The following is a 42,201-nucleotide window of genomic DNA, read 5'->3' on the forward strand; positions in this document are numbered from 1 at the left end:
CGCTCACGGCGAGCTGGCAGTCAAAGCCCGCACCGTCGTCGGACACCACCAGGCGGATGCCGTGGTCCACGGCCGCGAGCTGGACCGTGAGCTGGGAAGCATCCGAGTATTTGAACGCGTTGCTTAGCGCTTCGCGGGCCGACTGGTAAAGCAGGGACGCGCAGTCCGCCGGGATCTCGATGCCCCAGTGCGGAGTATCCCAGCGGACTGCTGTCCCTTGCTGACGGAGGGGCACGGTAAGCCGGTCGATGCAGCCGGCAAGCCCCAAGGTGTGGAAGTCGACCGGATGCTGGTCTGTGATCACGCCTCCCACGGCGATGACCTCATCCAGAGCTGATTCGTTCCCCATGACTCTTCCTGCTTCCCCGCAGATGGTGGTCTGATGCTTATAGCGTGGACCGCCAACTGCAGGGGATCCGAAGGGATGCCTCAAGATCGGCTCAAATTTCGTAGAAGATTCGGGTGCCTTCGCGAGCCCTGGCGGCGCCGCCGGCCATCTCTTGTTTCGGATCGAGGGAAATGCACGACGGCGGCGCGCACCTCAGTGCGCTCTGCGGTCCCTCAGCCTCCTCAGGCTGCGGCCACTGTGCGTTGAGACGGTCTTTACCAAAGCTTGTGCCTTCGTTGTCAGTTCCCTGCCGATGGATTGAGTTGCCGCTGGAATGCTCGAAGGAAATAAGAATTCGAACTTTTCTGTGGGGACAATTTACTAAATGCGCAGTGCGTCACAATTTCATACATTCATTCACGCATCCGCCCGGGATTTTTTGGCTGCAGTTACAGCGGCCACCGGGCCGGTGTTCCTGTGATTACGGTCCTCATCCCGGCGCACAATGAGGCAGCCGGCATCGGTGAAACCCTGAAATCCCTCACATCGCAGAGCCGCCGCCCGGACAGGGTGATTGTGGTGGCAGACAATTGCACCGATGCCACCGAGGAAATTGCCCGTGCACGGGGCGCCGAAGTCCTCCGCACCGAGGGGAATTCCGACAAAAAAGCCGGCGCACTGAACTTCGCCCTCAGTGGACTCCTGCCCGCTGCCGAGGCCGAGGATATGATCCTCATCCAGGACGCCGATTCCCAGCTGTCCCACGACTTCATCGAGCGGGCAGTAGCCCACCTAAAGCGCGATTCCCGGCTTGGCGCCGTCGGCGGTGTCTTCCGGGGCGGGCACGGAGGAGGGTTCGTAGGGCACCTGCAGCGCAACGAATACGCACGCTACGCCCGCGACGTGAAACGCCTCAAGGGCAAGTGCCTGGTGGTCACCGGCACCGCGGCCCTGTTCCGGGCCAGGACGCTGCGCGATGTCATCACGGCCAGGCTGGACGGGTCGCTGCCGCCGGGCAATGGCCACGGCGGGGTATATGACACCTCGGTCCTCACCGAGGACAACGAGCTGTCGTTTGCGCTGCTGAGCCTGCGGTACCGCATCAAATCACCGGCGGACTGCACGCTCGTGACCGAGGTAATGCCCACGTGGCGCGAACTGTGGGCGCAGCGGCTCCGATGGAAGCGCGGCGCGGTGGAGAACTGCGTGCAGTACGGCTGGACCCGGGTCACGCGCCCGTACTGGGGCCGGCAGGTCCTGGCCATGGTGGGTGTCCTGGTGACGCTGGCCTACTTCGGCACGGTGGCGTTTGCACTGGGCACGGGGGCCGGGCTGGTCATTCAGCCCTTCTGGCTGGCCGTGACCGGTGTCTTCGTGATCGAACGTGTGGTCACGGTGCGGCTGCGGGGATGGAAATACATGCTCGCCGCCGCAACCATGTACGAGCTGGTGATCGACCTGTTCTTGCAGGTGGTCCATGCGAAGGCGTACCTGGATTCAGCCTTCAACAGAAAGAAAGCCTGGTAACAGATTATGTATGACAACCCAGCAGCTTCCGCCGCAGCCGGAATTGGTTCCGGAACCCTCGCCATGACCGGTGCGGGTGACGTGTTCTGGCTGGCCCTGGCTGCCTTTGCGCTCCTGGCGTTGGGGCTGGCGGTCAAGCGCATCATTCCGGTCCGGGGCGACAAGTCCTAGGCAGTTCCGTTTCAGTAGCTGACGAAAAAACACAAGTGTGGGGCGTCCGGTAATCCGGACGCCCCACACTTGTACTGGGGAAGAACGGGTCAGGTGACCACGCTCAGGACGTTGGAGCATCCGGCGGAGTCGCACACCTTGTAGGTTGTGGTACTGCCGCCCTTGAACTTGTGGACGTAGCTGCCCGTGTTGGGCACGGACTTCTGGACGCCGTTAATCCACAGCATGACGCTGGTGCCCGTGGTTCCGGTCCACTTCAAGGTGGTGGTGTTCACGCCGTTCGCTTTAGTGGTGGTGGCGGACAGTTTGATGGCCGACGGCGGCGGCGGAGGCGGTGTGGTGGCTGCGGGGACGAACGAGAAGTTCCGGATCACCACTGACTCCGGCTTCACATGGGCGGGATCCCCGCCACCGCCGCCCGTGACCCACAGGTTGAAATGGACCTGCTCCTTGGCCGGCACGGGAACCGTGGTGCCCTGCAGGACGGTGCGCTTGAGGAGGGCGCCGGCGAAGCCCTCGCCTGCGTAGGTTTCGAAGGTCAGCTTGCCGGGCTCCCACACCATGCGGTGCGTGGTCACGGGGCTGGCGGTGACATCAAAGGTCACCGTGTTGTTGCCCTGGCCTGGAGGCTTCGTGGCGTCGAACCAGTATCCGTGGCCTTGGCTGACCGGCCATGATTCGCCATAGGCGGCGCCGCCGCCCCAGGCCGATGCCTCGCAGAGGTCGATCTCGTTGTAGCCCGGCTCTGCGAGAGGATCGTAGGTGAAGAGGCAGCCCCAGACCACTTCCTTTTGCAGGACGCTGAGGTTCTTCTCCACGGTGGTGCTGTAGGTTCCGTAACCGAACCCCTGCCGGGTGGACTGGAATTCAGCGCCCACCGGAGCCTCGCCCGTCGGGTTGGTCAGCTTCAGCGTGACGTACCCGTTTGCGTCGGGGTTGCTGACGTTGGCGGCGTCAAAGGCCTTGTTGTACTGCGGCGCCCCGCCCCAGAACCGCTTTTCCCAGTTGAAGCCCTGCCAGGAAAAACCTCCGGCCGGGCCTGGGTCCGGTGGCGTGGTTTCGGCAGCTTGGGCGGATGGCATGCACGCCAGCATAGCCAGGGCCGACGCTGCCAGTAGGGCCAGCGGCCTCAAGTGGCGGGTTGATCGTGAGACAGGTAACCGAAAAGGTGCCATGCAGTGCCCCTTACATCGTGCTCCCCAGCGAGCAGCTTTGCGCCCCCATTGAGCACAGGATGATCATCAGTCACATGAGTCACATAGCGCAATAGCCTAAATGCGATTAATTTGAGCGGACCAAACCCTCAAGAAATACGCAATATTGAGCAATTCTCAAGAAAGACGCAATAATCTAACAATTTGAAATATGCTTCGAAAACGGTGTGTAGGCTCACTCCATAGAACTTCCTCTTCCGAGCCCTGAAAAACCAATCCGCGTGGTTTATGTCTGCGAATAGAACATGAAATAGCTTGGATGGTGGGCTAGCGGGCGCAGGTAGTCAAGACTTATTTGGGGGCATGCATGGTGGAGCGGGGCGTTGCTGTTGTTGTTGAAGACGACGACGACATCAGGACATCTCTGAAGGAGGTTCTCCTGCAGTCCGGTTTTTCCGTTTTTGAAACTTCCTCCGGCCTGGAAGGCGTGGCAGCCGTGCGGGAACATGACCCCGTCATTGTCACCATGGACGTTGGGCTGCCGGATTTTGACGGAATCGAGGCCTCGCGCCGGATTCGGACCTTCAGCGACGCCTACCTCATCATCGTGACCGGGAGGGTGGAAGAAGCGGATGCGCTGATGGGCTTCGAGGCCGGCGCGGACGACTACCTCACCAAGCCGTTCCGTCCGCGGGAACTGCGTGCCAGGATCGCTGCGATGCTTAGGCGTCCGCGGGCCATAATGTCCGCCTCCGGGGAACGGATGCCGGTGTCCCGGCCCCGCGCGGGCCAGCAGGCGGCGGCACCTGCTGTTGCTGCCGCCGTCGTACCTCTGCCCCCGCACGCAGCGTCCGCCGTGCTGTGCGATTTTGAGCATAAGGGCCTGACACTTCACGAAGGATCCCGTTCCGCCGCCATCCACGGCGTACCGCTGGACCTGACCCGCACCCAGTTCGACCTTCTCCTGGTGCTGATGGAGAACGGCCGGGTGGTGCAGACCAAGGCAGACCTGGTCCGCAGGCTGCGGAACGAGCCGTATAACACCGGCTCGTTCGTCACGGCCGGCGAGGAACGCGCCGTCGAGGTCCACCTGGGAAACCTGCGCAAGCGCCTGGGCGACAGCTCAAGGGCACCGCTGTGGATCGAAACGGTGCGCGGTGTGGGCTACCGGCTGGCGCCGTAGCGGCAGCGGGTGGGGCAATGGCTGCGGCCGGGGCGTTGGCTGCCCGGCAGTACCACTACGCCCTTTCCCAGGAATACTGGATCCACACTTGATACCCCTGGGACCGCTCGAACAGGCAGCGCGGATAGTGCCCGTCCGCTGCCAGCCAAAGCATTTGGCCATCGTCAGTGACTGCATCCACCCTGCCCGCCCGAACCGTAGTGTTCCAGTACCTGATCTCCACGGTACGGCCCAGGACGGGAACCCAGTCGTGCTGCAGATGAAGTGCCATAATTTTGCTCCGGGCCTAACAGGCTTCGAAGTCCGTTAGGACTTTGAGCTTGCCAGCAGAAGCTGATGTGGGGTCGAAGGTGTAGCCAATCCACTCCCGGACCAGCCTCCGGGCTAGTTCCACGCCAACCACGCGCTGGCCCATGGTGAGGACCTGGCAGTTGTTGGATAGCACGGAGCGTTCCACGGAGAAGGAGTCGTGCGCTGTGGCGGCGCGGATGCCCTCCACCTTGTTGGCGGCCAGTGCCACTCCGATCCCGGTGCCGCAGAAAAGGATGGCCCTGTCTGCCCGGCCGTCCCGGATCAGCTCGCCTGCCGCGATGCCCACATAGGGATAGGGCTTGGTGAAGTCCTCAGGGGAGTCGGAGGCGTTGACGCCGATGTCGAGGACTTCGCTGACGCGCGGATCGGCGCGCAGATCCTCCGCGATACGGTCTTTGTAACCAACGCCGGCTTCGTCCGCTCCCACGATGACGCGCAGCCCCATGGGTTGTCCTTCCATTTTCATGCCCTTGCTCCGACCGGTTGCTTAGCGGAGGTGGCAGCGGCACTGGCGGCCTGGTCACCTGTGAGGTACGGACCTATCACGGTGAAGATCATGGCCAGGGAGGTGGCGCCGGGATCGGCGGTGCCCACGCTCTTCTCCGCAAGGGGCCTGGCACGCCCCTTCAGCGGCCGCAAGAAAGCTGTTCCCTCGGCCGCCTCAACTGCCTTCCGGGCCGCAGCGGTCCAGGCGTCCGGCGCTGGAGCGCCTTCCGCTATGAGCGTCCGCAGGGTCTCGGCGAAAGGCAGCAGGGCATCCACCATGGTCTTGTCACCCAGGTCCGCCTTACCAAGGTCCGTGATCCGCGCCGCGAACGCGGTAACCGCCGCCGCCAGCCTGTCGGCGTCAGGTGAACTGTGGTTTCCCAGGGTTTCACCAAAGGCCCGCAGCCCGGCGCCCCACAGGATGCCCGACGTGCCGCCGGCCCTGTCTGCCCACGCATCTCCGGCGGCGACCAGGACCGAGCCGGCGCCTGCCCCCTTGGCAGCTGCGGACGCACCCGCGTCCGCTGCGGCATCAACGCCGCGCACCATTCCACGTCCGTGGTCACCGTCTCCGGCCACCGCATCCAAGGCGCCGAGCTCCGCCTCCGCGGCATGCAGCCAACTGCGGGCGGCTTCGAGCGCGGAGACGCAGCCCACCGCGAAAGCGCGGGAGTCGCCGTCGGACTCGAACAGAACGTCTTCAGCGCCGCCATCGAACGTTTCAGCACTAAATTCGGTGGTAGCCGAAGCTGCGCTGCCGCGGCGGTAGGCAGGAGTTTCCGCGGGGGCCGTCCAGAGCGCTTCGAGCTCATCGTCCAGCCACGTGACCGTGAGCGAAACGCCGGACATGTCCAGGCTGGTGACCAGTTCGCCGACCTCAGGCATCACCAGCGTGTAGCCGGCTTCGCGCAGCAGCGGGGCCACCGTGAGCCAGAGGACAAACAGCTCCTCATGTTTGGTGGAACCAAGGCCGTTGAGCAAGACCGCGATCCGGTTGCCGGCGTCCGCTGGCGCCTCGGCCAGCACTCGTGCCACGAGTTCCTGGCCGAGGTCCTTCGCGGGTGGCAAGTCGGTGTCGAACAGCCCGGGTTCCCCGTGGATGCCCAGCCCGAGGCCCATCTGCCCATCCTTCAGCGTGAAGAGTGGGGCGTCTGCGCCCGGGAACGTGCAGCCGCCAAAGGCGCTCCCCATGGTGCGCGTCCTGCCGTTGGCCTTGCGCCCCAAACGCACGACCTCGGCCAGGCTGGCTCCCGCCTCCGCCGCGGCTCCCATGATCTTGAAGACCGTGAAATCTCCGGCGATGCCGCGACGCTTCGCCGATTCGGTGGATGGTGCGCTGGCGATGTCGTCGGTGACCAGCACGTTCTCAACCTGGATGCCTTCCGCAGCAAGGCGCTCGCTGGCCATGCCGAAGTTCATGACGTCCCCGGCATAGTTGCCGTACGTGAACACCACCCCCGCCCCGGAGTCCGCGGCTTTGGCCACGGAATACGCCTGCTGTGCGGACGGCGAGGTAAAGATGTTACCCACCACGGCGCCGTCGGCGAAGCCGCTTCCGATAAGGCCGGCAAACGCGGGGTAGTGGCCGGAGCCGCCTCCGGCAAGCACAGCCACTTTGGGCTGCGCCGGACGACGACGGCGGACAGCGCCGCCGGGTACCTGGCGCACGTACTCCGCATGGAGGTCGCAGAACCCGGCAAGGGCCTCTTCGGCGAATTCTGAGGGGTCGTTGAAAATCCTGGTCATCGTTGGCTCTCTGGCTGGTCTGGACTGGCTCGTCGGTCTGGACTGGCGGGCCGGGACGGCGCTTAGTGGATGTGGCTGCCGCCGTTGATGTCGATGGTGGTGCCGGTCAGGTAGGCGGAGTCTTCGGAGGACAGGAAAGTGATGACGGCGGCGATTTCCTCGGTGGTGGCGTTGCGGCCCAGCGGGATGCCGGCGTTGATGGCTGCTTCCTGCTCCTCGGTGCTGCCCACGCGGATGTTGGTGTCCACGGCGCCCGGGGTGATGGCGTTGACCGTGACGCCGGTGGAACCGATTTCGCGGGCCAGTGCCTTGGTGAAGCCGAGAATGGCTGCCTTGGCTGCGGAGTAGGGGACCTTGCCGAACACGCCGCCGCCGCGCTGGGCGGAGACGGAGGACATGTTCACGATGCGGCCCCAGCCGTTCTCGATCATGTCCGGCAGGAAGGCCTTGGTGACGAGGTAGGTGCCGGTGGCGTTCACGGCCATGACCTTGTTCCAGAGGTCCAGGGTGGTTTCCAGGAACGGCACAGGGGAAGTGATGCCCGCGATGTTGGCGAGGGCGCCGACGGCCGGAAGGGTCCCGGCGGTGATTTCGGCTTTCACGGCCTGATAGGCGGTGTTGACGGAGTCTTCGTTGGCGACGTCGATTTCGTAGCCGAAGGCCGGAACGTTGAACTCGTTGCCGATTTCTGCTGCGACCTTTGCGGACTTTTCGCCGTCGAGGTCCAGGACCACCACAGCCCAGCCCTGGGCGGCGTAGCGGCGGGCGGTGGTGATGCCGATGCCGCGCTCGGAGGTGGCTCCGGTGAGGACGGCGGTGCGCTGGATGGTGTTGCTCATGATGCTCCTTGGTTGCTTCTTTGCGGGGTTTTGTGTCTGCTGATGGAATCGAGTGCTCCGTAAGCGCCGTTTTGGGGGTCCAAAAGGGCGTCTACGGAGCAGTCGACGGTTAGAGAAGGTCGGTGAAATAGCTGGCGGCCTTGGCTGTGGCCGCGGGGCGTTCGTCGTGGGTGATGTCCCTTGTTTCCAGTTCGAGCGAGAAATGGCCGGCGTAGCCGCTCGCCGCGAGGGCATTGACGCCGGCTGCGAAGTCGGCGTCCCCGTTACCGATGCTGAGGTTGATGTTTCCGGGCACCGCATCGCGAAGGTGGACGTGGGAGATGAGCCCCTGGTGCCGGCGGATGTATTCCAGGGGGTCTTCCCCGGCAGCCACGATGTGGCTAAAGTCCATGACAATCCCGACGCCGGTACCCGCCAGTCGCTGTGCCAGCAGTTCCGCGCGCTCAAGGTTCCAGCAGAGCCGCAGGAAGTGCAGGGACTCGGTCCACAGTTCGACGCCGAACTCCGCCGCGCGCTGTCCGGCCCAGGCGAGTTGGGCGGCCACCAGGTCCAGGTCCTCGTCCAGGCCGCGGACGGGGTGGTGACTGAGCGCTCCGCATGGCAGGACCAGGGCCTTCGCGCCGGTGTTGGCCGTGAGGGTGAGCAACGCCTCCAGGTGACGTTCACGGGCGTCACGGGCACCGGCGTCGAGCACTGCGTTGAGGTCTCCGATGTCCCCGTTGACGGAGCGGACCAGCAGTCCTGAGGCCGCAACTTCGCCTGTAACGGCCTCGACGGCCGCCATATCCAGCTCATAGGGAACGTGGTTGCAGACGCCCGGGAGCGCACCGAGATCGATCTCGTGGAAGCCCAGGTCGCTGATGGTGCGTAGCGCCGTGGGCAGGTCCTGGTGCCGGAAGCTGATGGACGAACAGCCAATCCTGGGGTTGAACATCGTTGTTGATCCTCTGATGAGCGGTGGTGACATGAATCACTGTAGTGTGGGACAGTGTTAACAGTCAACCTCCAACATTGACTGTTGACATCGGGAATGATGCAGGTCACACTGGGCGTATCATGTGTTAACAGTCGACAGTGCCGGGGCGTTGACGCTCCGCTCGCTCTTCGAAAGGGATCCACTCCATGAGCAATGAAGCTCTGAAAATGCGCGGCCACGTCCACGGGACGAAAGACGCCAAGCGCGTCGCCATCGGCTCCGGTGTTGGTGCCGTCATTGAGACGTACGACTTCATCGGCTTCGGTACCGCCGCGGCCCTGTATTTCGGCACGGCGTTCTTCCCCACAGGTGACCCGGTCACCGGAACCCTGGCTGCGTTCGCCACCCTGGGCGTTGGCTTCGCGGCCCGCCCGATCGGCGGCATTATCGGCGGGCACTTGGGCGACAAGGTAGGCCGCAAACCCGTTCTGGTGGCCTCATTGATCCTCATGGGCGTGGCCACGTTCCTGATCGGCCTGCTCCCTACCTATGAGCAGGTGGGCCTCCTCGCGCCGGCACTCCTGGTCTTCGTCCGCGTTGTCCAGGGCCTGGCGTTCGGCGCCGAGTGGGGCGGCGCCATCCTGATGAGCTACGAACACGCACCGTGGAAGTCCAAGGGCAAGTACACCGGCATCGTCCAGGCCGGTTTCCCCGTCGGACTGCTCCTGGCGAACCTCGTCTTCCTGGTGAGCGTGAACCTCGGCGGCGAGCTTGCCTGGCGCGTCCCGTTCCTCGCGAGCATCGTGCTGGTCGCAGTTGGCCTGATCATCCGCTCCAAGGTTCCGGAATCCCCGGTTTTCGACGAGGTCAAGGACAGCGGCTCCATCGTAAAGAACCCCATCATGGAAGTCATCAAGACCGACTGGCGCAGCATCGTCCGCGGCATCGGCCTGCGCATCGCCGAGACCGCCGGCTACGCGGTGTCCATCACCTACATGATTTCCTACCTGCACACCCAGCAGCTCGCGGACAAGACCCAGACGCTCGTAGCCCTGTGCATCGCTTCCTTCATCGGCATCTTCGCCACCATGGCCTGGGCCCGGCTCACGGACAGGATCGGCCGCCGGCCGCTGTACGTCTGGTCCACCGCCTTCGCAGCGCTGTTCGGCATCCCCATGTTCCTGCTGGTCAATACCGGACTGTTCATCTTCGTCATCGCCACGATCGTGATCTCCTACGCCGTGTGCCAGAACTCCCTCGCCGGTGCCCAGGGCCCATGGTTCCCTGAGCTGTTCCAGGCCAAGACCCGCTCCTCCGGCGCCTCCCTGGCCTACCAGATCTCCGCCATGGTCTCCGGTTTCACGCCCTTCGTCACCACGCTCCTGTTTGTCACTCTGGGCTGGATGGGCCCCGCGCTCCTCTTCAGCTTCTACGCCGCCGTCGGCCTCTGGGCCGCCCTCGTCACCCGCGAAACCTGGGGCAAGCGCGAGCGCCAGCTCGCGGATGAGGCCACCAAAAGCACCCCGCAGTCGGTGAACGTCTAAATGACCACCACTCACGAAAAACCCGTCACCGAAATGCAGGAAACCATGGGAACCAACCCCACAGAACGTGTCGCGGCCACCGCGGCAGCCGCCTACCGGATCCGGCACCACGCGCTGGACATGGGCGAGGTCCAGGGCCAGGGCTACGTGGGCCAGGCCCTCGGTGCAGCCGACATGCTGGCCACCGTCTATGCCGACCAGCTCCGTTTCCGGGCAGCCGAGCCGGAGTGGGAGGGCCGGGACCGGTTCCTGCTCTCCACCGGGCATTACGCCATCGGCCTGTATGCCGCATTGGCTGAGGCCGGCATCATTCCGGTACAGGAACTGGAGACGTACGGCTCGGACGATTCCCGGCTGCCGATGTCCGGGATGTCCACCTATACCCCGGGCATGGAAATCTCCGGTGGGTCGTTGGGACACGGCCTCACCGTTGCAGTGGGCATGGCCCTGGGCCTGAGGTACCAGGGCTCCGGGGCCAGGATCTACAACTTCCTCTCTGACGGTGAACTGGACGAAGGCTCCACCTGGGAGGCGGCGATGGGCGCCTACCACCACCAGTTGGGAAACCTCACCGCCATGGTGGACATCAACGCACTGCAGGCGGACGGGAAAACGGACACAGTGCTGCGCACCGAGCCGGTCACCGAAAAGTGGGAATCGTTTGGCTGGTACACCCAGCGGGTAGACGGGAACGACGTCGGCGCGCTGCTCACAGCGTTCGACAATGCAGCTGCCCAGGCCGCCGCCGTCGGACGCCCTTCCGTGATCCTGTGCGATACCAAGGTGGGCCGCGGCGTCCCGTTGCTCGAGGAGCGGGAAAAGGCGCACTTCATGCGCATCGAAGAACACGAATGGCAGACCTGCCGCGAGCAGTTGACCGCCGGATACGAAGGAAAGGACGCCCGATGAGTACCCTTACAGCTTCGACAGGAACAGCCGCACCCAAGCTGAAAACCTCGGCCATGATCGCGTCCTTCGCGGACCCGGGCCAGAAGACGGCGTCCGCTCCGTTCGGACACGCCTTGGTCAAGGCCGCGCAGGAAAACGACAAGATCGTTGGGCTCACCGCGGACCTGGGCAAGTACACGGACATGCACATCTTCGCCCAGGCCTTCCCCGAGCGGTTCTTCCAGATGGGCATGGCAGAGCAGTTGCTGTTCGGTGCCGCTGCGGGCATGGCAGAGACCGGGCTGGTGCCATTCGCGTCCACCTATTCTGTGTTCGCCGCCCGCCGGGCGTACGACTTCCTCTGCCTGGACGCCGCCGAGCCCAACCTCAACGTTAATATCGTGGGCGGCCTGCCGGGCCTGACCACCGGGTACGGCCCCAGCCACCAGGCCACCGAGGACATGGCGATTTTCCGCGGCATGCCCAACCTGACCATCGTGGACCCGTGCGATTCGATCGACATCGAGCAGGCCGTGCCTCAGCTCGCCGCCAGCGACGGGCCTACCTACCTGCGGCTCCTCCGCGGCAAAGTGCCCACCGTCCTGGACGAATACGGGTACACGTTTGAACTGGGCAAGGCCAAGGTCCTGCGCCCGGGCAACGATGTCGTCTTCATCTCCTCCGGCCTGATGACCATGCGGGCGCTCCAGGCAGCCAAGGCGCTGGAGGCACACAACGTGGATGTCGCCGTCGTGCATACCCCCACGATCAAGCCCTTCGACGCCGCAACTGTCCTGGCGGAGATCAACACGGACCGCCTCGCTGTCACGCTCGAAAACCACAGCATCATGGGTGGCCTGTTCGAGACCGTGGCATCCGCCGTGGTCACAGCCGGGCTCGGCAAACGCGTGGTGCCTGTGGCGTTGCCGGATGAATTCCTCGACGCCGGCGCCCTTCCCACCCTGCACGAACGCTACGGGCTCTCGGTCCAGAAGATTGTGGCGAAGGTGCTGGCCGAACTGGGCTGACGCACCTGCCGAAGCGCGGAGCAAGTCCAAGCTGCTCCGCGCTTCTGCCGTAGAATCGACTGTTAACACGCCACTGTAAACAGTCGACCCCTAACACTGAGGATCCTCCGATGACTGAACTAGCAGCATCCCTTCTGGGGCTCGAGAAGAAAAGCCTCCGCGAACAGGCGCTTGCCGCGCTGCGCACAGCCATCACCAGCGGCGAACTGGAACCCGGCAGGCACCTGGTGGAGACCGAACTCTCCGAGATGCTGCGGATCAGCCGCGGCACCCTGCGCGAGGCGCTCCGCCAGTTGGAACAGGAAGGACTCCTCTCAGCCGGGCCGCGGGGACGCCTCTCAGTCAGGCACCTGGATGAGAAGGAAATTCGCGACATCTACGCCGTCCGCGCCGCACTGGAATCGCTCGCCGCCCGAACCCTGTGCGAACTTCCCGACCGGCAGACCGTGATCACCGCCCTGCGCGCGGCAATCGACGCGATGAAGGCCGCCGAAAAGGAAAGCCTGCAGAGGCGGGTGGAATCAGACCTCGAATTCCACCGCACCCTCTGCCGGCTGACCGGGAATGAGACGTTGCTGCACACGTGGGAGTCGCTGGAAGGGTCCATCCGGATGTCCATCATGTTCGCTGGCCTGGAAAAGGGCGTCAGGAACATGAGCGTGGACCGCCACCATGACATCGTGGCTGCGATCGAAACCGGCGACGCCTCGCTGGCCCGCAAGACCATCCGTGAGCACATGGACACCGCCGCCAGCAACCTCGTGGCGTAGGTACCGGCCGGCGGTCAGCCCAGTTCGCCGGTCCCGGCCTCTTGAATGTTGTTTCCCAAGGCTGGCAACAGGACGAGTTTCGAGGCCACATCGACGTCGGGGCGGAGGTCGCGGTCCTGGCTGGAGGCCGGCAGCGTGAATCCGGTTTCGAGGGTTCTCCTGAGCCGTGGATTGCTGAACTCGGACGGTTCGCGTCCCTGCATGCGCAGGGCCCGCGCTGAACACACCAGTTCCACGGCCGTCATGGTCGTCAGCGCCTGGACGGTGGAGTCCAGCCGGGAGGTCGCCAAGCTGGCGAAGCTGGCGTCCTCCTCGGCGCCCAAGGACAGGACCACCGTCTGCAAGCTCGCGGGCTGGGCGTTGGCGCGCACAAGCCCCGCGGCGGCGGCCGCCACATATTCGAGCATCATGACGCCGGATTGGCCGGCATCGTCGGCCGCAAGGAACCTGTGGAGACCCGTGAACGAGGGGTCGCAGAGCAGGTCTATCCGGCGGAGGTTGGTTGCGCAGGCCGTCCCCAGGGCCAAATGCAGGGCGTCCACCCGCCTGGCAAGGGTTGTCATCTGGAAAAGGCCGTGATGGGCCACCCCGTTGCTCCCGTCCGCGTCGGAGCCGAAGACCAACGGATTCTCGTGGCCGGCAACCACAAGCTGGTCCAGGAGCAATTTAAGGGCGGCAAGCTCCTCCGAGACCGCCCCGAGGACTTGCGGCAACGTGCGCAGGGAGTACGGATCCTGGATCCGGGCGGGCACGCCGGTCCCAGCCACCAGCCCGTGAAGTGTCGTCGCCATATCCGCCACGGCAGGCGAATCGGACGCCCGGGCCACCTCGGGGCTGAACGCCTCCGGATTGCCCGACATCGCGGTGAAGGATAAAGCGCTCACAAGCGTGAGGTTCTCCAGCAGGACCGCAAGTTTCTGGTGGCCCAACACGGCCTGGGCGACGGTGAGCGCGCTGGAACTGATGAACGGCAGGGCATCCTCCGTTGCCCAGCCGTCGAGCGTTTCGGGGATGAGGCTGCCGCCCATGGTTGGCCGCTCGCCAAGGAGCGTCAGCGCCGTCCCGGCGAGGGCCGGCAGGTCGGCCGTGCCGATTCCGCCGAATTCCCGGACCTCCGGCAAGGCGTCTTGGTTCAACATCCCTACCAGCGCCTCGGCGATGGCCGGATTGATTCCGGAGGCACCTGCCGCCAGTTGGGAGAGCCTGATCACCAGCATCGCCCGCACGGTTTCGCGGTCGAGGCTCCGCCCGGCGTCCACGGCATGGCTGCGGAGGAGATTCAGTCCATGGGTGTCCGCTCCCGTGCCGGTTGCATCCAACGTGACGGAGCGGTTGGCGCCAACGCCAGTGGAGCGTCCGTAGACGGGCCGGGTCCGGGCGGTTGCCCGTGCCGACCTCTGGGATGCGGCCATCCGTTCAGCGGCCGACGGCGTCAGTGTCACCTTCATGCCCCCGGCCGCCACCTTGGCGATGTCTGCCAAAGCCAGTTCGCGGCCGTCGATTTCAATCATGGGCTGATTCTTTCAAAGTCGGGCTGCCCCAACTAGGTAGCAGTAGATGTCGTTTTCGCGTCCCATAACAACACCTGCTGCTACCTAGTTGGGGGTTGGGGCCTAGGTTAGCGGGTCTCGTTCATGGGGATGCGGACTCCGCGTTCTTTGGCGACGTCGAGGGCGCGGTCGTAGCCGGCGTCGGCGTGGCGGATGACGCCCATGCCGGGGTCGTTGGTGAGGAGGCGTTCGAGTTTCTGGGCGGCAAGGTCGGTGCCGTCGGCCACTGAGACCTGGCCGGCGTGGATGGAGCGGCCGATGCCGACACCGCCGCCGTGGTGCAGGGACACCCAGGTCGCTCCGGAGGCGGTGTTGAGCAGGGCGTTGAGCATGGGCCAGTCCGCGATCGCGTCGGAGCCGTCAGCCATGGCCTCGGTTTCCCGGTACGGGGACGCGACGGAGCCCGAGTCCAGGTGGTCTCGGCCGATCACGATGGGTGCCTTGACCTTGCCTTCCTTGACCAGCTGGTTGAACAGCAGGCCGGCCTTGGCACGCTCTCCGTACCCGAGCCAGCAGATCCGGGCGGGCAGGCCTTCGAACTCGACGCGCTCGGCGGCGGCGTCGATCCAGCGGTGCAGGTGCTTGTTCTCCGGGAACAGTTCCTTGATGGCCTCATCGGTGACGCGGATATCTTCCGGATCCCCGGACAGCGCCACCCAGCGGAACGGGCCCAGGCCCTCGCAGAACAGCGGCCGGATGTAGGCCGGAACGAAGCCGGGGAACTCGAACGCCCGGGCGTAGCCGCCCTTGCGGGCCTCATCGCGGATGGAATTGCCGTAATCGAAGACCTCGGCGCCGGCGTCCTGGAACTCCACCATCGCCTGGACGTGCCGGGCCATGGAGGCCTGGGCCTTCTTGGTGAAGCCCTCCGGATCAGCCTCCGCTTCGCGCTGCCATTCCTCCACCGAAATACCCTCCGGAAGGTAGGACAGCGGATCATGGGCACTGGTCTGGTCCGTGACGATATCAACGGTGAGTTCACCGGCGGTGTGGCGGCGCAGGATCTCCGGGAAGACCTCGGCGGCGTTGCCCACGTAGCCTACCGACCAGCCGCGGCCCTCTGCCTTGGCCTTCAGGACCTTGGCGATGGCGGCGTCGAGATCGGTTTCCACCTCATCGAGGTAACGCTTGCCCGCCCGGCGGCGCAGCCGGGTCTCGTCGACGTCGACAATCAGGCAGGCACCATCGTTCAGGGTCACCGCCAGCGGCTGCGCCCCGCCCATGCCCCCGCACCCGCCGGTCAGCGTCAGCGTCCCGGCAAGGGTGCCGTTCTCATCCCCGGTCAGCTTCCGCGCGATCGCGGCGAACGTCTCAAAAGTGCCCTGCAGGATGCCCTGGGTACCGATGTAGATCCAGGACCCGGCCGTCATCTGCCCGTACATCATCAGGCCTTCGGCCTCGAGCCGGCGGAACTCAGGCCAGTTCGCCCAGTCACCCACGAGGTTGGAGTTCGCCAACAGCACCCGCGGCGCCCACTCGTTCGTGCGGAACACCCCCACGGGCTTGCCGGACTGCACCAGCAGGGTCTCGTCCTTCTCCATGGTCTCCAGCGTCCGGGTGATCGCATCGAACGCCGCCCAGGACCGGACAGCCCGGCCCGTGCCGCCATAAACCACCAGATCATCAGGGCGTTCGGCGACCTCCGGGTCCAGATTGTTCATCAGCATCCGCAGCGGAGCTTCCGTCTGCCAGCTCTTAGCGGTCAGCTCAGTGCCGCGGGCTGCTTTAACCGGGCGGGCACCGGTAGTGAAATCGGCTTTCAATGTATTGCTCCTAATATCTTGCGCGGGCCTAGACCAGGTTCTTGGACTTGAGCCAGTCCTGGGCGATCTCGCCGATGTCCTCGAACTTCGCCACGCGGCCGTTCATCTCGATGAGGTCTTCCGTGGTGAGCGCGGCCGAGACTTTGTCCAGGACCTCCTTGACGGTGGCCGTGGACTTCTTCTCGTTGATGACCGGGACGATGTTCTCGGACAGGAAGAGGTTCTTGTCGTCTTCGAGCGCAACCAGGTTGTTGGCGGCCAGCGCCGGGTCGGTGCTGAAGAGGTCGGCCACCTGTACCTGGCCCGAAAGAAGAGCGTTGAGCGTCAGCGGGCCACCGGCGTCGAGCGCCGAGAACTCCTTGAACTCCAAGTTGTAGACGGACTTCAGGCCGGCGACGCCGTTAATGCGGGTCTTCCACTCCGGGGGGCCGCCCAGGACGAGTTCCTTGGCCGCGGGCTGGAGGTCGCTGATGGTCTTGAGGTTGTGCTTCTCGGCTGTTTCCTTCTTGACAGCCAGGACATCCTTGTCTTCTGCTTCTGAGGCCGTCAGCATGGTCAGCCCGGACGGGACCTTGGTGGCCAGTTCCTTGGCGACTTCTTCGGAGGAGACTGCCTTGGTCGACGAATCAAGGTACTGCAGGAGTGCTCCGCCGTATTCGGGCATGAGGTCGATGGAACCGTCCTTGAGTGCCGGGATGGTGACTTCGCGGCTGCCGATACTGGGCTTTTCGGTCACCTGGACGCCCTTGGACTTGAGGGCTTCGGCGTAGATCTTGGCGATGAGCTGGCTTTCGGGGAAGTCCGCGGAGCCGACAATGATGCTGTCACTCGAAGCAGCGGCCTGGGTGTTGGAGCTGCTCATGGGATCCCCGCCGCAGGCGGTCAGGGCCAAGGCTGCAGTAGCCGCGAGGGTGATGCCGGTCAGGTACTTTTTCATGTTAATGGCTCTCTGGGGAGGCTGGCGCGGGGCATGCAGCGGCCAGGTTGGGGTGGGTCGGGTTGCCGGACGGCGGTTGGGGATGTTGCGTGGGGTGGTGAGTCAGACCGTAGCGGGGATTTGCACGGTGTCGGCCGCAGCGGCCGATTTGATGGTGCGCCGGGTCAGTCCTGGTGAGACGATCCGACGCGTGATGAAGGCAAGTAACTGGTCGAAAACAAGGGCCATCAGGGCCACCAGCACGGCGCCGGCAACCATCTGGCTGTAGTCGTTCTGGGCCTTGCCATCGATCAGCAGGCGGCCGAGTCCGCCGAGCGAAATGTAGGCGGCGATGGTCGCCGTCGAGATGATCTGCAGCAAGGCGCTTCGGACACCGGACAGTACCAAGGGGAGCGAGCAGGGGAGCTGAACATCTGTGAGAATCTTCACGGTGCGAAAGCCCATGCCCTTGGCGGCGTCGACGGCGGCAGCATCCACGGCGCGGATGCCGGCATAGGTGTTGGTCAGGATGGGCGGCACCGCGAGCAGCACCAAGACGATAAGGCTCGGAAGGATGTAGCCCATCTTGGACGGGAAGGCCGGTGAGATCAGCAGGACCAGCAGGATCAGCAGTCCCACGCTGGGGAGGGCGCGGAGGGCATTGGCCAGGCCGGCGATCATGAAGACGCCTTTGCCGGTGACACCGATGTAGACGCCGAGCGGAACCGCTATCACGGCCGCGATGGCGAGGGCGATGAGCGAGTAAACGAGGTGCTCACCGATCAGGTTGGGGATGCCGTCGGCACCGGTCCAGTGCGCGGGGTCGAACAAGTAGTTGATCATGCTGCCACCACCTTGGGGGTCCACGGTGTCAGCCACCGGTTGAGGAGGATGATCAATCCGTCAATGATCATGGCCAGGACCACGCAGAGGATGATTCCGGCGATAATCGGGGTGAAGAACCGTAGCTGGAAGCCCTGGGTGAAGAGCGAACCGAGCTGGGGGATGCCGAGGAGTGCAGCCACTGACACGAGGCTGACGTTGGAGACCGCTGCTACGCGGAGGCCGGCGGCGATCACCGGCACGCCGACGGGAAGTTCAACTTTCAGGAGGCTCTGGTAGCCGCGGTAGCCCATGGCCTTCGCCGCCTGGACGGTATCTTCGGGAACAGAATCCAGGGCATCGGCAACCACTCGGACCAGCAGCGCCACAGTGTAGATGGTCAGCGCGGCCACGATGTTGATGGGGTCCAGGATCTTGGTGCCCAGCACCAACGGCAACAGGACGAACAATGCAAGCGAGGGCACGGTGTACAGCAGGCCCGCGATGCCTACCAGGAGGGGGTAGATCCGGCGGCTGCGGTGTGCCCACCAGCCCAAGGGCAGGGCAATCAGCAGGCCAAGGATCAGAGGGGTGACGGCGAGCAGGACATGCCAGCCGAGCAGGAACACAATATTGTCGAACTGGCGGCCCAGCCATTCAATGTTCATCGGGCCGTCTCCAGATGTGGTTCGGCCTCGATGGCCTTGACGATGTCGGACGCAGTTACCGTGCCGATGAGTTCACCGCGGTCGTTGACGACGACGCCGCGGCGGCTGGGGGAGGACAGCGCTGCGTCCAGAAGCTGGCGCATGGTCCCGGCCGATGTCGCAGACGTGCCGCTGAGGTTCAGGTGCTCCCGCTTCAGCTCGCCGACTACCAGCTCGGGCTGTGCCCAGCCAAGCGGTTTTCGTCCGCCGTCGACTACCAGGACCCATGCCCCAGTGGCCCTCGCACGCGCCTCCGCGGCGGAGTCTCCGAGCTGGACCACGGCCTCTTCGCTCACCGTCACGGCTCCGGCCACATTAGTGAAGCCCAACGAACGGTAGCCCCGGTCGCGTCCTACGAAGTCGGCTACGAATTCGTCTGCCGGAGAAGTGAGAAGCTCCGACGGCGTGGCCATCTGGGCGAGCTTCCCGCCGACGCGCATCACAGCCACCTGGTCCCCGAGCTTGAGGGCTTCGTCGATGTCGTGGGTAACCATGATGATGGTCTTGCCGATTTCTCGCTGGAGGCGGAGGAACTCGTCCTGGAGCTGCGCCCGGACCACCGGGTCCACGGCGCTGAACGGTTCGTCCATCAGCATGAACGCAGGATCCGATGCCAAGGCGCGGGCCACCCCAACACGCTGCTGCTGGCCGCCCGAGAGCTGCCAGGGGTAGCGCTTGGCGAAGTTCGCCGGAAGGCCAACGCGCTCCATGAGCTCAAGGGCCTTCTTGCGTGCTTGCTGCCGGCTCTCGCCGAGCAGCAGCGGCATGGTGGCTACGTTGTCCACGATGGTGCGGTGCGGGAAAAGCCCCGCGTGCTGGATCACGTAGCCGATCCTGCGGCGGAGCAATGCCGCGTCCATCCCGGAAGTGGGCTGGTCATCAAGGTAGATGGTTCCGCTGGTGGGTTCGATGAGGCGGTTGATCATCCGGAGCGAGGTGGTCTTCCCGCAGCCGGACGGGCCGACAAGGATGGTCAGCTTGCCGGTGGGGGCTTGGAGGTCCAACCCGTCCACGGCCACTGTCCCGTCCGGGTAAGTCTTGGTAACGCTTTCAAACCTGATCATTTTGTATCCATGCTTTCCAGCGGCTTTCCATGGTCTTCGGAGGGCGTATTGAGAATGGTTTTGGCCACTGTCGCCAAGTCCTCGCCGATTGTCATTGCCTTCGTTTCATCCAGCCTGTAACTGGGGGCCACGATGCTCAGGGCAGCCACGGTCCGGCCGCCCATGATGACTGGGGCGGCAACGGCCGTCACATCGTCTTCAACGCCGCTTCGCATGATGGCGAAGCCGCGTTCGGACTCGCCGCCGGTGAGGACCTTGCCTGCGGCCGATCCCTCCAGCGGGATGCTTCTGCCGACCCAGCTGGCATGCCGGATCGAGTGGGTTCCTTCAACTATTGCTATGTAGATTCCGGTGTCCCCAGCGCCGGGAATGCTGAGATAGCAGGACTCCCCGAACTTTGCGACGAGTCCCTTCATAGCCGGAGTGCACAGGGAGACCAGGGACTCGTGGCCCAGGGCCAGTGCACCGAGTTGGATGACGCTGGCACCCGGCCGGAAGTTTCCGCCCGGGTCCCGTGAAACGAACCCGCTGGCCTCGAGCGTCCGGAGCAGGCGCAAGGCCGTGCTGGCGGACAAGTCAACCACCCGGGCTGCGTCACTGAGGCTGATGGCCCCGTCTGTACACACAGCGCTCAAAAGCGCCAAGGCCCGTTCCACTGTCCGGGTTGAAGAATCTGCAGCCACTGGTTGACCCGCTTTCGAGTGGTCCGAATCACTATCTCTTGCCACTAAGTAAAAACCAGCTTTCATTCGATGACAATAGATCGCGCCTACATTTCACACGCTCTTCACAAAATCCAGGTTGACCGGCCCCTGGTGGGACGATCACGTTTCCGGCATGTTGCGGACCTGTTAAGTGTCGGCGGCATTCCTCCCGAGGCCTTGCCATGCAATGGAAACTGGTTTTTTACTTGGTGGCAGTTCGTACTAATCGGAGGTACATGTGGAAACCGTCAACCAGCTCCTTGACTCCATCAAGGACGTGGGCCGCGACGCGGTCCGCGGAGGCTATTCCCGGGCCGTCTACTCGACGGCGGAACTCGACCTGAGGGCCTGGTTCATCGACGAGGCGCGCCAGCGTGGCCTGGAGGTCGAAACTGACCGAAACGGCATCATCTGGGCGTGGTGGGGTCAGCCCGAGGACGGCGCCCTGGTTACCGGCAGCCACCTTGACTCCGTCCCCGGCGGAGGGGCCTTTGACGGCCCGCTGGGGGTAGCTTCCGCGCTTGCCGCCGTCGATCTCCTCAAAGCCCGGGGAGTGCAGCCGCGACGCTCCCTGGCCATCACCGCCTTCCCCGAAGAGGAGGGCTCCCGCTTTGGAGTGGCCTGCCTCGGGTCACGCCTTCTCACAGGAGCCATCGACGTCGACAAAGCGCGGAACCTGCGCGACGCTGACGGCAACACGTTCGCCGACGTCGCCCGCGCCAATGGCCTGGACCCCCGTCACATCGGTCCGGATCCACAGGCGCTGGCGCGTATCGGTGACTTTGTCGAACTTCATGTGGAGCAGGGAAAGGGCCTCGGAGCGCGCGGCCCGGCCATCGCCGTCGGAAGTTCCATCCTCGGCCACGGCCGCTGGAAGCTGAGTATCAGCGGCCAGGGCAACCACGCCGGGACTACCCTGATGGAGGACCGGGCGGATCCGATGGTGGCTGCCGCGCAAATCATTGTGGCCATCCGGCAGGCCGCCGCCCGCCAGCCCGATGCACGCGCCACGGTGGGGCGCCTCATCCCGGTGCCGGGCGGAACGAACGTTATCGCCTCCCGCGTGGACATGTGGCTGGACGCCCGCCACCCGGACGACGCCGTCACGGCCAGGCTCATCGAAGCAATCCATGGCAGGGCCCAGCGGCTGGCAGCCGAAGAAGGGTGCACGGTCATGCTGACTGAGGAGTCCTACAGCGGAACGGTCCATTTTGACCAGGGCCTGACCCGAACCATCAGCGGGATGCTGCCGGGGGCGCCGCTGCTGGCCACCGGGGCAGGTCATGACGCCGGTGTGCTGGCCGGATTTGTGCCGTCCGCCATGCTGTTCGTCCGGAACCCTAGCGGAATCTCGCACTCCCCGGAGGAACACGTCACCGATGAGGACGCCGGCACCGGCGCTGCCGCACTCGCGGACGTCCTGGAAGGGCTGCTGTGATGCGGTACTGGTGCGAGGCGGCAATGTTCGACGGCGGCACCGGTCCCGCAGTTGCCGGACGGGTGGAGATCGAGGTGCAGGACGGCCGGATCACACGCATCGCTCCGTCCGTTGACCCTTCCCCGGAGGCGCATATCCTGTCCGGCGTGGTTTTCCCGGCCGCGGCAAATGCCCACTCACACGCCTTCCACCGGATCCTGCGCGGCCGCACGCACCACAACCGTGGCGACTTTTGGGTCTGGCGGGAGCACATGTACCGCAGCGCGGCGGAGCTGACGCCCGACGCCTACGAGCAGCTCGCGACGGCGGTCTTCACGGAGATGGTGGTGGCGGGTTACAGCAGTGTGGCCGAGTTCCACTACGTCCACCACCAGCCCGGCGGCAAGCCATACCCGGAACCGCACGCCATGGAGCTTGCCCTGGCCAGGGCGGCCACCGCCGCCGGGATCCGGCTGACCCTCCTGGACACCCTGTATCTTGCCGGCGGCATCGGACTGCCGCTGAGTCCTGAACAGGCCAGGTTCGGGGACCGGGACGTGCAGGCATGGCTGGACCGGGTGGCTTCCCTTCGGACGGAAATCGCCCGGAGCTTCCCGCCCGGCATGGTCAGTGTGGGGGCCGCGCTTCACTCCGTCCGCGGGGTGCCGGAGGCGGACCTGGCCGTGGTGGCCGACAAGCTGCCGCACGACATGCCGCTTCACATCCACCTGAGCGAGCAGCCTGCGGAGAACGCGGCGTGCCTGGCAGCGCACGGACTGACGCCCACGGGACTCCTTGACCGGCACGGCCTGCTGAGCCCGCGCCTGTCGGCAGTCCACTGCACCCATTTGACGGATGAGGACATCGCTTTGCTCGGAAACGCCGGGGTAACCGTGGTCATGTGTCCCACCACCGAGGCGGACCTCGCGGACGGCATTGGCCCCGCCCGGGCACTGGCCAATGCCGGGGCTACCATCGCGCTGGGGACAGACCAGCACGCCGTGATCGACCCCTGGATCGAAATGCGGGCGCTGGAACACGGGGAACGCCTGGGCTCGGGGGAACGCGGCCGGTTTTCTCCTGAGGAGCTGCTCCACGCGGCTACCGAAGGGGCGGCCCGGTCCATGGCCACGCCGGTGGCACCGGAGGCTTTGCGGGTTGGCGCTGTCTGCGACCTGGTGGCTGTGGCCACCGGTTCGGTCCGGACGGCGGGATCGAAGCCGCAACAACTCCCCCTGAGCGCCACCGCTGCCGATGTCACGGCGGTGGTCGTCAATGGAGAGCTCGTGGCGTCCGACGGCGTTCACCACCGCCTGGGCGCACCGGGACGACTGCTGACGGACGCGCTCGAGAACTTTTCCTGAGCGAGGACATGTCCTTGTTCGCGGTGAGCGACGTTGATGGCCAGATGACCGCCATCCGGCGGTCCAGACAGCCCGGTTTGAGTGCTGCTGGCGGTTAGAATCGGCAGATGGACTACCTAGGCTGATTCAGGTCACAACGCGGTGACCAAGCCACCAGGAGACACTATGAAACCGATCCACAAAGCCCCGCCCTTTGATGTTGAACTCGGGGCAACGCTGACTGCTCTGGGAGATCTGCTCAACCCCACGCTGACCCCGGATATGATTCCCGGGATGCGGGGTGCGCCGCTCACATCACCCATCGAAGAGCAGCTTGCAGGTCACGCCGTGAGGCACGTAGAGCGAACCATCCCCGGCCCGGACGGGGCACCCGACCTGGTGGTTTCGATCTTCACCAGGATTGATCACGTTCCCGGCGGCCCGGGGATCTATCACACCCATGGCGGCGGCATGGTCATCGGGGACCGCTTCCTGGGGGCGGACATGCTCATTGAGTGGGTGGAACTCATGAATGCTGTCGCGGTGTCGGTCGAGTACCGTCTCGCCCCCGAGAACCCGGACCCGGCGCCCGTGGAGGACTGCTATGCCGGCCTTGTCTGGACCGCCGCCCATGCCGAGGAGCTCGGCTTCGACCCGGCACGCCTCATCATCGCTGGAGCCAGTGCCGGCGGCGGGCTGGCCGCGGGAGTGGCCCTGATGGCGCGGGACCGTGGAGGTCCGGCGTTGGCCGCCCAGGTGCTGATCTGCCCCATGCTCGATGACCGCAACGAAACTGTCTCCAGCTACCAGATTGACGGCTTCGGGCTGTGGGACCGCACCAGCAACGACACCGGCTGGGACGCCTTGCTCGGTGACCGGCGCAAGACGTCGGACGTGTCCGTCTACGCAGCCCCTGCCCGGGCAACTGACCTGTCCAACCTGCCGCCTGCCTTCGTTGACGTAGCTACTGGAGAAGTGTTCAGGGACGAGGTGGTGGCCTACGCGTCGGCAATCTGGGCCGTTGGAGGCGTAGCGGAGCTGCACGTCTGGGCCGGCGGATTCCACGGTTTCGACATGCTTGTTCCGCAGGCCGCAATGTCAATCCAGGCCCGGGCCGTACGGACGAGATGGGTTCGCCGCATCCTCGGCGCCTGACGCCTCGGCACGCTCCCCGGCAGGTGGCGGACAGAGTAGGATTTTCGGACCAGTAGCGACCTCAACGAAGCGGCAGATATGCAGGGATTGGTGTGGCGCCTCAAAGCGCTTGACCCCGAGGCATCCGAAGGCCTCAAGGTGATCGCGTACTTTGATGCGCTCGTTGACGGGCATGCCAGTGCCCACATCCTGCTGAAAGGCGCCGCGGTGCTCAGCGGCTGCCCGGCGGGATACGCGGTTGACGGGAACACCCTTCGCGTTGACGCCTCCGGTACGAAAACCGTGCCCGGGGCGCCCGGTGCCTGGCCCGGACATGACTTCGGTGATGGCGGGCGTGTGTGGATTGAGCGGTCCGGGCCCGCCTTCGCCAATGATGAGATGATCCTTGAGCGCGTGGCGATTGCGCTGGGGATCTCGTTCGACCGCACCAGCCCGGTGGCCGCCACCCGCCGGGCTGTCGCGACGGTCATTGACCGTACCGCGCCCCTGGACCGGCGGATGGATGCGGCCGCCATGCTCCATCTTGACCGGGACACGGCCTACCGCGTGGTGGCCGTCCCCGCCGCAACGGTGCTGCCGGGACCAAGTGCAGTCATCTACACAGAGGTAGGGCCCGTCCGGGCAGCTGTGTGCAGGCCCGCCGATGCACGGCCTGAGTCCCGCTCGGGGGTCGGCCTGGCTGTGCTGCCAGGCGCGCTTGAGAGGTCGTGGGACTCGGCGCTCCTCGCGCTGCGGCTGACTGGCCCGCAGAATCCGCGGCTGCTCGCCGATGACCTGGGAAGCCTGCTGGTCTTTGCGGAGCTGGCAGATTCCTCCGCGTTTGAGATCCCTGACCTCACGGCTCTGAAAGGGCTGCTGCGTGCTCAACCCAAGGCGCTGGTGCTCCTTGAGGCCATTGCGGCGACGAACAGCCTCCGGGCAGCCGCCGACGAGGTTGGCCTCCACCACTCCACCGTGCAGAGCCGCACCGCCGAGTACTCGCAGGCGGTTGGGTTCGATATCCTCACGGCGACAGGGCGTGTGCGCCTGTCCCTTGTCCTGACACTGTTCAGGCTCTCCGCCACAACGTTAGGTCAGTAGTCCGCTCTATTCCGATTAGCCCAGCTCGCCGGTCCCGGCCGCCGCGAGCGGCAGAATCTGATCCCAGAAATCCTCAGGGATGTCCCACTCCGCGAGCTTGACGGTTTCCTCGACGCGTCCAGGTTCCGACATTCCAACAATCGTGGAGCTGACCCGCGGATCCCGGGTGGAGAACTGCAGGGCGGCGGCAGCCAGCGGCACTCCGTATTCCTTGCAGATCGCCTCCATCTGCTTGACCCGCCCGATGATGGCCTCGCTGGCCGGGCGGTAGCAGTAGGTGGGGGCGGCGTCCGGACCCTTGACCAGCATGCCGCCGCCGAACGGTGCCGCGTTAACGTACGCCACCCCACGGTCCATGGCGTCCTGGATGAGCGGCTCGGCGGTCTGGTCCACGAGCGTGTAGCGGTTGTGGCTGATGACGACGTCGAACACATCGAGTGCGAGGTACTTCAGTTCAAGGTCGATCGGCCCGCCAGCTACGCCCAGGTGCCCGATGACGCCTTGGTCGCGCAGCTCGATCAGCGCTTCCAGCGGGCCGCCCGCCGCGATGCCTTCCTCGAAGGTGATCTTCTCCGGATCGTGGAGGTACACCAGCTGGAGCCGGTCCAGGCCGAGCCGTTCAAGGCTTTCCTCCACGGACCGGCGGACCCGGTCGCCGGAGAAGTCATTGATTCCGCGGATGGGGTCCACCTTCGTGGCCACCACAACGCCCTGGGGCAGCCCACCGGCTTCCGCGAGGGCTTGGCCGATGCGGCGCTCACTGTTCGTCTGCCCGTATTCATTGGACGTGTCGATGAAGTTGAAGGGGCCTTCGAGGACCCGGCGGATGGTGGCGACGGCGGTGTCGGTTCCGTGGGGCGCGGGGTGGCTGCCCAGCGAACTGGTGCCGACACAGACGGGAGACACGGACAGGCCGGTGCGGCCAAGGGGGCGGTATTCCACGGATGTTCCTTCGGGTGGGAGGCTCAGAAAGGGCTTTCTCTCCGCTATTCTGCCTGCTTCACCCACTTGATAGTGTGATTGACCACACACCCAGGAGGAGCCATGACCATCAACTCACCCGAATCCCTGCCCGACGACGACGCGCAGGAACCGGCAGCCAACGGCGGGGCTGACAAGGAGAAGGACGACGGCGGCGTCCCCGCCGGGCAGGAAGGCGTGGGCCTGGGTGCCACCAACGAGCCCAACACCTTCGAACCCGAAGAAGCTCCGGAGCCGGACTAACTTCCCATCGACTGCTCCGGAAGCGCCCTTTTGGCGGCTCAGAACGGCAGTTACGGAGCAGTCGATGTGTGTTTGGAATGGTGAGCCTAGGCCATTACCGGCTGCGGCGCCGCAGCAGCGGATCAAGGAGCGACGGCGGCTGGTAGCCGCTGTCCGCGACGTTCAGCGTGGTGCCGGGCGGGACGATCTCGTCGATCCGGTCCAGGACATCGCAGGACAGGCTCACCTTGTCCGCTCCCAGGGCCCCTTCCAACTGCTCCAGCGTCCGCGGGCCGATGATCGCCGAGCTGACGGCCGGGTGCTCAAGCACGAATCCCAGCGCCAGGTGGATCAGGGACAGCCCGGCCTGGTCGGCAAGTTCAGTCAACTCCAGCACCGCCTGCGTCTTGCGCGCGTTCTCGGCGGTCGAGGGGTCGTGCCGGGCAGGCTGCCGGGCGGCCCTGCTGGAGGGGGCGTGGCCGCCGTCGGGCCTGATCCGGCCGGAGAGCCAACCGCCGGCCAGCGGGCTCCACGGCAGCACGGCCAGCCGGTGGCGCTGGGCCAGCGGCAGGACTTCACGTTCCACGCCCCGCGCCAGGATGGAGTAGGGCGGCTGTTCCGCCACCGGCCGTTCCCGGTGGCGCTCGCGGGCCACATACTGGGCCTCTACGATCTGCCCCGGCTCAAATGTGGACGTTCCGATGTAGCGGATCTTGCCCTGCCGGACGAGGTCGGACAATGCGCCGAGAGTCTCGTCGATGTCGGTGTCCGGTTCCGGCCGGTGCACCTGGTAGAGGTCGATCCAGTCCGTCTGCAGCCGGCGCAGGCTGTCCTCCACAGCGCGGATGATCCAGCGGCGCGAATTGCCGGCCTGGTTCACGTCCTCGCCGAGGCGCCCGTGGACCTTCGTGGCCAGGACCACCTCGTCGCGGCGGCCTTTCAGGGCCTTGCCCACAATGGTTTCGGACTCGCCCTGGGAGTAGACGTCGGCCGTGTCCACCACGTTGATGCCGGACTCGAGCGCCCGGTGGATGATGCGGATGGAGTCGTCGTGGTCCGGGTTGCCGATGGCCCCGAACATCATGGTGCCAAGGGTCAGGGGGCTGACCTTGATGCCGGTGGCACCGAGGCTGCGGTAGTCGGTCATGCGGATGCTCCTTGAAGTTGCTGGTGGTGGTGAACTTGCTGGCTGTACTGGCTCTCGGGCCGGTCCAGCCCGAAGTGTTCGCGCAGTGTCCGGCCCGAGTATTCGGTCCGGAACAGGCCGCGGGCCTGCAGGATGGGGACCACCTCATCGGCGAAGGCCTCGAAGCCGCCGGGCAGCCAGGGCGGCATGATGTTGAACCCGTCGGCCGCCCCGTTTTCGAACCAGCGCTGGATCTCGTCCGCCACCTGCACCGGCGTTCCGGCCACGGCGTAGTGGCCGCGGGCGCCGGCAAAGCGGTGCAGGACCTGGCGCACAGTGAGGCGTTCCCGGCGGATGACTTCCAACAACAGCTGGCTCCGGCTGCTCTCACGGCCCGCGGCAGCCAGCAGCTCCTCCGGGAAAGTGTCGTCCAGCCTGAGCCCGTCCAAGTCAACGCCCAGCAGCTTCCGGAGGATGCCGAGCCCGTATTCCGGCTGGGTCAGTTCGTCGAATTCCTGGCGCAGAGCGCGCGCCTCCGCCTCGGTGGAGCCCAGGTAAGGGCTGATGCCGGGAAGGACCAGGAGCTTGTCCGGATCACGGCCGGCCGCTGACGCCTGCGCCTTGATGTCGGCGTAGAACCCCTGCGCGCTTTGCAGGGTCTGGTGTGCGGTGAACACGGCTTCCGCATGCTGGGCCGCGAAGGCTTTACCGTCGGCGGAGGAGCCTGCCTGCACGTAGACCGGCCGGCCTTGCGGGGACCGAGGGGTGTTTAGGGGCCCTTCCACCCGGAAGTGCTCGCCCTCATGCCCGATCGGGTGGATCCGTGAGGTATCGGCGAAAACTCCCGTGCCGGCGTCGGACACCACCGCCCCGTCCTCCCAGCTGTCCCAGAGCTTGCCCACCACCCGAACGAATTCGTCTGCGCGGGAGTAGCGTTCGGCGTGCGGCGGGTGCTCGTCCAGGCCGAAGTTCCGGGCTGCCCGTTCGGCGCCGGTGGTGACGATGTTCCAGCCCGCCCGGCCGCCGCTGACGTGGTCCAGCGACGCGAACAGCCGGGCCGCGTTGTACGGCTCCAGGTAGGTGGTGCTCGCCGTGCCAATGAGGCCGATCCGTTCGGTGGCGACGGCGATCGCGGACAGCCAGGTGAAGGGCTCCAGACGGAACCTGGTGGCGTACTGCACGTTGCTCTCCAGTGCCGGCCCGTCCGCGAAGAACACCGCGTCGAACTTGGACCTCTCCGCGCGTTGCGCGAGCTCCTGGTAGAAGCTGATGTCCAGCAGCCGGTCCGGCTGGGACTTCGGGTGCCGCCAGGCTGCTTCATGGTGGCCGCCGGGGTAGATGAACAGATTGAGCTTCAGCTGCCGGGCCACTAGAGCGCCGACCCGATCGAAGCGAGCTCCGGCGCTTCGGCACCCGTAAAGAGGTTTACAGGACGCTCCAGGCCGTAGTGCTCCCGCAGGGTCCGGCCCGTGTATTCGGTGCGGAACAGGCCGCGCTCCTGCAGGATGGGCACCACCTGGTCCACAAACGTTTCGAGCCCCGAGGGCAGCACGGGCGGCATGATGTTGAAGCCGTCCGCGGCGCCGCCGTCGAACCATTCCTGGATGGCGTCCGCCACCTGGACAGGCGTGCCGGTGAAGGTCCGATGGCCGCGGCCGCCGCCCAGGCGTCCGATCAGTTCCCGGACTGTGAGCTTCTCCCGGCGTGCCAGCTGAACGATCAGGGTGTAGCGGCTCTTGGCGCCCTCGATTTCATCCTCGCTGGGCAGGTTGTCCGGCAGCTGGCGGTCCAGGGGCAGGTCCTCGGGCGCTACGCGGAGAGTCTTGGCCAACTGGATCCGGGCGTACCCGGGCTTGATCAGCCGGTCCAGTTCATGTTCGAGGGCCTGGGCTTCCTCCGCCGTGGCCCCGATGACCGGGACGATGCCCGGAAGGATCTTGATGGTCTCCGGATCACGGCCGACGGCTGCGGTTCGCTTCTTGAGGTCCCGATAGAAGTCCTGCGCGTCGGCGAGAGTCTGGTGGGCGGTGAAGACGGCATCGGCGTATCGGGCGGCAAGGTCCTTGCCATCCTCCGAGGAGCCGGCCTGGACAATCAGCGGGTGACCCTGTGGTGAACGGGGAACGTTGAGCGGGCCACGGACCTTGAAGTGTTTGCCTTCGTGGTCGATGGTGCGGATCCGTTCGGAATCCGCCCAGACGCCGTCGGCCTTGTCCGCCAAGACCGCGTCGTCCTCCCAGCTGTCCCAAAGCTTCTGCGCCACCTCGATGAACTCGGCGGCACGCTCGTACCGGACTGCGTGTGCGGGCTGGTCGTCCACGCCGAAGTTGCGGGCGGCGTCGGGACCGGCAGTGGTGACCACATTCCATCCGGCGCGGCCACCGCTGACCCAGTCCACGGACGCGAAGCGTCGGGCCAGGTTGAACGGCTCGTTGTAGGTGGTGGAGGCGGTGGCGATCAGGCCGATGTGTTCTGTGGCGGCGGCGATCGCGGTCAGGAGCACGGTGGGCTCAAGCTTCCCGGCCGGGCGGCGGCCCACCTCGCCGAAGAGGACCGGAGAATCGGCGAAGAAGATGGAGTCCAGCTTGCCGCGTTCGGCGGTGCGGGCCAGCTGCTTGTAGTGCTCCACGTTGGTGCTGGAATGGGGATCGCTTTCGGGCAGGCGCCACGAGGCCTCGTGGTGGCCGGTGCTCATCAGGAAGGCGTTGAGGTGAAGTTTGCGCTGGGTGGAATCAGGACTCTGGGAACTCATGGGGTGCTCCTAAGGGGTGAAGTGATTTAGTGGCTGGCGACGGTGACTTCGACGCCGAGGGCAGTGAGCAGATCGCGGCGCAGGGCTTCGTGTCCGGCGGCGTCTGTGGGGGTTCCGGCAGCGGAGGTGCCAATCTCCGGCGCAACTGTGCGCACAGTTGCCACGCGGCCGCTGTCCAGGACCACGATCCGGTCGGCCAGGGCGATGGCCTCGTCCACGTCGTGGGTGACCAGCAGGACGGCGGGCCGATGCGCGGCCACGAGGTCGCGGAGCAGGCCGTGCATCTTGATGCGGGTCAGCGCGTCGAGCGCGCCAAAGGGTTCGTCGGCCAGCAGTAGCTGCGGTTCACGGACCAGGGAGCGGGCCAGTGCAACGCGCTGCTGCTCACCGCCGGAGAGCTCATGCGGCCAGGATTTTTCGCGGCCCGCGAGTCCCACTTCGGCGAGGGCCCTGCGGGCCTTCGTGTCGGCGTCGTGACCTCCCAGTCCCAGCGTGACGTTGCCCAGAACCGTGTCCCAGGGCAGCAGGCGGGAGTCCTGGAAGGCCACCGACACCCGCTCCGGAACGTTGATGACACCGCTGCCTTTCACATCGTGGTCCAGTCCGGCCAGCGCTCGCAGGAGCGTGCTTTTGCCGCAGCCGCTGGGACCCAGCAGGGCTACGAACTCGCCGGGGGCGATGTCCAGGTCCACACCGTTCAGGACGCCCTTCGGCCCGAAGCCGCGGACGAGGCCACGGACGGAAACCAGCGGTGCCTCCGTGGGCGCTTTGGTGCGGGAAGGTGCGACGGCGGTCAGCCCGCCAGCGTGCGCTGCCATGAGAGTGCCTTTCGTTCGATGAAGCGGACAACGCCGTCGGACAGCAGGCCGAGGATGCCGTATACGGCGAGTCCGAGGACGATGATGTTGGTCTGGCCATAGGTGCGGGCGAGTTCCATCATGTAGCCGATGCCGCTGGTGGAATTGATCTGCTCCACCACCACCAGGGACACCCAGGCCCCGGTGACCGCGAAGCGGAGGCCCAGGAAGAAGCCGGGCAGGGCGCCGGGGAGTACCACGCGGCGGATGAAGCCTGCACGGCTCAGGCCCACTGTTTGCGCCAGTTCGACGTAGCGCAGGTCAATGCCGCGGAGGCCAGCGTGGGTCTGGAGGTAGATGGGAACGAAGACGCCGAGGGTGATGGTGAGGACCTTCATGGTCTCGTCGATCCCGAACCACAGGATGAGGAGCGGAATCAGGGCCAGGCCCGGGATGGCGCGCTTGATCTGCACTGGCCCGTCGATGAACGCCTCGCCTGCCCGGCTGAGCCCGGAGACCAGGGCCAGCACGGCGCCCACGACGATGCCGAAGAACAGCCCCAGTCCCGCCCGCTGAGCCGAGATGGCGAGGTTTTCCTGGAGCCGTCCATCGGCAATCAGCTCACCTGCCGTAGCCACCACGGTCCATGGTTCGGAGAGGATGCGGGGGTCCAGCAGCCCTGTTGCCGAGGCGGCTGTCCAGAGCAGCAGCAAAGCCGATGGGCCCAACAGCCCGGCGAGCCGCCGTCGTCGTCCGGGTCCCAGCCTGCGGCCCGTGGGCCGTACATCCTCACGTCCGGCGACTGCCGGGTCCTGGTGGGGTGCGAAGGCGGTTCGTTCCACCACGGCCGCGGCGCTCATGCGGCACCTGCCTTTGCAGCCTCGGCGAAGGCGGTGCCCGCGATGGCTTCGTAGCGGGTGTCGTACAGGTCCGCCGCGACCAGTTCGGGTTTCTTCTGCTCCCGGGCCAGCAGGTCGATGGTCTGCTGGTGCCGTTCGATGGCTTCCGTCCAGGACACGGGCACGTCCCTTTTGCCCGCGGCATCGATCAGGTACTGGCCGTCCTCGCGGGAAAGACCCTGGTCCTTGACGTAGTAGCCTTCGAGCCATTCCGCCGGGTGGTCCTCGATCCACCGCTGGGCCTTGCCCCACACCTTGACGTACGCGGCGAGGGCCGCTGCCTTGGCGGGGTCATCCAGGACCTTGGCGGGGGAGTACAGGTGGCCGGGGTCGTCCCGCAGGCCGTGCCGGAGGGTGGAGGCGCCGTCGGCCTTGTATTTGGAGAGGTAGCGCTTGATCTGCACGCCGCCGATTGGTGCGGCATCCACCTGCTTGCTGGCTAGGGCGGTGGAATAGACGTCGCCGGTGCTGGGCAGCTCCACCAGCTTTACATCGTCCTGCCCGAGCCCGGCTTTTTCCAGGATCCGCAGCACCAGGGCGCCTTGGGCCTGTCCCGGGCTGTAGGCGATCTTCTTGCCGCGCAGGTCCTGCAGGGAGGAAATTCCCGCTCCGGGAGCGATGCCGAGTTCATAGAGGGGGTGGTTCACGGCGTCCTGGCGGAAGGCACTGGCGATGATGCGCACGTCCAGGCCGGTCCAGGTGGCGTGGATCGGCGGGATGTCAGCCACGGAACCGACATCCAGGGCGTTTGCCCGGAAGGCTTCGGTGGTCTGCGGGCCTCCGGAGATGTTGGCGAACTCCACATTAAAGTCCAGTTCCTTGTTCAGGCCGGACAGCTCCAGGGCCACCTTGACCGTGGGGTCGCCCACGGTGATGGTGGTACCGGCGGGCACTTCGGCGGCCAGAGGGGACGTTGCCTGCGTTGGCTGGGTGTTGCCGGCGGTGGCGCTCCCGCCGCAAGCGGTGAGGACGCCGAGCGCGGGCAAGGCCAGGAGGGCGCCCAGGGCGCGGCGCCGGGTGAAGGTGGAATGCCCTTGGGTGGAGGGAGGTGCGGACGGTGCAGCGAAGGACATGGTGTGGCCTTTCTTGGAAACGGGGGACGGGATGAGGGCACAGCAAGGCTGGCCCGGGGTGCACCCGGGAGCGGGATGAATCGAAATCTAGGAGGGCTGCGCCGGTCAGCGGAAGCGGATCAGACCCGGCGGATCAGGCCCGGCAGCAACACGGAGAACCTGCGGCATGGGTGCCATTGGTGCAGCTGGCTATGTGCGGCATCGGGTCCTCCTGTCGTCATGCGTTTGTTATGCGGTGCGGCCTGGCCTGTGCCGTGACACCACCTAAACACGGCCTCAAGGGTGTTGGCCAGCACCCCGCAATGGAAGCTAAACGGGACGAAACCGGGCTACTTATGACGCCACGGAAGGCGCAAAATAAGGCCAAACCGGGCAATCCGGCGCCATGTTCCGCAACGCGGCTTCACCGGAGCGTCATCTTGCGGGAGGGCCGCCTAGAGGGTGCGCGTGTTTTGTTATCGCCGCAACGGTTCGGCGCCAAAAGGGCCGTTGGCGGATCCCGGCGCGCCCGCGCGCTCCACAATTTAAAGCACCTAACTCAAACCCAAAGGAGGGTGTGATGCGCAGTCCAGCCGCGTCAGGCGCGGTTTTTCCTACAGCCATTCTGATGGCCTTGCTTTTCACGGGCTGCGGCCCGCAGGCGGGACCGACGACGACGTCGAGTCCCAGCCCCACCGTCACCTCCGCGACGGGAACCACAACTGCCATGCCGACGGCGACCGCCTCGCCAAGTGCCACGGCTTCGCCGAGTCCCAGCGCGCCGGCGTCGGCCGCCTGGACCAGTTTCACGACGGCGGACGGCCAGTTGACGTTCGACTATCCGGCCGCGTGGAGCGTCAAGGATCCGGCGGGGGAGCTTCCTGAGGGCGGCGGTGCCTTCGCGGAGGTGACCAACGAAGCCGGCAAGCCACTGGCGACGCTTCGGACCAACATGGCCGTCGGGTCCACATGCATGGACAGGTATCCATACTCTGTGCTGGATTCCGAGGAATTGCCGCAGTTGGTGCAAGGTGAGGGGACTCCGCGGTTCATGTACGAGACCCGAGGGAACAGCGCCACACCTGGACCGGCGGACACGCCGGCGGCGGCCTACGGCATCACCTCGGTCCCGGCACCCACCGGCGACTCCGCGTCCTGCATCTTCCACTTCTTCAACTGGCCTCCCACTGCCGCCATGTTCGGTGCGTTCTTCAACCCGGAGAACAACGTGACGCCGGGGGCTTCGTCCCTGCCGATCCTGGAACAGGCGAAGAAGTACATGGAAACGGACGAGTACCAGGACATCCGGCGGATGATCACCTCGCTGCGGCCTGCTTGAGAGGCGCGGCCTGCTTGAGGGGCGGGCCGTGTGACCTAGGCCGGCCCAGCCAGCCGGCTGGCTCAAGGTTCCGTCAAGATTTCCCGGATATGGCCCGGACTGGTCAAGGCGGTTCCCCGGGACCAGTACATTGAATTCGGCTTCGGATCGTTCCCCAACCCCGAAGCCTGGGAAGCCCCCGCGCTGGAGTTCAACTCGCGCGGGGGCTTCCGATCAGGCGAAGGTTCGACGCCGGTTGCCCACTCGGATCGGCGGGAGCGCGGTCCTTTTAGAGGTTGGTCATGCGTTCCCCGGCCTCGTTGTACCGGCCGCCCTGCACCTGGATCTTCGCGGCGGCGTCCTCTATTTCGGTGAGTTCGTCCGCGGACAGTGCCACGCCGGCAGCGCTGAGGTTTTCGTCCAGCCGGTGCAGCTTGCGGGTCCCGGGGATCGGAACAATCCAGGGCTTCTGGGCAAGGAGCCAGGCTAGGGCAATCTGGGCTGGGGTTGCGCCCTTGCGCTCCGCGATCCCGGTGAGCAGGTCCACCACTACGCGGTTGTTCTCCCTGGCCTCGGGGGTGAAGCGGGGGATAGTGGCGCGGATGTCGTTGCCGGCCTCGAAGCTTGTCGAGGTGTCGATGGTGCCGGTCAGGAAGCCCTTGCCGAGCGGGCTGAAAGGCACAAACCCGATGCCCAGTTCCTCGCACGTGGCCAGGACGTCTTCTTCGGGGCGCCGCCACCACAGCGAGTATTCGCTCTGGACGGCGGTCACGGGCTGGACCGCGTGGGCCCGGCGGATGGTCCCTGCGGCGGCCTCGGACATGCCGAAGTGCTTCACCTTGCCGGCGTCGATCAGTTCCTTGACCGCCCCGGCCACGTCCTCAATGGGGACGTCGGGGTCCACGCGGTGCTGGTAGTAGAGGTCAATGGCCTCAACGCCGAGCCGTTGGAGCGAGCCCTCCACCACGTGCTTGATGACGTCGGGACGGCTGGTGACCTTTCCGCTTGGCTTGCGCTCGGCAGGGTCGATGTCCCAGCCGAACTTGGTGGCAATCACCACCTCGCCCCTATACGGGGCGAGCGCCTCACCCACCAGTTCCTCGTTGGCGTAGGGGCCGTAGATCTCGGCGGTGTCGAAGAAGGTGACGCCGCGGTCCACGGCGGCGCGGATCAGCGAGATCATCTCCTGCCGGTCGGGCCTGTCGCTGTAGCCGCCGCTCATGCTCATGCAGCCCAGCCCGATGGCGGAGACTTCGAGGCCGCTGGTGCCCAGGGTGCGCTTATCCATGTGTCATGCTCCTGTGTCGAAAGAAGGGAAGGCGGCACAAAATTTCCGATTATGGCTGAACCGCGCTGTCCCAGAAACGCTAACCCCGCCTGGAGATGCGCGGCAGGGTCTGTCAGTACACCCTTTGGAGCCGGCCGGGCTCCGGGAAAGCTGCTAAGGGCCCGCTTCGCTGCCAGCCGCTTCGGGCATTGACGGCCATACAGGGCTGCCAACCCGCCCAACTTGGTCAGCTACCCGAAAAGCTGCCAGTGCCTTTGGAATGGCTTCCATATTTTGCCGCCGCGTGCCTCGATAGCATGGGGTGACCGGACAGAGCCGTCCGGTGAGATCGACGCGAAAAAGGAAGCCATGGCAGCGGTTACGGTGGAGGATATCCTTTCGGATCTCCCCTTGGGTTTCGCCAGCCTCATCCTCCGGCCGGCCCCGGCCAGCTCCGCGATCGAACGGTTCCTGATCGTGGATGCGGATGATGAAGCGCCCGACGGCGGCGCGGCCTTTGTGCTGTTGATCGGCGTCCGTGGCCGCTCGGCTTTGCCCGCGCTGCGCCGGCTCCTGAAGAACCCTCCGCCGGTGGTCGCCGTCAAGGGAATGCGCGAAGAGCTCGCCGAAGCTGAGGAACTGCTCCGCGACGCCGGTACGGGCCTGCTCCTGGTGGATCCGGGGGCCGATTGGGACCGGCTCCTGTCCATTGCCAAGGACCGCATCCAGCCGCGCAGCTACCAGAGCGAAGTGCTGACGCTGCTGGAAGAGGACCTGTTCGCCATCGCCCAGACCACCGCCAGGCTCACCTCCAGCCACGTGCTCATCGAAGATGCAGCCAACAAGGTGCTGGCATACTCCACCGTTTCGAACGACATCGACGAGCTGCGCAAGGCCTCCATCCTGGCCCGCCGCGGTCCGCGTAAATACGAGCTGCTGCTCAAGGACCTGGGCGCCTACCGTGAACTGCACAGGACCCGGCTGCCGGTGCGGGTACCCGCCCGGCCACAGGACGGGCTCCGGGAACGGGTGGCCATCACACTGTTCGCCGGGGACCGGATCATGGGCTACATCTGGCTGCAGGAGACCGGGGGCGGCTTCGGCACGGACGTAGAGTACGTGCTCAACGGATCTGCCGCCCGGGCTTCCGCCGAGCTGATCCGGTACCGCAACCAGCAGTCTGTGCACATGCGCGAAGACCGCATTGCCCGGATCCTGTCAGGACCGGCGGAAGCCGCGGCCAGCGCCCACAGCGAGAAAATCCCTGCTGAACGCCCCGCCGCTTTGATCCTGATAGGAATCTCGGATGCCGAAGCCCAGGCTGACGACGCCGCACTGAAGCACGGCGAACTCGCCAACCTTGCGTCCATCCATGCGGCTGCCTTCAAGGCGTCCGCCGTCGTGGGCCAGTTCAAGGGCGACACCGCCGTGATTGTCCCGGGCCTGCAGTCAACCGCCGCGGAGCCAGGGCTGCGGAGCCTGGCCGACGCAATCGTCCGGGATGCAGCCAAGCACCTGGGCATCAGCCCGTTCGCCGCCGTCGGTCCAGTGGTCCCGGACTTGCTGTCCATCCACTCAACCACCCGCATCACCGAGGCCCTGCTGAGTTGCGTCGGTACGTCTCCGGACAAGGCCGTAGCCACCGTGGACGACTTCGAGGCAGAAATCCTCTTCCGGGAGGCGGTCCAGAACTTCACGTCCTCCACCTTCCGCCACCGCGGCCTTTCCGCGCTGCTGCAGCAGGACGGCGAACTCGCAGAAACCCTGCACGCCTACTTCGACGCCGCACTGGACGTCGCCGAATGCGCCAGCAGGATGAAGCTGCACAAGAACACCGTCTACTACCGCATCAGCAAAGCTTCCCGGGCCACCGGCCTGGACTTCGGCGACCCCCGGGACGCCCTGGTGGCCCTGCTCCATATCCAGGAATGGGCCGGCACGAACAAAGAACATTTAGGCACGAAATGACCACGACCCTTGAGGCCCCACCGTTGGGCCAGATTCTCGACGACATCGTCCGCCGTCACCGGCCGGAGCGCGAAAGCGGCTCGGTTCCGGCCTCCATCCCCTTCCTGGCGGCAGTTCCCTTCAACATGTTTGGCATCGCAGTTGCCACCGCGTCCGGGGAGGTGTTCAGTTCCGGCGACTCCGGCGTCCCGTTTTCCATCCAGAGCATCTCCAAGGTGTTCACCCTGGCGATGGCGCTTCGGGGCGACAGGGCAGGAACACTGTGGTCCCGGGTCCTGCGCGAACCGTCCGGCACCCCCTTCAACTCCCTGGTCCAGTTGGAAGCGGAACAGGGCATCCCGCGGAACCCTTTCATCAACGCCGGCGCGTTGGTGGTCACCGATCACCTGATGAATGAAACGCCTGACGCCGCCACGCGGCTCTTGCGGTTCCTCACCGACCAGGCGGGCAGCGCAGGGCCTTTCATCCATGAGGCCGCCGCTGCCAGCGAGCTTTCCAGCAGCAACCGCAACCTGGCGCTCGCACATTTCCTCAAGGACTTCGGCAACCTGGCCCAGTCAGCGGAATCAGTAGTGGAAAACTACGTCCGCCAATGCTCCATCATGATGACCTGCGTGGAACTCGCCAAGGCCGGGCTCTTCCTTGCCAGGAACGGCCAGGGGACCCACGGAACCGTGGTGTCCCCCAGCGAAGCGAAACGCATTGGTTCCATCATGCTCACTTGCGGCATGTACGACGCCGCGGGCGAGTTCGCCTACCGCGTTGGCCTGCCCGGAAAAAGCGGCGTGGGCGGCGGAATCCTGGTGATCGTTCCAGGTGTTTGCGCGATCTGCGTCTGGAGTCCCCGGCTGGACGCCAAGGGGAACTCCCTCGCCGGCACTGCGGCCCTCGCCGACCTTTCCGACCGCACTGGCTGGTCGGTTTTCTAGCCCGTTTTCTGGCGCGCACTCCAACCCGCCGGCTGCACACCCATAACTTTCTTCCCCACCCAAGCAGGATCTTCTCCCTATCGAAAGGATCAACCGTGCCCATCAACCCCAATGACGAGGTTGTACTGAAACCACTCGACGGCGGGCATGCGCATGCCAGTGAGTCGGCGTTGCATGCGGAGGATAAGGGTTATCACAAGAACCTCAAGCCCCGGCAGATCCAGATGATCGCGATTGGCGGTGCGATCGGGACCGGGTTGTTCCTTGGTGCGGGCGGTCGGTTGAACGCCGCTGGCCCGTCGCTGGTCATTGCTTACGCGGTGTGCGGGTTCTTCGCGTTCCTGATCCTGCGGGCGTTGGGCGAACTGGTCCTGCACCGGCCGTCCTCGGGCTCGTTCGTGTCCTACGCGAGGGAGTTCTTCGGTGAGAAGGCCGCGTTCGTTTCGGGCTGGTTCTACTGGATCAACTGGGCCACGACCACCATCGTGGATATCACCGCCGCGGCCCTGTACATGAACTTCTTCGGCAACTACATCCCCTGGATGGCGGCCGTCCCGCAGTGGGCCTGGGCGCTGATCGCCCTGGTCGTGGTCCTGGCCCTGAACCTGGTCTCGGTCAAGGTCTTTGGCGAGATGGAATTCTGGTTCGCCCTGATCAAGGTCGCGGCCCTGGTCATCTTCCTGGTCGTGGGCACCTACTTCGTTATCTTCGGCACCCCCGTGGACGGCCAGCAGGTGGGCCTGAGCCTGCTCTCCGATAACGGCGGGATCTTCCCCAACGGCCTGCTGCCCATGATCATCCTGATGCAGGGCGTCCTGTTCGCCTACGCCTCGATCGAACTGGTCGGCACCGCCGCCGGCGAGACCGAAAACCCGGAAAAGATCATGCCCAAGGCCATCAACTCCGTGGTCTTCCGCATCGCGGTGTTCTACGTCGGCTCCGTGATCCTGCTGGCCCTGCTGCTGCCCTACACCTCCTACGAAAAGGGCGTCAGCCCGTTCGTGACGTTCTTCGGCTCCATCGGCATCCAGGGCGTGGACGTCATCATGAACCTCGTGGTCCTCACCGCCGCCCTGTCCTCCCTGAACGCCGGCCTGTACTCCACCGGCCGGATCCTGCGCTCCATGTCCGTGAACGGCTCCGCCCCCAAGTTCGCCTCCCGGATGAACAAAGCAGGCGTCCCCTACGGCGGGATCGCGATCACCGCCGGGGTGTCCCTCCTCGGTGTCCCGCTGAACTACCTCGTCCCGGCCCAGGCCTTCGAAATCGTCCTCAACGTCGCCTCCGTAGGCATCATCATGACCTGGGCCACCATCGTCCTGTGCCAGATCCAGCTCAAACGCTGGGCCGACAAAGGCTGGCTGACCCGCCCCTCCTTCCGGATGTTCGGCGCCCCCTACACCGGCTACCTCTCCCTGCTCTTCCTCATCAGCGTCCTGATCATGGTCTTCATCGACTCACCCCTGACCATGCTCGTCACCGCCATCGCCTCCGCCCTCATGGTCGCCGGCTGGTACGCCTGCCGCAACCGCATCCGCGAAATCGCCGAAACCCGCGACGGCTTCACCGGCACCGCCCCCGTCATCGCCAACCCGACACCCATTAGATAAGCCCCGTCTTACCTACGACGAACGCCTCCCTTAACAAACAACCAGTCCGAACAGCCAAAGAAAGCCCATGACAACGGAAACCGAAGCAACCCTGACCGCATCCCACACCCAGCCTGCCGCCGTCGTAATTTCCAGTGACGGCCCCCGGCAGGCGGGCCATTCGGCCGAGCCCCGAGGCGAGGCCAACCCCGCGCTGAAATCGGCCGGGCACGTGATTGTTGATTCGCTGGTGGCCCACGGTGTGGAACGCACCTACGTGGTACCCGGCGAGAGCTTCCTGGATGTTTTGGACGGCCTGCACAACTCGGAGATTGAGACCATCGTGTGCCGGCACGAGGGCGGTGCCGCCTACATGGCCGAAGCGGACGGGAAAATGCACCAGCGCCCGGGCATAGCTATGGTGACCCGGGGGCCCGGCGCGGCCAACGCGCATGTGGGGCTGCACACCGCGTGGCAGGATTCCACTCCCATGCTGTTGTTCGTCGGCCTGATCCCCTTCGCGCACCGGGACCGCGAAGCGTTCCAGGAGTTCGACATCAAAGCCTGGTTCGATACCGGCGCGAAGCGCGTGATGGTCCTTGACCATGCGGAGCGGGCATCCGAGATCGTGGCCGAGGCGATGTTTGCGGCGATGAGCGGACGGCCCGGCCCGGTAGTGGTGGGCTTGCCGGAGGACATCATTCGGCAGCAGATTGAGCCGGCGTTGCACCCCGCCATCCCCGTGGCGGCCGGCGGCATGAGCAGCACCGACGCCGCTGCCCTCAAAGCTGCGCTGGCAGAGTCACGCAAGCCGCTGTTTGTCACCGGCGGCAACGACTGGACGCAAGAGGCGGCGGACCAGCTGACCGGATGGCTCGAGCGGCACAATATTCCGGCTGCAGCCGAATGGCGGACGCAGGGAACAGTCTCCTTCGATTCCCCCTCCTATGTGGGCCCGATCGGCTACGGCCGGCCCCGCCCCACTTACGACCTGCTTGAGGAAACGGACTTGCTCGTCTTTGTGGGGACGGTACCGGGCGATGTGATTACGGACGGGTTCCTCTGCCGGCAGGACTGGAACAAGAAAAACTTCCTGGTCACTGTGGACCCGTCGCTCCGTGGCCGGTCAGGGCCCGTTTCGCGGCAAATCCTGGCCAAGCCCGAGGCCTTTGTCCGCGACCTTGTGGGCATAGACCTGCCGGAGAACGAAGAGTGGAAGGCGTGGGCGGAGCGGATGCGCGGCGAGCAGGAGCGGTTTGCCGCGCTTCCTGCGGCGACGCCGACGGCGGGGCAGGCGAGGATGGACACCCTGATGGCGAACCTCGTGCCGAGGCTGCCGGAAGACTCGATGGTGACCTTCGGTGCGGGGGAGCACACCAACTGGGCCCACCGCTACTTCCCCACGCGCCGCTACGCCTCCATGATCAGCGCCCGTAACGGCTCCATGGGCTACTCGGTCCCCTCAGCCATCGCGGCGTCGCTGGCCGAGCCCCAACGGCGTGTTGTCACGATCGCCGGGGACGGGGAGTTCCTCATGAACGGCCAGGAGCTGGCCACCGCGGCACAGTACGGTGCCACGCCGCTGGTAATCGTCATGGACAACCAGGAATACGGCACCATCCGCACCCATCAGGAGCGGCACTATCCCGCACGCGTGTCCGGAACCCAGCTGAAGAACCCGGACTTTGGCCTGATGGCCCGCGCCTTCGGCGGTTTCGGGGTCACTGTTACCGAAGACTGTGACGTTCCGGCGGCACTGGACGCCGCCATGGCGGCCATTGATGAGGACGGCGTCTTTGCCCTCATCCACCTCATTGTTGAACAGCGCGTCAAGGCTTACTGAGCGCAGCCTGAGCCAACAGCGGACGACGGCGGGACATCCCGCCGC

General features: G+C 65.5%; 39 protein-coding genes (1 of these 39 only partly in view). 17 read left to right on the forward strand and 22 right to left on the reverse strand.

From position 1 onward, the window contains the following. Window positions 1-349, reverse strand: partial view of an ATP-binding protein gene (locus tag ACFC25_RS18750; RefSeq protein ID WP_337352565.1) — the 5' portion only. It extends 125 nt beyond the left edge of the window; 349 of the gene's 474 nt are visible here — the first part of the coding sequence; its start codon is at window positions 347-349; its stop codon lies off the left edge, out of view. Window positions 350-805: 456 nt separating this feature from the next. Between ACFC25_RS18750 and ACFC25_RS18755 the strand changes: the two genes are divergently transcribed. Together ACFC25_RS18755 and ACFC25_RS18760 are read left to right on the forward strand one after the other, a co-directional pair. Further along, window positions 806-1,855 (forward strand): glycosyltransferase family 2 protein, encoded by a 1,050-nt coding sequence (locus ACFC25_RS18755; protein ID WP_337352566.1) that lies wholly within the window; start codon window positions 806-808, stop codon window positions 1,853-1,855. Window positions 1,856-1,861: 6 nt separating this feature from the next. Then, entirely contained in the window at window positions 1,862-2,026 is a 165-nt protein-coding gene (locus tag ACFC25_RS18760) for a hypothetical protein (RefSeq protein ID WP_376047953.1), read from the forward strand. An 89-nt stretch (window positions 2,027-2,115) separates the two neighbouring features. Here the strand turns inward: ACFC25_RS18760 and ACFC25_RS18765 are convergent, their stop codons facing one another. Then, window positions 2,116-3,108, reverse strand: a complete 993-nt coding sequence (locus ACFC25_RS18765) for a hypothetical protein (RefSeq protein ID WP_376047955.1) — start codon at window positions 3,106-3,108, stop codon at window positions 2,116-2,118. 439 nt (window positions 3,109-3,547) lie between these two features. Here ACFC25_RS18765 and ACFC25_RS18770 point away from each other — a divergent pair, with 439 nt between their 5' ends. Continuing rightward, window positions 3,548-4,363, forward strand: coding sequence for a response regulator transcription factor (locus ACFC25_RS18770; RefSeq protein WP_376047958.1), 816 nt, complete (start codon window positions 3,548-3,550; stop codon window positions 4,361-4,363). Between the two features lie 55 nt (window positions 4,364-4,418). Here the strand turns inward: ACFC25_RS18770 and ACFC25_RS18775 are convergent, their stop codons facing one another. The 5 genes from ACFC25_RS18775 to ACFC25_RS18795 form a co-directional block, all read right to left on the reverse strand. Then, on the reverse strand, window positions 4,419-4,634 hold the full coding sequence (locus ACFC25_RS18775) for a hypothetical protein (RefSeq protein ID WP_376047960.1): 216 nt from the start codon (window positions 4,632-4,634) through the stop codon (window positions 4,419-4,421). 15 nt (window positions 4,635-4,649) lie between these two features. After that, window positions 4,650-5,141, reverse strand: a complete 492-nt coding sequence (locus ACFC25_RS18780; protein WP_376047963.1) for an RpiB/LacA/LacB family sugar-phosphate isomerase — start codon at window positions 5,139-5,141, stop codon at window positions 4,650-4,652. After that, the gene (locus tag ACFC25_RS18785; protein ID WP_376047965.1) at window positions 5,138-6,907 is read right to left on the reverse strand and encodes a dihydroxyacetone kinase family protein; all 1,770 of its coding nucleotides are present in this window, start codon (window positions 6,905-6,907) and stop codon (window positions 5,138-5,140) included. The genes ACFC25_RS18780 and ACFC25_RS18785 overlap by 4 nt, the downstream gene beginning before the upstream one ends. 62 nt (window positions 6,908-6,969) lie before the next feature. Further along, window positions 6,970-7,746 (reverse strand): SDR family NAD(P)-dependent oxidoreductase, encoded by a 777-nt coding sequence (locus tag ACFC25_RS18790; RefSeq protein WP_337352571.1) that lies wholly within the window; start codon window positions 7,744-7,746, stop codon window positions 6,970-6,972. A gap of 109 nt (window positions 7,747-7,855) precedes the next feature. Next, the gene (locus ACFC25_RS18795; RefSeq protein WP_376047968.1) at window positions 7,856-8,680 is read right to left on the reverse strand and encodes a sugar phosphate isomerase/epimerase family protein; all 825 of its coding nucleotides are present in this window, start codon (window positions 8,678-8,680) and stop codon (window positions 7,856-7,858) included. Window positions 8,681-8,868: 188 nt separating this feature from the next. Here ACFC25_RS18795 and ACFC25_RS18800 point away from each other — a divergent pair, with 188 nt between their 5' ends. The 4 genes from ACFC25_RS18800 (at window position 8,869) to ACFC25_RS18815 (ending at window position 12,892) form a co-directional block, all read left to right on the forward strand. Continuing rightward, the gene (locus ACFC25_RS18800; protein WP_337348965.1) at window positions 8,869-10,206 is read left to right on the forward strand and encodes an MFS transporter; all 1,338 of its coding nucleotides are present in this window, start codon (window positions 8,869-8,871) and stop codon (window positions 10,204-10,206) included. A 33-nt stretch (window positions 10,207-10,239) separates the two neighbouring features. Further along, window positions 10,240-11,115 carry a transketolase gene (locus ACFC25_RS18805; protein WP_376048038.1) on the forward strand — a complete coding sequence of 292 codons (876 nt, stop codon included), beginning with the start codon at window positions 10,240-10,242 and terminating at the stop codon, window positions 11,113-11,115. Further along, window positions 11,112-12,122, forward strand: a complete 1,011-nt coding sequence (locus ACFC25_RS18810; RefSeq protein WP_376047971.1) for a transketolase family protein — start codon at window positions 11,112-11,114, stop codon at window positions 12,120-12,122. Before ACFC25_RS18805 ends, ACFC25_RS18810 begins: the two co-directional genes overlap by 4 nt. A 110-nt stretch (window positions 12,123-12,232) precedes the next feature. Then, window positions 12,233-12,892, forward strand: a complete 660-nt coding sequence (locus ACFC25_RS18815; protein ID WP_376047974.1) for a GntR family transcriptional regulator — start codon at window positions 12,233-12,235, stop codon at window positions 12,890-12,892. A 14-nt stretch (window positions 12,893-12,906) separates the two neighbouring features. Here ACFC25_RS18815 and ACFC25_RS18820 read toward each other — a convergent pair whose 3' ends face one another. From ACFC25_RS18820 to ACFC25_RS18850, 7 genes are all read right to left on the reverse strand, one after another. After that, window positions 12,907-14,403: an aromatic amino acid lyase gene (locus ACFC25_RS18820; protein ID WP_376047977.1), complete on the reverse strand. Its 1,497-nt coding sequence runs from the start codon at window positions 14,401-14,403 to the stop codon at window positions 12,907-12,909. Window positions 14,404-14,510: 107 nt separating this feature from the next. Continuing rightward, window positions 14,511-16,205 (reverse strand): urocanate hydratase, encoded by a 1,695-nt coding sequence (hutU, locus tag ACFC25_RS18825; RefSeq protein ID WP_376047980.1) that lies wholly within the window; start codon window positions 16,203-16,205, stop codon window positions 14,511-14,513. A gap of 28 nt (window positions 16,206-16,233) precedes the next feature. After that, a complete protein-coding gene (locus ACFC25_RS18830) occupies window positions 16,234-17,142 on the reverse strand; it encodes an ABC transporter substrate-binding protein (RefSeq protein WP_337349196.1) in 909 nt (302 codons plus the stop codon). Window positions 17,143-17,244: 102 nt separating this feature from the next. Further along, entirely contained in the window at window positions 17,245-17,964 is a 720-nt protein-coding gene (locus ACFC25_RS18835; RefSeq protein ID WP_376047983.1) for an ABC transporter permease, read from the reverse strand. Further along, complete coding sequence (locus ACFC25_RS18840; RefSeq protein ID WP_337349194.1) at window positions 17,961-18,611, reverse strand: ABC transporter permease; 651 nt, start codon at window positions 18,609-18,611, stop codon at window positions 17,961-17,963. Before ACFC25_RS18840 ends, ACFC25_RS18835 begins: the two co-directional genes overlap by 4 nt. Beyond that, the gene (locus ACFC25_RS18845; RefSeq protein ID WP_376047986.1) at window positions 18,608-19,714 is read right to left on the reverse strand and encodes an ABC transporter ATP-binding protein; all 1,107 of its coding nucleotides are present in this window, start codon (window positions 19,712-19,714) and stop codon (window positions 18,608-18,610) included. The genes ACFC25_RS18840 and ACFC25_RS18845 overlap by 4 nt, the downstream gene beginning before the upstream one ends. Next, entirely contained in the window at window positions 19,711-20,442 is a 732-nt protein-coding gene (locus ACFC25_RS18850; RefSeq protein WP_376048041.1) for an IclR family transcriptional regulator, read from the reverse strand. Before ACFC25_RS18850 ends, ACFC25_RS18845 begins: the two co-directional genes overlap by 4 nt. A gap of 214 nt (window positions 20,443-20,656) precedes the next feature. Between ACFC25_RS18850 and ACFC25_RS18855 the strand changes: the two genes are divergently transcribed. From ACFC25_RS18855 to ACFC25_RS18870, 4 genes are all read left to right on the forward strand, one after another. Further along, complete coding sequence (locus tag ACFC25_RS18855; RefSeq protein ID WP_376047989.1) at window positions 20,657-21,856, forward strand: allantoate amidohydrolase; 1,200 nt, start codon at window positions 20,657-20,659, stop codon at window positions 21,854-21,856. Further along, window positions 21,853-23,199, forward strand: a complete 1,347-nt coding sequence (locus ACFC25_RS18860; protein ID WP_376047992.1) for a formimidoylglutamate deiminase — start codon at window positions 21,853-21,855, stop codon at window positions 23,197-23,199. Before ACFC25_RS18855 ends, ACFC25_RS18860 begins: the two co-directional genes overlap by 4 nt. A 165-nt stretch (window positions 23,200-23,364) precedes the next feature. Then, window positions 23,365-24,333, forward strand: a complete 969-nt coding sequence (locus ACFC25_RS18865; protein ID WP_337349189.1) for an alpha/beta hydrolase — start codon at window positions 23,365-23,367, stop codon at window positions 24,331-24,333. 78 nt (window positions 24,334-24,411) lie between these two features. Then, entirely contained in the window at window positions 24,412-25,413 is a 1,002-nt protein-coding gene (locus ACFC25_RS18870; RefSeq protein WP_376047995.1) for a hypothetical protein, read from the forward strand. Window positions 25,414-25,428: 15 nt separating this feature from the next. Here ACFC25_RS18870 and ACFC25_RS18875 read toward each other — a convergent pair whose 3' ends face one another. Further along, window positions 25,429-26,355 carry an aldo/keto reductase gene (locus ACFC25_RS18875; protein ID WP_376047998.1) on the reverse strand — a complete coding sequence of 309 codons (927 nt, stop codon included), beginning with the start codon at window positions 26,353-26,355 and terminating at the stop codon, window positions 25,429-25,431. Between the two features lie 102 nt (window positions 26,356-26,457). On the opposite strand from ACFC25_RS18875, the gene ACFC25_RS18880 reads away from it, so the two are divergent. After that, window positions 26,458-26,637: a hypothetical protein gene (locus ACFC25_RS18880; protein ID WP_376048001.1), complete on the forward strand. Its 180-nt coding sequence runs from the start codon at window positions 26,458-26,460 to the stop codon at window positions 26,635-26,637. 94 nt (window positions 26,638-26,731) lie between these two features. On the opposite strand, the gene ACFC25_RS18885 is transcribed toward ACFC25_RS18880, so the two are convergent. The 6 genes from ACFC25_RS18885 to ACFC25_RS18910 are packed head-to-tail and all read right to left on the reverse strand — an operon-like array spanning window position 26,732 to window position 33,263. Then, a complete protein-coding gene (locus tag ACFC25_RS18885) occupies window positions 26,732-27,763 on the reverse strand; it encodes an aldo/keto reductase (protein ID WP_376048004.1) in 1,032 nt (343 codons plus the stop codon). Continuing rightward, complete coding sequence (locus tag ACFC25_RS18890; RefSeq protein ID WP_376048007.1) at window positions 27,760-29,112, reverse strand: LLM class flavin-dependent oxidoreductase; 1,353 nt, start codon at window positions 29,110-29,112, stop codon at window positions 27,760-27,762. Before ACFC25_RS18890 ends, ACFC25_RS18885 begins: the two co-directional genes overlap by 4 nt. Next, window positions 29,112-30,494 carry an LLM class flavin-dependent oxidoreductase gene (locus tag ACFC25_RS18895; RefSeq protein ID WP_376048009.1) on the reverse strand — a complete coding sequence of 461 codons (1,383 nt, stop codon included), beginning with the start codon at window positions 30,492-30,494 and terminating at the stop codon, window positions 29,112-29,114. The genes ACFC25_RS18890 and ACFC25_RS18895 overlap by 1 nt, the downstream gene beginning before the upstream one ends. A 26-nt stretch (window positions 30,495-30,520) precedes the next feature. Next, the gene (locus ACFC25_RS18900) at window positions 30,521-31,312 is read right to left on the reverse strand and encodes an ABC transporter ATP-binding protein (RefSeq protein WP_376048012.1); all 792 of its coding nucleotides are present in this window, start codon (window positions 31,310-31,312) and stop codon (window positions 30,521-30,523) included. Further along, window positions 31,288-32,151 (reverse strand): ABC transporter permease, encoded by an 864-nt coding sequence (locus ACFC25_RS18905; RefSeq protein WP_376048014.1) that lies wholly within the window; start codon window positions 32,149-32,151, stop codon window positions 31,288-31,290. The genes ACFC25_RS18900 and ACFC25_RS18905 overlap by 25 nt, the downstream gene beginning before the upstream one ends. After that, entirely contained in the window at window positions 32,148-33,263 is a 1,116-nt protein-coding gene (locus ACFC25_RS18910; RefSeq protein ID WP_337349180.1) for an ABC transporter substrate-binding protein, read from the reverse strand. The genes ACFC25_RS18905 and ACFC25_RS18910 overlap by 4 nt, the downstream gene beginning before the upstream one ends. A gap of 559 nt (window positions 33,264-33,822) precedes the next feature. Here ACFC25_RS18910 and ACFC25_RS18915 point away from each other — a divergent pair. After that, window positions 33,823-34,581: a hypothetical protein gene (locus ACFC25_RS18915; protein WP_376048018.1), complete on the forward strand. Its 759-nt coding sequence runs from the start codon at window positions 33,823-33,825 to the stop codon at window positions 34,579-34,581. Window positions 34,582-34,849: 268 nt separating this feature from the next. Here the strand turns inward: ACFC25_RS18915 and ACFC25_RS18920 are convergent, their stop codons facing one another. After that, window positions 34,850-35,848, reverse strand: coding sequence for an aldo/keto reductase (locus tag ACFC25_RS18920; RefSeq protein ID WP_376048021.1), 999 nt, complete (start codon window positions 35,846-35,848; stop codon window positions 34,850-34,852). A 348-nt stretch (window positions 35,849-36,196) separates the two neighbouring features. On the opposite strand from ACFC25_RS18920, the gene ACFC25_RS18925 reads away from it, so the two are divergent. The 4 genes from ACFC25_RS18925 to ACFC25_RS18940 all read left to right on the forward strand — a co-directional run bounded on the left by ACFC25_RS18925 (window position 36,197) and on the right by ACFC25_RS18940 (window position 42,156). Next, window positions 36,197-37,795: a helix-turn-helix domain-containing protein gene (locus tag ACFC25_RS18925; RefSeq protein WP_337349177.1), complete on the forward strand. Its 1,599-nt coding sequence runs from the start codon at window positions 36,197-36,199 to the stop codon at window positions 37,793-37,795. After that, window positions 37,792-38,724 carry a glutaminase gene (locus tag ACFC25_RS18930; RefSeq protein WP_337349176.1) on the forward strand — a complete coding sequence of 311 codons (933 nt, stop codon included), beginning with the start codon at window positions 37,792-37,794 and terminating at the stop codon, window positions 38,722-38,724. The genes ACFC25_RS18925 and ACFC25_RS18930 overlap by 4 nt, the downstream gene beginning before the upstream one ends. A 95-nt stretch (window positions 38,725-38,819) precedes the next feature. After that, window positions 38,820-40,334, forward strand: a complete 1,515-nt coding sequence (locus ACFC25_RS18935) for an amino acid permease (RefSeq protein WP_376048025.1) — start codon at window positions 38,820-38,822, stop codon at window positions 40,332-40,334. A gap of 67 nt (window positions 40,335-40,401) precedes the next feature. Then, on the forward strand, window positions 40,402-42,156 hold the full coding sequence (locus tag ACFC25_RS18940; protein WP_376048028.1) for a thiamine pyrophosphate-dependent enzyme: 1,755 nt from the start codon (window positions 40,402-40,404) through the stop codon (window positions 42,154-42,156). The last annotated feature ends 45 nt before the right edge of the window (window positions 42,157-42,201 follow it).

The organism is Pseudarthrobacter sp. NPDC055928 (assembly GCF_042270935.1).
Classification (GTDB): domain Bacteria; phylum Actinomycetota; class Actinomycetes; order Actinomycetales; family Micrococcaceae; genus Arthrobacter.

What these genes read in the sequence shown, in the direction of transcription:
- ACFC25_RS18800 (WP_337348965.1), top strand. Translation starts at nt 8,869, where the DNA reads ATGAGCAATGAAGCTCTGAAAATGCGCGGCCACGTCCACGGGACGAAA.
- ACFC25_RS18805 (WP_376048038.1), top strand. Translation starts at nt 10,240, where the DNA reads ATGCAGGAAACCATGGGAACCAACCCCACAGAACGTGTCGCGGCCACC.
- ACFC25_RS18780 (WP_376047963.1), bottom strand. Translation starts at nt 5,141, where the DNA reads ATGAAAATGGAAGGACAACCCATGGGGCTGCGCGTCATCGTGGGAGCG.
- ACFC25_RS18915 (WP_376048018.1), top strand. Translation starts at nt 33,823, where the DNA reads ATGCGCAGTCCAGCCGCGTCAGGCGCGGTTTTTCCTACAGCCATTCTG.
- ACFC25_RS18900 (WP_376048012.1), bottom strand. Translation starts at nt 31,312, where the DNA reads ATGGCAGCGCACGCTGGCGGGCTGACCGCCGTCGCACCTTCCCGCACC.
- ACFC25_RS18775 (WP_376047960.1), bottom strand. Translation starts at nt 4,634, where the DNA reads ATGGCACTTCATCTGCAGCACGACTGGGTTCCCGTCCTGGGCCGTACC.
- ACFC25_RS18910 (WP_337349180.1), bottom strand. Translation starts at nt 33,263, where the DNA reads ATGTCCTTCGCTGCACCGTCCGCACCTCCCTCCACCCAAGGGCATTCC.
- ACFC25_RS18810 (WP_376047971.1), top strand. Translation starts at nt 11,112, where the DNA reads ATGAGTACCCTTACAGCTTCGACAGGAACAGCCGCACCCAAGCTGAAA.
- ACFC25_RS18925 (WP_337349177.1), top strand. Translation starts at nt 36,197, where the DNA reads ATGGCAGCGGTTACGGTGGAGGATATCCTTTCGGATCTCCCCTTGGGT.
- ACFC25_RS18920 (WP_376048021.1), bottom strand. Translation starts at nt 35,848, where the DNA reads ATGGATAAGCGCACCCTGGGCACCAGCGGCCTCGAAGTCTCCGCCATC.
- ACFC25_RS18865 (WP_337349189.1), top strand. Translation starts at nt 23,365, where the DNA reads ATGAAACCGATCCACAAAGCCCCGCCCTTTGATGTTGAACTCGGGGCA.
- ACFC25_RS18830 (WP_337349196.1), bottom strand. Translation starts at nt 17,142, where the DNA reads ATGAAAAAGTACCTGACCGGCATCACCCTCGCGGCTACTGCAGCCTTG.
- ACFC25_RS18905 (WP_376048014.1), bottom strand. Translation starts at nt 32,151, where the DNA reads ATGAGCGCCGCGGCCGTGGTGGAACGAACCGCCTTCGCACCCCACCAG.
- ACFC25_RS18765 (WP_376047955.1), bottom strand. Translation starts at nt 3,108, where the DNA reads ATGCCATCCGCCCAAGCTGCCGAAACCACGCCACCGGACCCAGGCCCG.
- ACFC25_RS18820 (WP_376047977.1), bottom strand. Translation starts at nt 14,403, where the DNA reads ATGATTGAAATCGACGGCCGCGAACTGGCTTTGGCAGACATCGCCAAG.
- ACFC25_RS18785 (WP_376047965.1), bottom strand. Translation starts at nt 6,907, where the DNA reads ATGACCAGGATTTTCAACGACCCCTCAGAATTCGCCGAAGAGGCCCTT.
- ACFC25_RS18880 (WP_376048001.1), top strand. Translation starts at nt 26,458, where the DNA reads ATGACCATCAACTCACCCGAATCCCTGCCCGACGACGACGCGCAGGAA.
- ACFC25_RS18790 (WP_337352571.1), bottom strand. Translation starts at nt 7,746, where the DNA reads ATGAGCAACACCATCCAGCGCACCGCCGTCCTCACCGGAGCCACCTCC.
- ACFC25_RS18770 (WP_376047958.1), top strand. Translation starts at nt 3,548, where the DNA reads ATGGTGGAGCGGGGCGTTGCTGTTGTTGTTGAAGACGACGACGACATC.
- ACFC25_RS18835 (WP_376047983.1), bottom strand. Translation starts at nt 17,964, where the DNA reads ATGATCAACTACTTGTTCGACCCCGCGCACTGGACCGGTGCCGACGGC.
- ACFC25_RS18795 (WP_376047968.1), bottom strand. Translation starts at nt 8,680, where the DNA reads ATGTTCAACCCCAGGATTGGCTGTTCGTCCATCAGCTTCCGGCACCAG.
- ACFC25_RS18895 (WP_376048009.1), bottom strand. Translation starts at nt 30,494, where the DNA reads ATGAGTTCCCAGAGTCCTGATTCCACCCAGCGCAAACTTCACCTCAAC.
- ACFC25_RS18930 (WP_337349176.1), top strand. Translation starts at nt 37,792, where the DNA reads ATGACCACGACCCTTGAGGCCCCACCGTTGGGCCAGATTCTCGACGAC.
- ACFC25_RS18885 (WP_376048004.1), bottom strand. Translation starts at nt 27,763, where the DNA reads ATGACCGACTACCGCAGCCTCGGTGCCACCGGCATCAAGGTCAGCCCC.
- ACFC25_RS18845 (WP_376047986.1), bottom strand. Translation starts at nt 19,714, where the DNA reads ATGATCAGGTTTGAAAGCGTTACCAAGACTTACCCGGACGGGACAGTG.
- ACFC25_RS18840 (WP_337349194.1), bottom strand. Translation starts at nt 18,611, where the DNA reads ATGAACATTGAATGGCTGGGCCGCCAGTTCGACAATATTGTGTTCCTG.
- ACFC25_RS18870 (WP_376047995.1), top strand. Translation starts at nt 24,412, where the DNA reads ATGCAGGGATTGGTGTGGCGCCTCAAAGCGCTTGACCCCGAGGCATCC.
- ACFC25_RS18815 (WP_376047974.1), top strand. Translation starts at nt 12,233, where the DNA reads ATGACTGAACTAGCAGCATCCCTTCTGGGGCTCGAGAAGAAAAGCCTC.
- ACFC25_RS18940 (WP_376048028.1), top strand. Translation starts at nt 40,402, where the DNA reads ATGACAACGGAAACCGAAGCAACCCTGACCGCATCCCACACCCAGCCT.
- ACFC25_RS18760 (WP_376047953.1), top strand. Translation starts at nt 1,862, where the DNA reads ATGTATGACAACCCAGCAGCTTCCGCCGCAGCCGGAATTGGTTCCGGA.